Origin of the sequence: Spirillospora sp. NPDC052269, from assembly GCF_040679435.1 — a bacterium.
In the GTDB taxonomy this organism is placed as follows: domain Bacteria; phylum Actinomycetota; class Actinomycetes; order Streptosporangiales; family Streptosporangiaceae; genus Spirillospora.
Map to the genome: position 1 here is coordinate 436,516 of NZ_JBFAUU010000005.1, position 56,824 is coordinate 493,339.

Here is a 56,824-nt window from a genome sequence, read left to right on the forward strand (position 1 = left end):
CGCGACACGGGCCATGTGCGCGCCGACCAGGCCCTCCAGGTATTCGGGGCCATTGTGCAGACACAGAGCGAGGTGATCATGTGGCGACTCCCAGGGCTCGCCCTGCGGCCCGTGCCGTCCGAGCCCGTCCTCGTGCAGGACGCGTGCGAGCCGGCGGCTGCGCCCGACCATGCCGCGCCACGTCCGCGAGTGCCGCCCGTTCACGTCGTGCCAGACCAGACACTCCCGCTCCGGCATCGCCTCCGCGATCGCCTCGAGCAATCCGGCCAGCTCAAGCTGCCCGTCCACCCCCGGTTCCCTCACACCCTCCTGCCTACCCGCTCGGCGCGTGGTGGCGGGCTCGTGCGCGGCAAGCTCCCGGCCTGTGGAGGCGGATCCGTGCGCAGGCAGGGGCTGGCGGGCGGGGGCGGGCTCGTGCGCGGCGGTGGGATCGGGCATGGGGCTCCCTTGCTCGCGGACGGGCGGGAGATCACCGTAACTGATCGCTTACGTCAACAGAATCCCGTTCGGTCCACCGGGCGGCGAGAATCGACGGCGTGGCGCGCGCGACGAGACCCCAGGGGGAGGTGACCCGGGGAACGACGAACCCGAACCGGCTCCGCCGAGCGGACCGGTGGACGGCCGCGACCCAGGGACGCCTGCTCCGTGCGGCCCCGCGTCCGCTCGCCGTCGACCTCGGGTACGGCGCGACCCCGATCACCACGATCGAGTTCTACACGCGCCTGCGCGCCGTGGCGCCCGCGGTCGAGGTCGTCGGCATCGAGATCGAGCCGGATCGCGTCGCCGCGGGTCAGGCCGTGCAGGCGCGGTATCCGGGGCTGTCGTTCCGGCGCGGCGGGTTCGAACTCCCCGTCGGCCGTCCGCCGACGCTCGTGCGCGCGTTCAACGTGCTGCGCCAGTACGACGAGGACGCCGCCTGGCAGGCCTGGGACGACCTGACCGCGCGGCTCGATCCGTCCGGCGTGCTGATCGAGGGCACCTGCGACGAGATCGGCCGCCGCGCGGTCTGGGTGACGCTCGACCGCACCGGCCCGCGGACGATCACGTTCGCCGCGCACCTGCCGTCCCTCGAGCGGCCGTCCGACCTCGCGCCGCGGCTGCCCAAGACGCTGATCCACCGCAACGTCGAAGGGGAGGCCGTGCACGCGCTGCTCGCCGACCTCGACCGCGCGTGGGCCATCGCCGCGCCGCAGTCGGTCTTCGGCGCGCGCGCCCGCTGGATCACCGCCGTCGAGCACCTCGCGGCGACCCACCCGGTCTGCGCGACCCCGCCCTACGGCGGAAGGGCCCGCTGGCGCCTGGGCGAACTCACCCTCCCCTGGACAGCCGTCGCCCCCACCCGCTGACCCCGTCCGGCGCGTCCAGCCTGGTCAGCCGGTCGTTCCCGCCCGCTGATCGGGCGGCGCGGGCGTTAGCTCTCGCGGTGGAGCTTGGGTCAGGGCGTCAGTTCTCGCGGTGGAGCTTGTGCGGGGCCGCCTGGACGCGGGGCTGGACGTCGATGCGGTCGATGTTGACGTGCGCCGGACGGGTGACGGCCCAGGCGACGCAGTCGGCGACGTCCGCCGCGACGAGCGGCTCGGGGACGCCCTCGTACGGCTTCCCGGCGCGCTCGGCGTCGCCGCGGAACCGGACGAGGCTGAACTCCTCGGTCTTGACCAGGCCGGGCGCGATCTCGGTGATCCGCACCGGCCGGTCCACCAGCTCCAGCCGCATGACCTCGTTGATCGCGTAGGCGGCGTGCTTGGCGGCGTTGTACCCGGCCCCGCCCTCGTACGCGACGTGCGCGGCGAGCGAGGTGATGTTCACCACGTGACCGGCCCCGGACGCGATCATCTTCGGCAGCAGCGCCTTGGTCACCCGCAGCAGCCCGAGGACGTTGGTGTCGTACATGGCCTGCCAGTCGGCCGGGTCGGCGTTCTCGACCGACTCCAGGCCGATCGCGCCGCCCGCGTTGTTCACCAGGACGTGGCAGGAGTCGAGCGCCTCCGCCAGCGCGTCCACGGACTCCTGGGACGTGACGTCCAGGGTCACCGGGACGACCTTGCCCGCGCCCGGCACCTCCTCGGCGATCTCCTTGACGAGGGCGTCCAGCCGGTCCCGGCGGCGCGCGGCCGCCACGACGTTGAACCCCTCGGCGGCGAGCCTCCGCGCCGTCGCCGCCCCGATGCCGCTGCTCGCCCCGGTCACCACCGCCGTTTTACGCATGCCGCACAGCTTCCCAGACAGGGCGGGGACGCACGTCACAGGGTCGCCTCCCTTGTACGGGAACAGTCGAACCGGCGGATAGGTTGCACCACTGGAGGTGGTGTCCGTTGTCGGGTCGTATCAAGCGAGTTGCGACGATCAGCCTGCACACGTCGCCCCTGGATCAGCCGGGCACGGGCGACGCGGGCGGCATGAACGTCTACGTCGTCGAGACCGCGAAACGGCTGGCCGAGCGGGGCGTCGAGGTGGACGTCTTCACCCGCGCGACCTCCCGGGCACTGCCGCCGGTCACCGAGCTGGCCCCCGGCGTCCTCGTCCGGAACGTCGTCGCCGGGCCGTTCGAGGAGCTGGACAAGGGCGAGCTGCCCCGCCACCTGTGCACGTTCACCTCCGGCGTGCTGCGTGCCGAGGCGTCCTACGACCCCGGCCACTACGACCTGATCCACACCCATTACTGGCTTTCCGGCCAGGCCGGATGGGCCGCCAAGCGGCGCTGGGGCGTACCGCTCGTGCACTCCATGCACACCATGGCCAAGGTCAAGAACGCCGCCCTCGCCGCCGGTGACGCCCCCGAGCCCCTCCTCCGCGTGAACGGCGAGCAGCAGATCGTCGACACCGCCGACCACCTCGTCGCCAACACCGCCAAGGAGACCCGCGAGCTCGCCGGCCTCTACGCCGCCGACCCGTCCCGCATCGCCACCGTCAGCCCCGGCGTCGACCTGGCCCTCTTCCGCCCGGAGTCGCCGGTGATCGCGCGCGGCACCGGGCTGCTCCCGCACCGCACCGGCCCCGCGCGCCGCCGCCTCGGCCTTCCCCGGGACGCCTTCGTCCTGCTGTTCGTCGGACGGATCCAGCCGCTCAAGGCCCCCGACGTGCTGCTCCGCGCCGTGGCGCTCATGCTCCACCAGGAGCCCGCGCTGCGCTCCAAGCTGGTCGTCGCCGTCGTCGGCGGGCCGTCCGGAGCCGGGCGGAGCCGTCCCGAGGTCCTCCAGCGGCTCGCCGCCGAACTCGGCATCACCGACGTCGTCCGGTTCGAGCCGCCCTGTCCGCAGCGTGAGCTCGCCGACTGGTACCGGGCCGCGGACGTCACGGTCGTGCCGTCCCACAACGAGTCGTTCGGGCTGGTCGCGGTCGAGTCGCAGGCGTGCGGGACGCCCGTCGTGGCCGCCGCCGTCGGCGGACTCCAGACCGCCGTGAAGGACGGCGAGTCCGGCATTCTGATCAACGGGCACGATCCCGCCGACTACGCGTCCGTCCTGCGCCGCCTGTGGGCCGAGCCCGGCACCCACCTCCGGCTCGCGCGCGGTGCGGTCCGGCATGCGCAGGCGTTCGGCTGGGACGCGACGGTGGACCGCCTGCTCGAGGTGTATACCGGTGCGACGACCCGCGAGGCGATGGTGAAGGAGATGGCCCGGTGAGCCACGGCGAGCAGGAGACCCCGGCGGAGCGGGCTGTCGGCGCCGACCCGATCACGGTGATCGAGGAGACGCTGCGGTCCGCCGAGCTGGAGTACAGCGTCCCGCGCGAGGGCGCGTTCTTCGTCAAGCTGCCGGGGCAGCACAAGCTCGCCACCATGACCTGGCTGATCGTCGGCGACCACAGCCTGCACGTCGAGGCGTTCTTCTGCCGCCAGCCGGACGAGAACCACGCCGACTTCTACCGCTTCCTCCTGGAACGCAACGGCCGCATGTACGGCATGTCGTTCGCGCTGGACGAGGTCGGCGACGTCCACATCGTCGGCCGCCTCCCGCTCCACTCCATCACCCCGGACGAGGTCGACCGGATCCTCGGCTGCGTCCTCACCTACTCGGACGAGAACTTCGACAAGGCCCTGGAACGCGGCTTCAAGACCTCGATCCAGAAGGAGTGGGACTGGCGGGTCAAGCGCGGCGAGTCGCTGGCGAACCTGCGGGCCTTCGCGTCCTTCGCCGACCCCGCCAACCGCTGACCCTCCCCGGGCCGCGGCCCGGCTGACCTGGGGACCTCCGGTCCCGGGCCTCGAGGACGGACCGCGCGCGGCGCCCGCTAGGCTCTGGTGCCATGGCGACCCTGGTTTTGCTGCGGCACGGCGAGAGTGTGTGGAACGCGGAGAACCTGTTCACCGGCTGGGTGGACGTGGACCTCTCCGCCAAGGGCGAGAGCGAGGCGACGCGCGGCGGCGACCTGCTGCTCGACGCCGACATCACCCCGGACGTGGTGCACACCTCACTGCTGAAGCGGGCCATCCGCACGGCGAACATCGCGCTGGACGTCGCGGACCTGCTGTGGATCCCGGTCCGCCGGTCCTGGCGGCTGAACGAGCGGCACTACGGCGCGCTGCAGGGCAAGAACAAGGCCCAGACGCTCGAGGAGTACGGCGAGAAGCAGTTCACGGTCTGGCGCCGCTCGTACGACACCCCGCCGCCGCCGATCAAGGACGACGACCCGCTGTCCCAGGTCAACGACCTGCGCTACGCGTCCCTGCCGTCCGAGCTGATCCCGCGCAGCGAGTGCCTCGCGGACGTCGTGGACCGCCTGCTGCCCTACTGGTACGACTCGATCGTCCCGGACCTGGCGAGCGGCGGCACCGTCATGGTCACCGCGCACGGCAACTCGCTCCGCGCGCTGGTCAAGCACCTCGACGGCGTCTCCGACGAGGACATCGTCGGCCTGAACATCCCCACCGGCATCCCGCTGGTGTACGAGCTCGACGACGACTTCGCCCCGCTCAAGCGCGGCGGCGAGTACCTCGACCCGGCCGCCGCCAAGGCCGCCATCGAGGCCGTCAAGAACCAGGGCGCGAAGAAGAAGTAGGCGCGAGGCCCCCCGAACGGCGAAGCCCGCCGCGTCCCCCTGGGAGGACGCGGCGGGCTTCTTCACGGTCCGGAGGACGGTCAGCCGGCGTCGATGATCTCCTGCGGGCGCTGCCCGGTGACCAGGTAGACGACGTTCTCCGCGACGTGGACGGCGTGGTCGGCGAACCGCTCGAAGTACCGTCCGGCCAGGGTGATGTCGACCGCGGGCTCGACGCCGTGCTTCCACTTGGGGGAGAGCAGCAGGTCGAACAGGCGGCGGTGCAGCCGGTCCATGGCGTCGTCGTCGGCGTCCAGCTCCAGGCCCATCTCGACGTCCCGGGACGCGATCACCGAGCCCGCCTTGGCGATCATGCGCTCGGCGATCTGGCCCATCTCCAGCACCGTGGACTGCAGCTCCGGCGGGACGGCCGTCTCCGGGTGCCGGCGGCGGGCGGTCTTGGCGATGTGGACGGCCAGGTCGCCCATGCGCTCCAGGTCGCTGCTCATCCGCAGCGTGGTGACCAGGGTCCGCAGGTCACCGGCGACCGGTTGCTGCCGGGCCATGAGGTCGAACACCGTCTCCTCGATCTCGGCGTCGATCTTGTTCACCAGCTCGTCGGCGGTGATCACCTCCTCGGCCAGTCGCAGGTCGGCGTCCAGCAGCGCGGTCACCGCGCGGGACATCGCCGAGCGGACCAGCCGGGTCATCTCGACCAGCTTGTCGGCGAGGGAGTCGAGTTCCTCGTGGTAGACGTCGCGCAATTGAAGATCCTCGGGTTTCGGGGAGGGGCGGGCGTGGGGCCCGTCCGGGTACTGCGGGAGCGGTACGGCACCGCCCACTCGGGTGCTTCGGGCGTCTGCGTGCCGCATCCGGAGCCGACGGCGCCGGGGCGTCCCGTGCCTCCGGGCGGACCCGGGGCGCGGGGCGTACTCGCCCACGACACACCCTGCCCGACCGGCATGAACCGATACGGATAAAGAGGTGAACATTGGGCTAACGGCTCACGCGGCGGCACCCCCATGGTGTGGGAGGGGTTCGATCGCCACCTACGATCCAAGATGTGGAAGTCGAGGTTGTCGCAGGTCTGACCGGGCTCGCCGGGCTCGCGATCGGACTCGCGACAGGATTGGCGGTACGGGTGAGCGAGCGTGCCCAGCGAACCGTGCCCCCGGCGCAGCCCCAGGGGGGACTGCCGCCGGGGATAGCGTCGGTGCTGAGCGTCCTGAGGTCGTCGGGCGTCGTCGTGGACGCCGAGGACAGGGTGCTGCGCGCGAGTTCGGCCGCCCGCGCGTACGGGCTGGTCAGCGATGATCGGATGGTCGTGGACGAGCTGCTGGCGATGGCCCGGCTCGTCCGCCGTGACGGCGAGATCCGGGAGACCGAGATCCAGGTCGGGCCGTCCCGGTCGCGCTCGCGCGCCGAGGGCCGCTGGTTCGCCGTCCGGGTCGCCCCGCTCGGCTCGCACGGCCTGGTGCTCGTCCTCGCCGAGGACCTCACCGAGATGCGCCGCGTCGAGGCCATCCGGCGCGACTTCGTCGCCAACGTCAGCCACGAGCTGAAGACCCCGGTCGGCGCGCTGTCGCTGCTCGCCGAGACCGTGGACGCGGCCGCCGACGACCCCGAGGCCGTCCGCCGGTTCGCCGGGCGGATGCAGCACGAGTCGGTCCGCCTCACCAACCTCGTCCAGGACCTCATGACCCTGTCCCGCATCCAGGGCGAGGAGCCGCTGGACGACCTGCACCCGGTCGAGCTCGACACGGTGATCGACGAGTCGCTCGACCGCTCGCAGATCCGCGCGGGCTCCAAGAACATCGAGCTGATCGTCGGCGGACGGCACGGCTTCCGGGTGCGCGGCGACGAGGAACTGCTGGTCACCGCGCTGCGCAACCTGATCGACAACGCCGTCGCCTACAGCCCCGAGAACACCCGCGTGGTCGTGGCGACCCGGCAGACCGATGACCAGCACGTCGAGATCACCGTCACCGACCAGGGCATCGGCATCCCCGACGGCGACCTGGAACGGATCTTCGAGCGCTTCTACCGGGTGGACCCCGCGCGGTCCCGGCAGACCGGCGGCACCGGGCTCGGACTGGCCATCGTCAAGCACGTCACCAGCAAGCACGGCGGCGAGGTCACGGTCTGGAGCAAGGAGGGCTCCGGCTCCACCTTCACCCTCCGGCTGCCGCTGCTGAACCCTTCGGCCCCGCCGCTCAGCGCGGGCGCAGAGACCCCCAGTGACGCCCCCGGCGAGTCCAACGGCACGGACCGCGGACCGGACGCGCCACGTCCGGACGCGACCCTCCTGTCGTTCGTCCACGGCCTCACCCCATCCCACCCGACCCCCGAGGACCGGACGCGGTGACTTCCGCGCTCCTGCCCAGAACCGCCCGGGAGGCATCACCGTGACCCGTGTGCTCGTCGTGGAAGACGAGGAGTCCTTCAGCGACGCGCTGTCGTACACCCTCCGCAAGGAGGGGTTCGAGGTCGCCGTCGCGGCCACCGGCCCGGACGCGCTGGACATCTTCGAGCGCAACGGCGCCGACCTCGTCCTGCTCGACCTGATGCTGCCGGGCCTGCCCGGCACCGAGGTGTGCCGTGAGCTGCGCGCCAGGTCCAACGTCCCGGTGATCATGCTCACCGCCAAGGACAGCGAGGTCGACAAGGTCGTCGGCCTGGAACTGGGCGCGGACGACTACGTCACCAAGCCGTTCTCCACCCGCGAGCTGATCGCCCGCATGCGCGCCGTCCTGCGCCGCCAGGGCGACGCCGGCGAGGAGCTCGCACCCGCCGTCCTCGAGGCCGGCCCCGTCCGCATGGACGTCGAACGCCACACCGTGAGCGTCAACAGCGGCTCGGTCCAGCTGCCCCTCAAGGAGTTCGAGCTCCTGGAGGTCCTGCTCCGCAACGCGGGCCGCGTCCTGACCCGCATGCAGCTCATCGACCGCGTCTGGGGCGCCGACTACGTCGGTGACACCAAGACCCTCGACGTCCACATCAAGCGCCTCCGCGCCAAGATCGAGGACGCCCCGTCCACGCCGCGCCACATCGTCACCGTCCGCGGCCTGGGCTACAAGTTCGAGCCATAACCCACCGAGGAAGAACCAGGCCGCCGGCGTCCGCCCGCGGCCTTTTCCTTGTCCTGCTTCCTCCGGGGGCCGCGAACGCGAAACGGCCCGCGTCGCGTCCGGGGGGACGCGGCGCGGGCCGTTTCGTGTGGTGCGCGGGTCAGGCGGCCGGGGTCTGGGTGCTCTCCGGCTGGCCGGACTTGCTCGGGCTGGACGAGCCGGACGGCTCGGTGCCCGGGGTGCTCGGCTCGCCGGCCGGCGTGGACGGCTCGCCGCTGCCGCTCGGCGCGGTCGTCGGGGCCGCGGTGAACGGCGTGCCCGGCGAGACGGCGACGTAGGTGCTGAACTCGTTCTGCTGCGGGATGACCGGGACGGAGAGGGTGATCGTTCCCGCCTTCTCGAACTGCAGCGTGACCTGGATGCTCTCGCCGCCGAGGAGCTGCTTGTCCGTCTGGGTCAGCACGACCAGCGGGCCCTTGGCGCCGGGCGCCGCGGTGGCCTCACCCGAGGCGGGCGCGGTCGGCTCGCCGGACGCCGGGGCGGTCGGCTCGCCCGAGGCGGGGGCGGTCGGCTCACCGGACGCGGGGGCGGTCGGGGCTCCGGAGGCCGGGGCGGTCGGGGCACCGCTCGACGGCTTGGCGCCGGGCTTGCCGGACTTCGGGGTGGCCGGCTTGGTCGACGGCGCGCCCGACGGGGTCCCGTGGCCCGCCGCGGGGGTCGCGTGACCCGCCGCGGCCGTCCCGAGCAGGGGCACCGCGGTGCCCTCGCCCTGCTCCTTCGCCGCCGGCAGCGCCACGCCCTGGTCGGCGATCTTGGCCGGGCCGAACCCGGGCACGCTGACCGACACGAGCCGGTCGGTGCGTCCGGCGACCTCGTTGATCAGCGTGGCGTACAGCGGGATCGAGGACTGGGCGGGCAGCGCCTGCTCCGGCGCCGGGCCGAGCAGGAACATGTTCCGGATGCTGACCTGCGGCTTGGCCGCCTCGTTCTTGGGCACCCAGGCGTTCACGCCCTCGGTGAGCTGCGTCGGCGCCGCGGTCTGAGGCTCCTCGCCGGCCCCGCAGCCGGAGAGCACCGGCGCGATGGCGACGGCGCCCGCGAAGGCGAGCGCGACCACTCGACGGCTGTTTCGGATCACGGCGACGATCTCCTCGGGAAAGGGGGTTGTATGCGGTGGGGGTTCGGCGTACCGAACGCCGAACGGCAGCCTAGCGAGGTCGCGGCCGTGGTACGGATCCGGGGTCCCGATCCCGGTGGATCCCTCTATACCGCCCCCTGCTCCGGCAGGGAGGTCCGGTGGCCTAGTTGTTCCTGTCCGGGGTGGCGGTCTTGAAGAGGTCGGTCAGCTCAGGCCCCGGATGCGCGGGCGCGCGGACGTCCGAGACCACTCCGTCGCTGCCGACGAACACCGCGGTGAGCCCGACGGCGGGACGTCCGTCCGGGGTGTTGGCGTAGTCCTTGGCCAGGATGCCGGACAGATCGTCCAGGACCACGGGGTCGCCGTCGTGCGTGCCGCCCGCGAGCGTGCGCAAGGACTTGATCGTCTCGGTGGGGGACGCGGTGGAGCCGCGGCGGTCGGCGACCAGCCACAGGCTGAGGCGGAGATCCTGGGCGCGCTTGGCGAGGTCGGAGATCACGGCCGAGCAGGAGCACTTGGGCGAGGCGATCGCGATCACGCCCGGCCGCAGGTCGCGCAGGCTCTTGTGCGTCGTGCCCGGTGGCGCGGTGACGTCGCCGGCGGGGAGGTAGCCGCCCTTCTGCCCCACCGCCGCGGACGGGTGCGGGGCGAGCGCGGCGCGGGTCGGCCCCGTTTCCGGGCGGGTTCCGAGGGCGGTCATCAGCACCCCGCTGACCAGCGCGATCAGCAGCGCGCCGGTGATGATCGGGATGGCCACGCCGAAGCGGGCGAAGGGGCCGACGAGGCGGGCGTAGCGGGCGCGGCGGCGGAGCTGGCGCTGTTCACGGTGGTAGGCGATGACGTCCCGGTCCAGGTCGCGGGCGTCGTCGGGCACCACGACATCGACGTGGGGGAGTCCGTGGTCGTCATGCTCGGGATCGCCGTCTGGCCTCACGCCGCACCTCTCCTGTTCACCCGTGTTCGCCGGAACGCTCCCGCCCGTTGCGCCCCTTTCACTCTTTTTCGGACGTTTTGTACCCGCGGCGACCGGCATGTTCACCTCCCAGTATGGGCCGCGGTGCGCGACCTGACAGGGGGGAGTGTCAGAACGCCTCGAAATGGCCGCACCGCGCCTTCGAGACCCTTTCGTGATCATGCCTGGACGTGCGGTGACAAGGGGTGATGCCGGGACGGGCCGGGCCGGGGTGGTGGGATGGGCGGACTCGGTAAACGTGTCCCGGATGCACTATCAAGACACATTGTCAAGGTCCCAATAAGGGGGTTGACCTGCGGATTTGTCGCGAACGTCGGTGCGGTCACCCCGAGGTCCGTGCTACCCTGGTTCTAGCGGAAGGGGTACTTGTCACATGACTTTCCAGGTCGGCGACACCGTCGTCTACCCCCACCATGGGGCTGCTCGGATCGAGGCCATCGAGACTCGCACCATCAAGGGTGAGGAAAGGACCTACCTGGTCCTGAAGGTCGACAAGGGCGACCTGACAGTTCAGGTTCCGGTCGAGAACGTCGAGGACGTGGGCGTGCGCGACGTCGTCGGCCAGGAGGGTCTGGAGAAGGTGTTCGAGGTGCTGCGCGCACCCTACACCGAGGAGCCGACCAACTGGTCGCGCCGCTACAAGGCCAACCTGGAGAAGCTCGCCTCCGGTGACGTCAACAAGGTCGCCGAGGTTGTGCGTGATCTTTGGCGTCGCGACAAGGAGCGCGGGCTCTCGGCGGGCGAGAAGCGCATGCTCGCCAAGGCTCGCCAGATCCTGGTCAGCGAGCTCGCGCTCGCGGAGAAGACCAACGAGGACAAGGCCGAGGCCCTCCTCGACGAGGTGCTGGCCAGCTGATCAGGTGAATCATCAGCTTCCACGGGTGGGCGTCGGAACCGACGTCCACCCGTTCGCTTTCCATGACCGTCCCCTCTGGGTGGCGGGGCTCGAATGGCCCGGCGAGGGTCCCGGCCTCGAGGGCCACTCCGACGGCGACGTCGCCGCGCACGCGATCTGCGACGCGCTGCTGTCCGCCTGCTCACTCGGCGATCTCGGCAAGGTCTTCGGCACGTCCGACCCTCGCTGGTCCGGCGCGTCCGGCGCCACGCTGCTGCGCGAGACGGCCCGCCTGGTGGACGAGGCGGGCTGGCTGATCGGCAACGTCGCCGTGCAGGTCATCGGCAACCGTCCCAAGATCGGCAAGCGCCGCGACGAGGCCGCCAAGGCCCTCTCGGAAGCGCTCGGCGGCGCCTCCGTCAGCGTCTCGGCCACCACCACCGACGGACTCGGCCTCACCGGCCGAGGCGAAGGACTGGCCGCCCTGGCCAACGCCCTCGTCTTCCCCAACCCCCCCACGTAACCCCACCCACCCCCAAGCCCCCCCACCCAGCACACTCACGCCGCGTGCTGGCGCCCTGCCGCGCGCCTGGCGTGCCTGAGCTGCCCGCCTGGCGCACTCGTGGCGCGTGCAGGTGCACCCAAGCAACCCACCCGGCAATCACCTGGCGCGCTGGCGCACCCGAGCCGCGCGGCGCTTCCGGTCGCCCCATGCAGCTCGCTCGTCTGCAGAGGAGTGCGCCACCTCAGGGGTGCCCAGGGCTCCGGCGGGCCCATCCCACGCGCGGCGCTTCCAACCGCCCATGCAGCTCGCTCGTCTGCAGAGCAGCGCGCCACCCCAGGGGTGCCCAGGGCTCCGGCGGGCCCATCCCACGCGCGGCGCCTCCAGCCGCCCCATGCAGCTCGCCCGTCCGCAGAGGAGTGCGCCATTCCGGGGATGCTCAAGGTTCCGGCATGTCCATCCCACGCGCGCGGGATGCCTGCTGCTGCGGCGGGGCGCGCTGCGCGATCGGCTCCTTGCCGCTCCTGCGCAGCCCTGCCATTCCCCAGTACGGGCTCCTGCCGTCCCGGTTCAGTTCTGCCCGTCCTCGATGGGCTCACGGCTCCGTCGCTCGGCCCTCAGGGCTTGGCGCAGCTTGTTCAGAACCTCGCACGCTCCCCGCGACCTCGCCCGGTTCCGGGCGTTCCGTTCGTGCGATCACCGAGCTTTGAGTCCTGCGCGCCGGAGGGTTATCCACAACCTGTGGGTAACTTTCCATTACCCGACTCCGGCGGCGCAGACTCGATCACATGAGACGTTCAGCAGTGCGCGGGGCGGATGGTTCCGGTCACCTCGCCGAGATCGATCTTGGTCCCGTTCGCGCCCGGCGCGGTCGCGCGGATGGTGACGGTGTCGCCGTCCTCGAGGAACGCGCGCTTCGCGCCGTCCGGCAGCTCAAGCGGCTCCGTGCCGTTCCAGGTCAGCTCCAGCAGGCAGCCGCGCTCCTCCTTGGCGGGTCCCGAGACGGTCCCGGAGGCGAACAGGTCCCCGGTGCGCAGCGGCGCGCCGTTCACCGTCGCGTGCGCGAGCTGCTGCGGCGGCGTCCAGTACATCCCGTCGAACCGCGGCCGCGACACGGCGTGCCCGTTGATCAGGATCTCCAGCCGCAGGTCGAGCCCCCAAGGTTCGTCGGCGCGCAGGTAGGGCAGGGGCGCCGGGTCCTGTGCGGGCGGGGCGACCCGGGCCGCCTCCAGAGCCGCGAGGGGCACCACCCAGGGCGAGACCGAGGTCGCGAACGACTTGCTGAGGAACGGCCCGAGCGGCTGCGCCTCCCAAGCCTGGATGTCCCGCGCGCTCCAGTCGTTCACCAGCACGAACCCGAAGACGTGATCACGGAACGCGCGCGGAGTGACGGGCCGTCCCGGCGTCGACGGCACCCCGGCGACGAATCCGACCTCGGCCTCGATGTCGAGCTTCAGGCACGGCCCGTACGACGGCGCCGCGTCGGCCGGCACGACCTTGCGCTGTCCGCACGGCCGCACGATCGGCGTCCCGGACGCGTACACCGTCCCGGCCCGCCCGTGATACCCGACCGGAAGGTGCTTCCAGTTCGGCAGAAGCGGCTCGCCCTGCGGCCGGAAGATCCGGCCGACGTTCGTCGCGTGGTGCTCGGAGGAGTAGAAGTCCACGTAGTCGGCGACCTCGAACGGCCGCAGCAGTTCGACATCCGCGACCGGCACCAGATGTGGCGACACCGCCTCCTGGTGTGCCGGATCCGTGAGCAGTTCCCGCAGCCGGGCCCGGTTCGCCGTCCAGGCGGCCCGTCCTGCCGCCATGAACCCGTTCAGCGCGCCGGATGCGAACCAGCCGCGATCCTCGACGAGCCCGGCCCCGGCCAGTCCGGCCAGATCCAGCACCCGATCGCCGATCGCGACCCCGACCCGCGCGTCCGCTCCGTCCCGCCGGAACACCCCGTACGGCAGATTCTCGATGCCAAAGCCGCTGTCCTCGTCGACCTCAACCCAAGTCATGCGCACCATCCTTCCCCGCCCACCGAGATCGACCAACCCCCTCGCCGCACCGAACCTCGCACCACTCGTCTTCGTCCCTCCACACCCCATCCACCGACCATCGATCAAGCCCGACCGTCCGCACCCGACACCCACCCCAGAGCTCGCAGAGAGCGGCCATCGCACGCCTCATCTCGGCTCGTGACCGGATGGCGACCCCAGTACCGTCCCGGCGGGCTGACTCAAGGCGAAAGAACGGCTGATGATCGCCGAGGAGGCCCCGTCCGTGTTCTACGTGCCGGACGGTGTCAGGGCCGGTGGTCCGGGCCGCGAGCCCGTGGAGGCCTCCCCGGTGCTCCACTTTGCGCTCACCCGCAGAAAGGCCCCTTGAGGAAGCCCTTCCCTTCGAGTGAAGGGCCCACCGCGGGGCCGGCATTGGACGCTCGGCCCGACAACAGAGCCGTCCCCTCACAGCAGGCCGAGGTCGGCGAGGTCCGAACGCGGGGAGTCGATGTCACAGGAGCCGAAACCGGTGAACATCCGCCGCGCCGCTTCGCGCTGATCACCGGTCAGGCCGCGCACCCGCGAGGCGACGGCGACAGGGTCGGTCGCGAGGACGTCCTCGAGGCTTCCGCCATGCGCCGTGGCCAGCAGGATGTTCAGGAACCCATGGTGGACGAACCCGGTCTCCGGATCCGCGTGCCGCACGGCATGGTGCAGGCCCGCCGTGCACTTGAACGGCAACCGCCGCTCGACGCACGCACCCACGAACACCGCGACCTCGTCCGGCGACGGGAACGCGTCGGCCGTCACCCCGCCCGTCCGGAGCTTCGCCCCGACCCGGGCCCCGGCCTCATGCGCGGCGGCGATCCCGTCCACCACCGCATGCCACGAGGCCGCCCGCCGAACCTCGAGGAACGTCGGCACCTCCGGTGCCAGCGCCGCGATCGTGACCGTCGCGGCCTGCGCCTGAGCCGCGTCCTCCGGGAGCGCGACCTCGATCCCGCGCAGCCGGAGCCGGGGCTCGGACGCCACGTCCTCCAGCACCTTCGGCAAGGCGTCCACCCCGGTGTCCGCGATCACCCCCAGATCCAGGAGGTCATCCGTGAGGAGCAGCGTCCGCAACTCGGCGACCCGCGACGCCGGACACAGGAAGCGCCCGATCACCACGTCCCCGGCCGCGTCCCGGTAAGCGGGCAGTGCCTTCTCCAACGACTCCCGTGCCGGCGGAAACAGCGCGGCGTCGTCCACCAACCCAGCGAACAGTCGACCCATGCCCGAAGACGTACCCGCACACCCCCACCCCCACCCGACCATTTCCGGCCCACCCGGACACCCCCCCCGCCTCTTCACCGCCCCGCCCTACGCCCGGCCCCGGTCCACGCCCACCCCCGCCCTACGCCCGGCCCCTGCCCACGCTCGCCCCGGCCCACAGCCATCCAGACCGTGCCGTCCCACCGCCTGCCTACACTCGCCCCCGGCCTGCGTCCGGCCCCGGCCCACAGCCATCTAGACCTGTGCCGTTCCACCGCCTGCCCACGCCCGCCCCGGGCCCACGCCCGCCCCGGGCCCACGCCCGCCCCCGGCCTGCGTCCGGCCTCTGCCTACGCTCGCCCACGACCCACGACCCACGACCGGCCCACGCCCGGCCCAGAGCCACGCCCACCTCCGGCCCCGGCCCGCCCCCGGCCCAGACCCACGTCCATCTCCGGCCCGCCCCCGGCCCAGACCCACGTCCATCTCCGGCCCGCCCCCGGCCCAGACCCACGTCCATCTCCGGCCCGCCCCCGGCCCAGACCCACGTCCATCTCCGGCCCCGGCCTCGGCCCGGCCCACAGCCATCTAGACCTGTGCCGTTCCACCGCCTGCCTGCGTCCGCCTGGGCCTGCGTCCGTCTGGGCCTGCGTCCGTCTGGGCCTGCGTCCGGCGCCTGCCTACGCTGGCCCACGACCCACGACCCACGACCCACGACCCACGCCCGGCCTGGCCCACGCTCGCCCCGGCCCACAGCCATCCAGACCGTGCCGTCCCACCGCCTGCCCACGGCCCACGGCCCACGCTCGGCCCAGCCCTACGCTCACCTCCGGCCCCGCCCTGCCCCCGGCCCAGCCCCACGTCCATCTCCGGCCCCGGCCCGGCCTCGGCCTCGGTCCACAGCCATCCGGGCCCATGTCGTCCGGGCGCACCCCGTCTCAGCCTCTTCCGTCTGGGCCTCCACCCCCGTCCTGGCCTCCCCCGTCCGGGCCCGCGACCTGGCCTGCTGCCACCGCCCGCTCTCTCGATATTCCTTGCCCATCGCTTACCGGCCTGCCTGCATCCGCCCATCGGCTCACTGCCCCCCCCTGCACAAGGGCTTCACGGTTACTGGCCTGGCTGCGCGGGGAGGCCAGCTGCGCCAGCGTTGGTTCCGGTAGTGGAGCGCTGACACCGAGGCCGTCGAGCACGCTGCCGGCTCGCCCGGTGCGCGCTGGGCCGGGCTCCGCCGCACGGACGGCCAGCGTGACGCCGGGGAGGCACCCGGCCTGGACGTCTTTCTGAGCGGCCAGGTCTTCATGGACGTGATCTTCGCCGGGCTGCCGGACTGCCCCTCCCCGACACCGAGCTGTTCACCGAGGGGCTCGGCTCGGCGCCCGGCGGCAACGCCAAACTCGTGGTGGCCATGAGCAGGGCTCGGCCTCGGCGGTCCCGGCGTCGACCTAGCCGCCGGAGAACTGCAGGTACGGCCGGCACGGGTGACTGTGGGCCCGAAGCCGGGTCGCCTGACTCGTTTTCGTGGCAGCGATGGCTGCTGCCGAGGGTGGCTAGTCGGCAGGGGGAGTGGGGGAACTGCGGAGCCTGCTGGATGGCGAATTCAAGCCCCAGGGTGGCGTGTCGTCCGTCTGAGCCTCGTCCAGTTGAACGTCTGGGAGCGGCGCGGGGAGTGGGTCGTGCTCGGCCAGGAGGGGCTGGGAAGTGGCTTCGGCCGTGTGACCCTCGCCGTCTGGGAGCGGCGTGGAGAGGGGGGCGTGCTTGGGACGAGGGGGCTGCGGGGTGTTCTTCGCCGTGCGACCTTCGCGGTCTGGGGAGATGGGGTCGGGGTCGGGATCAGGGGCGGGCGTGGTTGGCGGTGCTTCGTGGGAGGGGAGGGGCTGTGGTTCGTCCTCGGGGGGTGTGTCTTTGGGAGGGGCGAGGTGGGGGCTGGCTTCGGCTGAGTCGACGGCCTCGGGGGACTCCGGGGGCGTGTCGTTGGTGGGGAGGGGGGCGGTGGGGGTGTGGGCGTTCTTGGGGTGAGCGGGGTGGTTGGGGTGAAGGTCTTCGCCGGGGGAGTGGGAGGCGTGTTCGGACGCGGCATGTGCGCCGGCCTGGGGCTCCTCGGCTGGCTGTTGCGGGGCGTTCGTGTCTGCCGGGGGATGACCTGGGGTTCGGGCCTCGGTCCCGGCGTTGGGGACGACGGCGAGTGGGGTGTTGCCGTCGTCCTTGGAGGGGGTGAGAGGTGGCGTCGAATCTTCCCTTGGCGGCGGGGTCGGGTGCGCGGCGGCGTTGTCCGCGCGGGCGTCCAGGGGTGATTCCGGCGGGCGAGCCCCCTCGTTGTGGAGTCGGGGCGCCGCGACCGTGACCTGACGGCGCTGCGGATGCTGCCGCGTGGTGGAGGTGTCGGGCTGGATCTCCGGTTCGGAGGAGAGGGCGGTTGTGGGGTAGGGGGCGAGAGGGGGTGTTGCCAGTGTTCTCTGGCTTGGTTCGTCGGGGTGGGGCGCTTCGGCTTGTTGAGTGTGGGGGCCTGTGTGGTCCTGGAGGGCTGCCCGGGGCCTTGTAGCGCGCTCGGCGGGGTGGTTTGGGGAGTCTTGGGCGGATGGGGTGGTGACGGTTTGGGGGCCGTGCTCTTCGGGAGGGGGTGAGAGGAACTGGACGGGGTGTTCTGCGGGGTGCTGGGGGTGGCGTTCCGCGGGGGCGTCCGAGGTGGGGGCTGGTGGGAAGAGGTGTTCGAGGGGGGATTCGTGGAGGGGTGCGGCGGGGGTTGGGGGAGACGTGGGGCGCTGGCGGGGTGTTGGGGTGCGGAGTAGGCGGAGGGTTGTCAGCCACAGCCAGACGCCGATGAGGAGCATCGCGTGCGGGGCTACGGCGACGGTGCCGCGGAGGGGTTTGGCGGGGAGGGACGCGTAGCCCCAGACGGCGTGCTGGACGGTGGTCCAGGACAGGCCCGCCAAGAGGAGGAGCAGGAGCGTCCAGCGGAGGGCGCGGGTCCACCAGCGGGCGTGGCGGGCCGCGAGCAGGGAAAGGAGGGTAAGGACGAGGAGGGCGTCGGCGGCGGCCGGATAGACGGCGGACCAGGTGTGGTCGATGCCGCCCGTCTCGGCCAGGGTGCGCAGGACGTCCCAGGTCAGGGTGCACGCCGCTGCGGTCAGCAGGGTCACCAGGAGGGCGGCGCTGAAGGTGAGGAGGCGGCGCGGCAGACGGGACGGGGGCGCTTCGGACGACATCTCGGCTCGCGGTTCGGGGAGGGGACGGGCGGCGCCCAGATTAACCAGGACGGGTACGGCACGCGGTGATCAGGTGTGCTGCGCCCGAAACGTGTCGGGACGTACGGTGGCGGTGACGATGGCGTCCCCTTACTGGAGGCAGTGATGCCGTACTACCGGGTCGTGGGTGAGGTCCCACGCAAGCGTCACGTGCAGTTCCGCCGTCCGGACGGCGGGCTCTACGCCGAGGAGCTGATGGGTGAGGAGGGGTTCTCCTCCGATTCCAGCCTGCTGTACCACCGGCACGCCCCGACAGCGATCATCAAGAGCGAGGGGCTGGACGACGTCGCCGCGGCGGGGGGACTGACCCCGAACCATCCGCTGCAGCCGCGCGGCTACCGCACCCAGGATCTGCCGGTCGGCGGTGATCTGGTGCTCGGCCGCCAGGTCCTGTTCGGCAACCAGGACGTGCGGATGTCGTTCGTGGCCTCGTCCGGCCGGCCGAGCGAGTTGTACCGCAACTCGGTCGGCTCGGAGGTCGTCTACGTCCAGACGGGCCGGGCGACGTTCGAGTCGACCTACGGCGCGCTGGAGGTCGGCGAGGGCGACTACGTGGTGATCCCGACCGGGACGATCCACCGCTGGGTGCCCAAGGACGGTGAGACGCTCCGCGCGCTGGTCATCGAGGCGAGCGGTCATGTGCGGCCGCCGAAGCGGTACCTGTCGCAGTTCGGGCAGTTCCTCGAGCACGCGCCCTACAGCGAACGGGATCTGCGTGCCCCCGCCGAGCCCTTGCAGATGGAGGGCGGCGAGGTTCCGGTCATCGTGCGCACGCGCGGTGGCCTGTCCAGGTTGACGTACCTGAACCACCCGTTCGACGTGGTCGGGTGGGACGGCTACCTGTACCCGTACGTGTTCAACATCCACGACTTCGAGCCCATCGTGAAGCGGACGCACGCGCCGCCGCCCGTCCACCAGACGTTCGAGGGCCCGAACTTCGTGATCTGCTCCTTCTGCCCGCGCCCGTTCGACTTCGATGAGGAGGCCGTGCCGATCCCCTACAACCACCACAACGTGGACTCCGACGAGATGATGTTCTACGTCGGCGGCGACTACAGCGCGCGGAAGGGCTCGGGCATCGGGATCGGTTCGATCTCGCTGCACCCGGCCGGGTTCACGCACGGACCGCAGCCGGGCGCGGTGGAGGCCGTGATCGACGCGGTGAAGCAGGGGCACGACCGTGCGACCGAGTTGGCCGTCATGATCGACACCTTCCGTCCGCTGGACCTGGGGCCCGCCGCCCGCGGCTGCGAAGACCCCGAATACGCCTGGACCTGGGCCCGCACCGCCACCTGACCCCACGCCGCCGCACCGTTTCGTCCGGTCGCTCATGTGGGCGGGCGATGGCGGTGCGGCGGGCCGGTGATGGGGGAATGGCGCGCGGTGGTGATTTTCTTCGGTGACGTTGGGGTAGTCGGTACTTTGTGCCATTTCCTCGTTCGGTGCTGGAGCGGGCCGCCGCGCATGGGCTCGGGGCGCCGGTCCGGGTGTTCGACGCCCGGACCGGCCGTCGGCGCGCCATCGGCTGGCTGGTGCTGCTCGGTCTCGCCGTCCTCGTGCTCGCGCCCGCGTCCGTGCTGTACCTGCGCGCCGGACGGTTCTGGATCGGCGTGCTCGCCGCATCCGTCGGCGCCGCCTATCTGGCCGTCGCGGTGCGGATCCTCCTGCGCGCGCGACTGCGGGGGCACTGGCCCGTCGTCTACCTGTTCGGAGGCGGCCTGGTCTACGCCGGGACGGGACGGGCGGTGGCCTACCGCTGGGACGACCTGTCCGCCGTGACCGTCGCGGGCGTCCGCAGCGGGACGCGCGGGCGGACGCGATGGCGCTTCACCGTGACGGCCGTGGGCGGGCGGGACCTGCCGCTCGACGACCGCCTGCCGGACGTGCGGCGGCTCGGGGACGTCGTCGTCGCGGAGGTCGCGGCCCGGGTCGTCCCGCGGCTCACGGCGGTCGTGCGGAGTGGTGGGACGGTCCGGTTCGGGGCGTTCGAGCTCGGTCCAGACGGGATCGGCAAGGACGGCCAGCTGGTGCCCTGGCCCGCCATTCGTGACGTGAGCATGATGAACGGCCTGGTCCGGGTGGAATCGGTCGACGGCGTCCGGGAGTTGACCGCGCTCGCGGCCCACACTCCCAACGCCGTCGCGCTCGTGGACCTCTGCGCCCGCCTCGCCACGGCAAGGGAGCGTCCCGTCCGGTAGCGGTCCCGTTGATCAGCGGGGACGGAGTGCGTGCGAGGATGCCCCTGACCTAATGATCTTCTGGAGGACGTCATGGCGGAGAAGGCGCTCAACGACAAGGCGCGTGCGTTGTTCGACGGGAAGAACTTCGTGACGGTGGCGACCATCAACCCGGACGGCGCGCCGCAGGCGAGCCCCGTGTGGGCGAAGGTGGACGGGGAGGCGATCGTGTTCTCCACGACCAAGGGGCGGCGCAAGCACTCCAACCTCGTCCGCGACCCGCGGATCAACCTGACCACCTACGACCTGGCCAACCCCTACGACTACGCCGAGGTCCGCGGCACGGTCACCATCGAGGACGACCCGGAGGCCGCGCTCATCGAGGAGCTGTCCCAGAAGTACACCGGGAACCCGTGGACGGCGCGGGGACCGGAGGAGCGTGTGATCGTCCGCGTGACCCCGTCCTCCGTCCACGTCCACTGACGACCTCGGGGCGACCGTCCAGCCGGTCGCCCCGAGGAGAGTCCGGGTGGGGAAGTCGAGGAGAAAGGGCGTTCGGGAAGGCGCGTGTCCCGCACGATCCAATAACCTTGGGGCGTGAGCCTGCGCCTTTACGACACCAGCACCCGTACCGTCCGCGCGTTCGAGCCGCTTCGAGAGGGCCGCGTGGGGATGTACGTGTGTGGGGCGACGCCGCAGGCCTCCCCGCACATCGGGCACCTGCGCTCGGGCGTCATCTACGACGTGCTGCTGCGCTGGCTGCGCGCGTCGGGGTACGAGGTGACCTTCGTCCGGAACGTCACCGACATCGACGACAAGATCATCAAAGTCGCCGCGGACACCGGGACGCCGTGGTTCGCGGTGGCCGAGGGCAACCAGCGGATCTTCGGCCAGGGCTACGACCGGCTCGGATGCCTGCCGCCCACGATCGAGCCGCGCGCCACCGGGCACGTCCCGGAGATGATCAAGCTGATGCGGCGGCTGATCGACAACGGGCACGCCTACGCGTCCGAGGGGGACGTGTACTTCGACGTGAACTCCTGGGCCGAGCACTACGGCGAGCTGTCCAACCAGCGCCTGGAGAACATGCGGTCGGCCGGGGACACCCCGAACGAGAACGCCAAGCGCGACGCGCGCGACTTCGCGCTCTGGAAGGGCGCCAAGCCGGGCGAGCCCGCGTGGGACACGCCCTGGGGCGAGGGCCGTCCGGGCTGGCACCTGGAGTGCTCGGCGATGGCGACGATGTACCTCGGCCCGACGTTCGACATCCACGGCGGCGGCGTCGACCTGATCTTCCCGCACCACGAGAACGAGATCGCCCAGTCCAAGGGTGCGGGCGACGCGTTCGCCCGCTACTGGATGCACAACGGGCTGCTCACCGTGGACGGCGAGAAGATGAGCAAGACCATCGGCAACGTCGTGCTGCTGACCGACCTGCTCGACCGGGCGCGTCCCGCCGAGGTGCGGTACTACCTCGCGTCCGCGCACTACCGGTCGCTGATGGACTACACCGACTCCGCGCTCACCGAGGCGGTCACCGCCTACCAGCGCATCGAGGGGTTCGTGAAGCGCGCCGCCGAGGTCGTCGGGGCGGGCGAGCCCGGGACGCTTCCGGAGGCGTTCGTCCAGGCCATGGACGACGACCTGGGCGTTCCGCAGGCGCTTGCCGCCGTGCACGAGACCGTCCGGGAGGGCAACAACGCCCTCGCCGCCGAGGACAAGGACGCCGCCCGGCGGCTCCTGGCCTCGGTCCGTGCGATGACCGGCGTGCTCGGCCTCGACCCGCTGTCGGACGAGTGGGACGCCACGACCGGGGACGACCTGACCCCGGTGGTGGAGGCCCTGATCAAGGTGGCCCTCGAACAGCGGCAGGAGGCGCGCAAGCGCAAGGACTTCGCCGCCGCCGACGCCATCCGCGACCAGCTCACCGAGGCGGGCGTCCTCGTCGAGGACACCCCCCACGGCCCCCGCTGGGACCTCAAGCGCGACTGACGCCAGGGCGCGTCCCGACGCGTACCGACGGCGTCTTGGCGCGTTTCCCTGCGATCCGCCGCGTTCCGCCCGCCCGACGGTGTTCGGGAGGACGGAACGCGGCGTAGCGTCGGAAGGGTCCCGTCGCATCTCCTGCGAGGTGGTCCCGTTGTTCGAACGGTTCTCCGACGACGCGCGGCAGGCGGTCGTGCTGTCCCAGGACGAGGCCCGGAGGCTCGGGCACTCCGCGATCGGCACCGAGCACCTGCTGCTCGGCCTCGTCCGCGGTGACGAGCCGGGGGTCGGCTCGGTGCTCGGCCGGGCCGGGCTCGACCTGGAGCGGCTGCGCGCCGAGATCGCCAAGACCGTCCCGGCGGACGAGGGCGGACCGCCGGGCCAGGTCCCCTTCACGCCGCGCGCCAAGAAGGCGCTGGAGTTCGGGCTCCGCGAGGCGAACCGGCTCGGCTCGGAGGTGATCCTGCCCGGGCACCTGCTCCTCGGGATGATCCGCGAGGGCGAGGGGCGCGCCGTCCGGGTGATCTCTGATGCCGCCGGTGACCTGGAGATCGTCCGGCGGGAGATCGAGCGGTCGCTGCGCGGACGGGCCGCCCGGATCCTGCCGCTCAGCCTCCTCCAGAGCGGACGCGCCGCCGCGGCCGCCGGGGAACGCCTCGAGCGGATCGAGGCCCGCCTCACCGCGATCGAGACCCACCTCGCCCGGCTCGCGGCCCGCCTGGACCCGCCGAACGACCGCCCCGAGTCCTGAGCCGCCTGCCGGCCGACGACCCGCCGGGCAGGCGTCCCGAGTCCCGAACCGCCGCCCCCGGCCCCTCGCTCGCGGGGGGATGGCCTGGGCAGGGGTCGGGGGCACCTAAAATCAGAGGTTTGGAGGGCGCGCGCGGATCCCCGGCGCGTCCGAGATCTGAGCCGCCCGACGCCACGAGGGCGTGCACTCCGCAAGCCGCAACGTCGCGAAGGGCGTAAAGGAATCATGCCGAAGCGCAAGGGCAAGGGCCCCACCCCGAAGGCCGAGAACCGGCACTGGCACGGCAAGCGCCAGAAGGCCCGGGCCGTCAAGAGCTCCCGCCGCACCGGGACCGACACGCTCGGCCCGGGTGGCGCGCGCGCCGCCCGCAAGACGGCGGCCGACGCCGCCAAGGCCGCCACTCCCACGGGACGTCCGGCCGGGGCGCGGCGCGCGACCGGCGAGACCCCGGAGCTGGTCACCGGCCGCAACCCGGTGGTAGAGGCCCTGCGCGCCAGGGTGCCGGGGTCGGCGCTGTACGTGACCGACGCGCGGGACGACCGGATCCGGGAGGCGATCCAGATCGCCGCCGACCGGAACATCCCGCTGCTGGAGGCCGGGCGCACCGAGCTCGACCGGCTCACCGACGGGGCCGTCCACCAGGGGATCGCGCTCCAGGTCAAGCCGTACCGCTACGCGCACGCCGACGACCTGCTCCGCGGCACCCGCCCGCTGATCGTCGCGCTGGACGGGATCACCGACCCGCGCAACCTCGGCGCGATCGTGCGCAGCGCCGCCGCGTTCGGCGCGACGGGCGTGGTGCTTCCGGAGCGGCGCGCGGCCGGTGTCACGGCGGGCGCGTGGAAGACCTCCGCCGGGACGCTCGCGACCATCCCGGTCGCGCAGACCACCAACCTCTCCCGGCAGCTGAAGGCGTACCAGAAGGCGGGCTGCTTCGTCGCCGGCCTGGACGCCGCGGGCAGCACCCCGGTCGGCGATCTGGAGATCGCGGACGGGCCGTTCGTGCTGGTCGTGGGCTCGGAGGGCAAGGGGCTCGGCCGTCTGGTCGCCGAGACCTGCGACATGATCGTCACGATCCCGATGCCGGGTCAGGCCGAGTCGCTGAACGCGGGCGTCGCCGCCGGAGTCGCGCTCTACGAGGTGTCGCGCCGCCGCTCGTCCTGAGTAACGTCGCTTCCGGTATCACGCACGGAACCGGAGGCATTTGTGGACAAGCGCGTTATCGGTGGGCTGTCGGTCGGGGCCGTAGGCCTCGGCTGCATGGGGATGACCCACGCCTACACCGTGGGGGAACGGGACGAGGCCGAGTCGATCCGGGTGATCCACCGGGCGATCGATCTCGGCGCGACGCTGATCGACACCTCTGACGTGTACGGCCCGTTCACCAACGAGGAGCTGGTCGGACGGGCTCTGAAGGGCCGCCGGGACGAGGTCGTCCTCGCCACCAAGGTCGGGCTGCGCATCCCGGAGGGCGAGGACAACCGGGCGATGCACAAGGACGGCCGTCCGGAGCACATCCGGGCCGCCGTCCGGGAGTCGCTGCGCCGCCTGGGCACCGACCACATCGATCTCTACTACCTGCACCGGGTGGACGAGAACGTTCCGCTCGAGGAGAGCTGGGGCGCGCTCGCCGAACTGGTCGAGCAGGGCCTGGTCCGGAACCTCGGAATCTCGGACGTCCGGCCCGAGCAGATCGCGGCCGCGCACGCGATCCACCCGGTGGCGGCCGTCCAGAACGAGTTGTCGCTGTGGACCCGGGACGACGAGGTCGTCGCCTGGACGGCCGAGCACGGAGTCGGGTTCGTCCCCTATTCGCCGCTGGGACGGGGCTTCCTGACCGGCCGGTACACCTCGGCGGCGGACTTCGGCGAGGACGACTTCCGGGCCCGGCTGCCGCGCTTCGCGGACGAGGCGCTGAAGGCCAACCTGGCGATCGTGGACCGGGTCCGCGCGGTCGCCGACCGGCACGGCGCGACGCCCGGCCAGGTCGCGATCGCCTGGACGCTGGCCCAGGGCGGCCATGTCGTGCCGATCCCCGGCACCAAGCGGCTGTCCCGGCTGGAGGAGAACAGCGGGGCCGCCGGCCTGGCGCTGACGGACGCCGATCTCGCCGAACTGGCCGAGGTCCCGCCGCCCGTCGGCACCCGCTACTGACCCGCCCGCAGGCCCTCTGCCGCCCGCGGCGCGTCCGGAAGGGCGCGCCGCGGCGGCGCGAGCGGGGACGCGCGGACCCGTCCGTTCGACTACGATGCGGACGTACTCGCCAGCGTGGCTCAATTTGGCAGAGCATCGGTCTTGTAAACCGAGGGTTAGGGGTTCAAGTCCCCTCGCTGGCTCTTACCGACCAGGGCGTTCTCGACTTTCGAGGACGCCCTGATCCTTTTCCGGGCCCAGTTCTCGGCCCTCCGCCGCCGGAGGGCGGGACGCGTCCCGGATGCCCCTACGGGCGGGGCCAGGGGCGTCCGGACAGGCGCTCGATGTCGGTGTTGAAACGCTTGAGGAAGGCCGCGAAGGTGGCGACGTCCTCGGATGACCAGTCGGCCATGACCTTGTCCAGCCCCTGGACGATCTCGTCGCGGCACTCGTCCAGGCGGCGCTCGCCCTCGGCGGTGAGGCGGAACTTGCGCGCGATGCCGCCGTCCGGGTCGGGGATCCGCTCGAGCAGGCCGACCCGGACGAGCGTGGAGGTCTGCCGGTTCAGGGTGGACTGGTCGAGCCCGAACGCCTCGCTGAGCTGCCGGATCGTCATCGGGCCCTCGACCCGGACGCGGCTGAGCACGATGTAGGCGGTGCGCTCCAGGCCGCCGATCTCCGACTCGGGGCCGGACGAGAGCAGCGGGCGGTGGCGGCCGAGCAGCATGGTCTCGTACTCGACCAGGTCCGTCGGCTTCTGCATGGCGTTCTCGGAGTCCTTCCCCGGTGGGTGTCCTGACTGGCTCCATCCCTACCACACGGTCCTGGGGTGTGCATGGCACACATTTTGTGTGCTGTGCATGCCATGTGTATCGTGCACATGTACTTCGCCCCCGACGACGCAGGAGAACGCGATGGACGAACCCGAACCCGTGGCAGCGCAGGAGGCCCCCACCGTGCGGTCCGGCGGCGGGGTGGTGGCCGTGCTGGCCGTGGCGGGCATCGTCGCCGCTCTGATGCAGACGCTCGTGGTGCCGCTGATCGGACGGCTGCCCGACATCCTGCACACGAGCGCGTCCAACGCGTCCTGGACGGTGACCGCCACGCTGCTCGCGGGCGCGGTCGCGATCCCGGCCGTCGGACGCCTCGGCGACCTGTACGGCAAGCGGCGGCTGCTGCTGGTCAGCGTGGTGCCGCTGGTCGCGGGCTCGGTGGTGTGCGCGCTGTCGTCCTCGGTCGTCCCGATGATCATCGGACGCGGACTCCAGGGCGTCGGCATGGGACTGATCCCGCTCGGCATCAGCGTGCTGCGCGACGTGCTGCCGCCCGAGCGGCTCGGCGGCGCCATCGCGCTGATCAGCTCGTCCATGGGCATCGGCGGCGCGCTCGGCCTGCCGGTCGCGGCGGCGGTCGCCGAGAACACCAGCTGGCGCGTGCTGTTCTGGGCGTCGGCCGTGCTCAGCGTCATGATCGGCCTGCTGATCTGGAGGCTCGTCCCGGCGGCGGCCGTGCGCGAGAGGTCCGGGCGGTTCGACGTGATCGGCGCGGTCGGGCTCGGCGTCGGCGTGGTCTGCCTGCTGCTCGCCGTGTCCAAGGGCGCGGACTGGGGCTGGACGAGCGCCACCACGCTCGGCCTGTTCGGCGCGGCCGTGATCGTCCTGCTGGCCTGGGGTGTGTTCGAGCTGCGCGTCAGCGACCCGATGGTGGACCTGCGGACCGCCGCGCGCCGCCAGGTGCTGCTGACGAACGTCGCGTCCATCCTGGTCGGCTGCGCGATGTACGCGCAGTCGCTCGTGCTGATGCAGCTGCTCCAGCTGCCGAAGGCGCTCGGCTACGGCCTCGGCCAGTCGATGTTCGCGGCGGGACTGTGGATGGCGCCCGCAGGGCTGATGATGATGCTGATCTCGCCGCTCGGCGCGAAGCTGTCGGCCGCGCGCGGCCCGAAGACCACGCTGTGCGCCGGAAGCCTGGTGATCGCGCTCGGCTACGGCGTCTCGCTCGCGCTGATCGGCTCGACCTGGGGCGTCCTGGTCGTCGGGCTCATCATCAACGGGGGCGTCGGCCTGGCCTACGGGGCGATGCCCGCACTGATCATGGGGGCCGTCCCGCGGTCCGAGACGGGCGCGGCGAACAGCTTCAACACGCTGATGCGGTCGCTCGGCACGTCCACCGGAGCGGCGCTGGTCGGGGTGATCCTGTCGCAGATGACGATCTCGGTCGCCGGGCACGTCATCCCGTCCGAGGACGGGTTCCACACCGCCATGCTGCTCGGCTGCGGCGTCGCCGTCGTCGCCGCGCTGGTCACCCTCACCCTCCCGAAGCCCCGGGCCGGGTCCGCCACCTCGGCCGCCGAGGTCGCCGAACCCGCGGCCCGGACGCGCTCCTGACCGGGGCGGGACGTTCCGGTCCGGAACGTCCCGCCTACAGTCGGGGAGTGGACATCGACGATCTGCTCAAGCGGTACGCCTATCCGGACAGGACGCCGTGGCTGCGGGCGAACATGATCGCGACGCTGGACGGCGGCATCCAGTACAAGGGCGACACCGGCGCGCTCGGGTACCCCGGCGACCAGGCGCTCATGGCCGGGCTGCGCGGACTCGCCGACGTCGTCGTCATGGGCGCGGCGACCGTCCGCGAGTACGACTCCTGGCCGGACGACGCCCCGCCGCTCGCGGTCGTCTCCCAGAGCCTGGACCTGGACTTCGACGGCGGCGTCTTCGACGGCGGCCGGACGATCGTGATCACCTGCGGGTCCGCGCCCGCCGACCGGCTCGCGCGGGCTCGCGACCGCGCGGACGTGCTGGTCGCCGGCGAGGCGTCGTCCGACGTCGGCGCCGCGCTGGACGAGCTGGTCCGGCGCGGCCACGAGCGCCTCCTCTGCGAGGGCGGCCCGAGGCTGCTCGCACAGGTCGCGGCGGCCGGATGGCTCCACGAGCTGTGCCTGACGCTCAGCCCGATGATCACCGCCGGGGGCGCGTCCCGCATCCTGAACGGCCCGGACCTCGACGTCCCGCGGCGCATGCGCCTGATGCACGCCGTCCCGGACGGCGACTACCTCTTCACGCGCTACACCGTGGAGTGATCACTCGACGTTGTGCCGGGTGTAGGCGGGCTCGCGCCAGCCGAGCACGGCCTCGGTCATCCGCACCGCGTCCACGGCCTGCCGCACCTCGTGCACCCGGACGATCCGCGCCCCGAGCATGATCGACGCGACGGTGACGGCGATCGTGCCCTCGACCCGCTCACGCTGCGGACGGTCCAGCGTCTCGCCGATGAAGTCCTTGTTGGAGATCGCGGCGAGCAGCGGATAGCCGATGTCGGCGATCTCCGGCAGCCGCCGGGTCAGCTCCAGCGAGTGCCGGGTGTTCTTGTTCAGGTCGTGCCCCGGGTCGATGATGATCCGGTCCGGCGCGACCCCGTGCTTGAGCGCGAGCGCGACCCGGTCGCGCAGGAACGCGGCGACCTCCGACGCGACGTCGCCGTAGACCGGGCGCGGGTAGCGCGTCCGCGGCTCGGCCAGGCTGTGCGTGATGATCAGGCTGGTGCCGGACTCGGCGACCACGTCGGCGAGCCTCGGGTCGTGCAGGCCGGTGACGTTGTTCAGCACGTCCGCGCCGCCCGCGAACGCCGCGCGCGCGACCTCCGGATGGTAGGTCTCGACCGAGATCACCGCGTCGGTGCGGGCCCGGGCCGCCTCGATCACCGGCAGGACGCGGTCGATCTCCTCCTGCGGCGACACGTCCGGGCCGGGCGCGAACGGGACGCCGCCGATGTCGAGCCAGTCCGCGCCCTCGCCCAGCGCCTTGTCGACCGCCTCGACGGCCTTGTCCAGGGCGAACGTCCGGCCCTTGTCGTGGAAGGAGTCCGGGGTCCGGTTGATGATCGCCATCACCGCGACCTGCCGGTCGAAGTCGAAGGAGCGGCGTCCGATCGTCCGCCTGGGGCAGACGAGCTCCGGCGCGTAGACCCGGTGCGGGGCGGCTCCTGCCACGATGACCTGCCTTCTCCGGTGCTTCGGCGCGGCGGTTCGATCCGGCCGGGGACTGGTCCGGCCGGGGGACCGATTCGGCTCAGCCTATCCGTGCGGGCCGTCCCGCCGCCGTGTCCGGACGCGTGGCCCGTTCGGCGCACGGTTCGTCAATTCCACGGGACCGATTTCAAAGCTGAGTGACCCAAAGTGACCGGGTCGCGGCGCAATTCCGTCAGACGGACCTTCAGGAGGCCGGACCGGGCCGCCGCCCAGGCTGGACGGGGGCACTTCCGGCGGCGGAAGCCGTTCGTTCCGCGACTCCGGACCTCTGGGGAAATAGGGGACAGGCATGACCAGCGGGATCGTTTCTTGACCCCGTGCCGGCACTTCTCCCAAGCCTTTCTCGGGAAGTGGCCCGTGCTCACCATGATTGTTTGATCTCATAGTGAAGTCACATCATTACATAGAGTCATGGGGAGTCAGGGGAGGGCCAGATGGTCTGGGACTCGGGACCACCGGAGCGCGGGGGGACCGGCCGGGGGCGAAGAAAACCGGTCGTGCGCTACGCGGTCATGGCACGCGACGAGAGGTTCCTCCTGCTGAGACGGAGGTTCGCCCGGCTCGCGCTGGCGGTCGCCGCTTCCTTTCTCGGCTGGTATTTCCTCTACGTCGCGCTCTCGGCGTTCGCGCGCGATCTCATGGCGCGTCCGGTCACCGGCAACATCAACGTCGCCTTGGTCCTCGGGGTGCTGCAGTTCGTGTCCACGTTCGCCCTCGCCTGGTACTACGCGCGGTACGCGGCCGAGTCGCTCGACCCGATCGCGACGGCCCTCCGCGAGGAGGCGGACGCCCCGGCCGCGATCCGGGCCGCGCCGCGGCGCTCGGCCCTGCGCTCACCCGCCGCCGAGGACGAGCCGGCCCCCGAACGGCGCCCGAAGGCGGTCCTGGTCTCCGCGGAGGAGCCGACGGCCTTCACGGACGAGCCTGAGGACGCTGTTGAAGACGGGTTGACGGTCGAGGTCGCGGTCGAGGTCGCGGTTGATCCGAGCCTGAACGGTCGTCCGGACCGTCCAGTCGAGGTGGCCGGGTCGACGACGACCCAGCCGTTGCCGAAAACGGAGTCACCGAAGCCGCCCCAGGCTCCGGTGAAGCACGATTCGGAGCGGCGGGAGAAGGAGCCTGAGGAGGAACTGGCGGAGGTGGTGCTCGCGGGGCCTCAACGAAGTCCGGAAAACGTCCCCGGTCCACTGGATGACCTGGTGAAGGAGGCCGCGGATTCCGCCTCCACCCCGGCGCGGGACGACACCGACCCGCCCCCCGGTTTGAACGATGCGGCCCCCGCCACCAGCGCGAACGGGGCCGACCCGGTTTCCACCGCGAACGGGGCCGACTCGGTTTCCACCGTGAACGGCGCGGACTCCATCCCGAGTGAGAACGGAGTCGGGCCGGTTCCCAGCGTGAACGGAGTCTCGCCGGTTCCCAGCGTGAACGGCGCGGACTCCGTATCGAACGTGAACGGAACCGACCCCGTCCCGAGCGCGGCCGAAGCCGAGCCCGTTCCGAATGAGACCGAAGCCGAGCCGGTCCCGAGTGCGAACGGGGCCGAGCCCGTTCCGAGCATGAACGGGGCGGCGCGGAACGGAGCGCCGGGCCCGGTTCCGGGCCCGGCGAAACCGAAGGACGACGTCCCGGACGCGCGGTCCGGGACGGGAGCACGACCGGACCCGGGGTGGTTGCGATGATCGGTCATGTCCTCGCCGGAGCGGCGACGCTCGCCGCCTCCGCGCCCTCCCAGGATCCGGGCACCGCGGGCGGCAACGGCCGCACGGTGACGTTCGGGTTGTTCCTTTTCTTCATCGTGGTCACGCTCGGGATCACCGTGTGGGCGCGGCTCAACACCAAGAGCGCGGTCGACTACTACGCGGGCGGGCACGCCTTCTCCGGGCCGCAGAACGGCATCGCGCTCGCGGGCGACTACATGTCCGCCGCGTCCTTCCTCGGCATCGCCGGGATCATCGCGCTGTCCGGCTACGACGGGTTCCTCTATTCGATCGGGTTCCTGGTCGCGTGGCTGCTGACGCTGCTGCTGGTCGAGCTGATGCGGAACGCGGGCCGGTTCACCATGGCGGACGTGCTGGTCTACCGGGTGCGCCATCAGCCCAAGGTGCGCATCGCCGCCGCGATCTCCACGGTGACGGTCTCGGTGTTCTACCTGCTCGCGCAGATGGTCGGCGCGGGCGCGCTGGTGGCGCTGCTGCTCGGCATCCACCCCGGCGAGACGTTCCTCGGGATGTCGGCGGAGGCCGCCAAGACCTGGACGATCGTCGTGGTCGGCGCTTTGATGATCTTCTATGTGATGTTCGGCGGGATGAAGGCCACCACCTGGGTGCAGATGATCAAGGCGGTGCTGCTGATCGCCGGCGGGCTCGTGCTGACCGCGCTGGTGCTGGCCCGGTTCGGCTACAACCTGTCCGGGCTGCTCGGCTCGGCGGCCGCGTCGTCCGGCAAGGGGTCGGCGTTCCTGCAGCCCGGCCTCAAGTACGGCAAGGACGTGCCGGGCGACGGCTACCAGACGATCCTGAACAAGGTCGACTTCATCAGCCTGGCGCTCGCCCTGGTGCTGGGCACCGCGGGCCTGCCGCACGTCATCACCCGGTTCTTCACCGTCCCGGACGGACGGGCCGCGCGCACCTCGGTGAACTGGGCGATCGGGCTGGTCGGCGCGTTCTACCTGATGACGCTCGCCCTCGGGTTCGGCGCCGCGGCGCTGGTCGGACGCAAGGCGATCATGGCGCAGGACCCGGCGGGCAACACCGCCGTGCCGCAGCTCGCCAAGGCCCTCGGCGACCATGTCGGCGGCCCGGTCGGCGGCGACCTGATGCTGGCGTTCATCGGCGCGGTCGCGTTCGCGACCATCCTCGCCGTGGTGTCGGGCCTGGTGCTGGCGTCGTCCACGTCGCTGGCGCACGACTACTTCGGGAACGTGCTGATGTTCGGCCGTCCGCGCGAGTCGCAGGAGGTCGCGGTCGCCCGGTTCGCGGCCTGCCTGATCGGGGTGCTGGCGATCGTGCTCGCGGTCATCGCGAAGAACATGAACGTGGCCTTCCTGGTCGCGCTCGCGTTCGCGATGGCGGCGGCGGCGAACCTCCCCGCGATCACGCTGTCGCTGTTCTGGAAGCGGTTCAACTCGGCCGGGGTCGTCTCCGGCATCTACGGCGGCCTGATCAGCTCGCTGGTCCTGGTCTTCTTCTCCCCGGTCGTGTCCGGCAAGGTGGACCCGCTCACCGGGCAGAGCCTGTCCCTGTTCCCCAAGGGCGTCGACTTCCACTTCTTCCCCCTGGAGAACCCGGGCATCGTGTCCATCCCGTTCGGGTTCCTGTGCGCGATCGTCGGCACCTACCTCGGACGCGAGGACGCCGACACCCGCCGCTACGACGAGCTGTCCTTCCGCTCACTCACGGGCGCCGGTTCCGTCTGACCGAAAAGGACCGTCCGGACGGGCGGGGTGCGCTCCTCGTGCGCACCCCGCCCGTCCGCGTTCTGTGCTCCGCCCCTCGGTGTCCGCCACGCCTGTTCGCGTCGCCGGAGCGGTCGCGCGCGGGCAGTGATCACTTTCGTGAGGGGACTAACACCGCCGGAGGGCCTGTGGTTACCCGCCGGTAGGGCAGGCTTGTGCGCATGAAGCCCTCGTCCCCGCTCGCCCTGGTCCGCTCGACCGGAGCCACCGCGCTCGCCACGGTGGGCGCGGCGGCGCTGCTCGCGGGCTGCGGCGGCGACGGCGGATCGGCGACCGCGAGGTCCGTCCCGAGCGCCCGCTCCTACCAGGGCACCGCCGAGATCGGACGGGCCCTGCGCACGGCGGGCGCGACCGGCTGCAGCACGGACGCGGCCCGCGTCGAGTGCCGCTACCAGGGACGCTTCGTCGCCGCGACCGTCGTCGACCCGAGCCTCGGCCTCACCATGGACAGCGCGCTGCGCAGCTGGCGCACCGGCGTCGGGCAGAGCGCGCTCGGCGAGAACGGCGCGTTCGCGATCCTGCGCGGGCCGAACTGGCTCGTCACCGGCCCGGACGGCCTGGTCGACCGGGCGCGCGGCGATCTCGGCGGCCGTGCGTACCACTGCGACCACCCGTACGGGAAGTGCGCCTGAGCCCGATGTCCCGGCCTGTGTCCCGATGTGCCGGAGTGCCGGGGCGGCCCCGGAGCGTCGTGGCAGAATGACCGCAGCCGGTCGGACGTCCGCCGCCCGGACGATCGGGACCCCGTGGAACGCGGCCCACGGCCGGGAGGAGGTGCGGTGACGTGCCCCCTGCCGGACGCCGCCTCCGGAGGCTCCGCCACCGCGTCACGAACCGTCCGGCCCTCGGCGTCGTGCCGGTGCGCGCCGTGCCCGTCCGCACCGCCGCCGTCCTCACCGCGCTGACCCTCGCCTCGGCGGTCGCCGTCCCGATCGCGATCGCGCCCGCGCCCGGGACGGACCCGCGCGCCGCCGACTCCAGCGCCGCGATCTCGCGCGCCGCCAAGTCCCGCACCGTCAAGTCCCCGGCCGCCGCCTCCCGGACGTCCCCCGTCGCCGCGTCCGCGCCGCTGCCGTTCCCGCAGGCCCCGGACGGTCCGGTGGACATGATCCGGTCGCGCGAGTGGCACCTGTCCGCGCTGCACCTGCCGAAGGCGTGGAGGCGCTCGCGCGGCGCGGGCGTCGTCGTGGCCGTCCTCGACACCGGCGTCGACAGGCACCACCCCGACCTCACCGGACGCGTCCTCGCCGGGCCGGACCTCACCGGCGGGACGCGCCACCCGGGCGGCAAGTACTGGGGGCTGCACGGCACGTCGATGGCCAGCATCATCGCCGGGCACGGGCACGGCCCCGGGGACGCGCAGGGCGTGATGGGCGTCGCGCCCGCCAGCCACGTGCTGTCGCTGCGCGTGACGTGGGAGAACGACGACCCGATGCGCAAGGACGACGCGCAGGTCAGCCACGCCCGGGACGCCATCGCGCAGGGCATCCGGTACGCGGTCGACCATGGCGCGACCGTCATCAACATGTCGCTCGGCGGCGGCAAGCAGTACTACGACGGCGACTCCTCCGAGGAGGACGCCATCCGGTACGCGCAGGGCAAGGGCGTCGTGCTCATCGCGTCCGCGGGGAACGACGGCGCGGGCGCGAACCGCAAGAACTTCCCGGCGGCCTACCCGGGCGTCATCGCCGTGGGCGCGCTCGACCGCGACATGCGCGAGTGGAAGGACAGCAACCGCCACTCCTACGTCGCCGTCTGCGCGCCCGGCGTGGACATCGTCAGCGCGGACGCCGACGACGGCTACGTGGTCGGCACCGGCACCAGCCCGTCCTCGGCGATCGTGGCCGGGGTCGTCGCGCTGCTGCGCTCGCGCTACCCGTCGCTGAACCCGGACCAGGTGCGGCAGGCGCTCGTCGAGGGCTCGTCCGGGAAGGACGCGGCGCCGTCCGGGAACTGCCCCGGCGTGCTGGACGCGGCGCGCGCGATGACCGCCGCCGCGCGGATCAGCAAGGAGCCGCCCAGGCCGTCCGCGCCACCCGCCCGGACCGACAACGCGCCCGCCGCGGAAAGCTCGGGGAACTCCAACCGGATCTACCTGGCCATTCTCAGTGGCGGGGGAGGGCTGCTGCTCATCGGGCTGTTCCTCGGCTGGCGGCAGCGCCGCCGTCCGGACGACGACTCCGAGCAGGACCTCGGGCCGGACTTCGAGCCCGGTTTCGGGCCGTCCGAGACGATCCTCGCGCAGGAGCCGCCGCCGAGGATGTCGTTCCAGCCCGCTCCGCCGCGTCCGGCGCCTTCGTTCGAGCTTGTGGAACCGCTCGCTCCTCCGTCGTCTCCCATGCCGGAGCCGGCGGAGCCGCTCACCGCTCCGCCGCATTTCGCCGCCCCGCCTCCGCGGGAGCCCGTGGAGCCGCTCGCCGCCCCGACCCCGACTCCGCCTTTGCCCGAGCCCGCGGAACCGTTGGCCGCTCCGACGTTCTCCGGTGGGCCGTCCGACGGGAACCCGGCGCCTGCCGACATCGAGCCTGAGAGCCGGTCGGCGTTCGACCCGTTGAGCGATCCGCTGAAGGGCGGGCCGGGGTCGGTGCAGGGTGCGGGGCCGTTGAGCGAGCAGGAGCCGCGTCCCGTCGAGGACGAGCCGGGCCTCAGCGACGAGGAGTGGGAGCTGTTCCGGCGCGGCGTGCTCGCCGAGGCCGGGACGCCCCTCCCGCCGGCCATGCCGCCGCTGGAGGACCTCCAGACCGGGGCCGTTCCGGACGCGCCGCCGCCCGGACTCGCGGACGGTCCCGGCAACGGCCCGCTGCCCACCCCGCCGGACGACGCCCTCGGCCGTCCCTCGCGCCGCCGCCGTCCGCTGATCGCGGACGACGACGAGTTCCGTCCGCCGTGGTGGTGATCCCACTACCCCGGCGGGCGTAGCCGCGAAGCCGCCGCTCGTACGACGACACGTCCCGGACCCTCCACGGACCATCGGTGCATCCGAACCGGAGGAGGAGTCCGATATGCACCCGCTGTTGATCACCGCCGCGGAGCCCGGCTGGCACCACCACGACGGACCCGGCTGGTGGGCCGTCTTCCCGATCACTTTCGGCCTGCTGTGGATGGCCGTGATCGGTTTCTTCGCGTTCCAGCTGGTGAAGCGGCGTGGACGGGGCGGCTGGGGTGGCTGGGGACCCCGGGCGGCCGCCGCGTCCGCGTCCGGTTCCGCGCGCGCCACGCGTCCCGAGGACCTGCTCGCCGAGCGCTTCGCCCGCGGCGAGGTCGACGAGGACGAGTTCCACGCCCGGATGTCGGCGCTGCGCGCCGAGCGCGATTGAGACCGAGAGGGGAGGGACGGGGGTGGGGCCGGGGTCAGTCGGCCCCGGCCTCCCGGAAGATGCGCTCGACGCCCTCGGCGTCCATCATCGTGGGCGACTGCGCGGCGGCGTCGGCGAACTGGGTGAGCAACCGGGCGAACTCGCTCTTCTCGTGCTCGCTCCAGCCGCTCATCAGCGCCTCGAAGTAGGCGCGGCGGAACCGCTCGGCGACCTGCCGCACCCGCTGGCCGGCCTCGGTCAGGCCGAGGTTGGCGCGCCGGGCGTCCACCGGCGAGGGACGGCGCGAGACGAGCCCGGCGTCGATCGCGTGCCCGACCAGGCGGCTGGCGGTGGACGGGTCGATCTCCAGCCGCTCGGCGACCGCCCCGACCGTGACCTCCAGGCCGTCCTCGCACTCGGCGAGGGCGGCGACGGCGTGCACGACCATCAGGTTGGAGAGCTGGAGCGGACGTCCGCCCGGCCCGGACGAGGTCTGCGCCCGGATCTTCCGCATCAGGTCCGGGCGGGCCCAGACCCGGCGCAGGTGGAACAGCGCCAGCGTGATGTCGGAGAGCGACGCGTCGTCCGGCGCGGGCTCGGCGGCGGACTCGGACGTGGCGGGCCTCTCCGTCGTCATGCTCGGCCTCCCGGAGGGTGGTGGCGCCTGATCCGTGCTCGGGGCTGCATGGGTGCGCTATGCACACGCTACCGCGTGTGACCTGCGGGTCCCCGTCGCCCCCGGTCGAGCCCGACGGCGAGGGCGGGACGGCCGCGGACAGAAGCGGACGGCCCGGCGGGGCGGAAGGCCGTTCCGGGCGAACGGCCGGAGAATGTCCGCCGGGACGCGTAGAGTGGCCTCGGCCGAACCCGGACGACCCGGGATCAGTGACCACCAAGGGGACGCCGTGCCGGTGGCGGACGATCGCGGCCACGGCTCCCAACAGGACGGCAGCATGAACGACGGCTCACCCCTGCCCCCGAGGAACGAGGGCCCGGAAGGCGTCGCGGGCCTCACCGGCGACGCGCCCTCCCCGGACGACGCCGGTCTCCCGGACGACGCGGCCCTTCCGAACGACGCGGCCTTCCCGGCCGACCTCCTGTCCGAGCGCGACCGCCAGATCCTCGCCTTCGAGCGGCAGTGGTGGAAGTACGCCGGAGCCAAGGAGCAGGCCATCCGCGAGACCTTCGACATGTCGGCGACGCGGTACTACCAGCTCCTGAACATCCTCATCGACCGACCCGAGGCGCTGCGCCACGACCCGATGCTGGTCAAGCGCCTCCAGCGGATGCGCACCCAGCGGCAGCGCCAACGCGCCGCGCGCCGCCTCGGCATCCGCCCCTGAAGCGCGTCCCGAGCGCCCCGTCCCCACCCGCTGCGAGCGGCGGCTTTGAGCCGCGCCCGCCGTGGCCGACACTGGTCACGTGACTCCTTCCTCCTCCCCCATCAGCCCGGAGGGCGAGGACGCCCTCGCCGCCCTACGCGCCGATCCCGGTGGGGCGGTCCTCGGTTTCGACTTCGACGGCACGCTCGCGCCGATCGTGGCCGACCCGGCGGCGGCGCGGGCGCATCCCCGCGCCGCCGAGGCCCTCGCCGCCCTGGCCCCGCGGGTGCGGGCGCTGGTCGTGGTGACCGGGCGTCCCGCGAAGGTCGCGGTGGAGTACGGCGGTTTCGAGGGCATCGACGGGCTGGTCGTCCTCGGTCAGTACGGCGCGGAGCGCTGGGAGTCCGGCACGCTGACCTCGCCCGAGCCGCCGCCCGGCGTCGCCGAGGCGCGCGCCAAGCTGCCGCGCGTCCTGGACGCGGCGGGTGCGCCGCCCGAGACGTTCGTGGAGGACAAGGGGCGCGCCCTCGCCGTCCACACCCGCCGCTGTGCGGAACCGCAGGTCGCGCTCGATCGTCTGCGGAGCATCATGAACGCGCTGGCCGAACGGCACGGCCTGGTCGTCGAGCCCGGACGGTTCGTGCTGGAGCTGCGTCCGCCCGGCATGGACAAGGGCGTCGCGCTGCGCGAGTTCATCGCCGAGACCGGGCGGCCGTCGATGCTGTTGTTCGCCGGGGACGACCTGGGCGACCTCGCCGCCTTCGACGCCGTGGACGCCTTCCGCGCGGACGGCGTGCCCGGCCTCAAGCTGTGCAGCGGATCCGCCGAGGTCACCGAGCTGGCCGCCCGTGCCGACCTGGTCGTGGACGGTCCGGAGGGCGTCGTCGACCTTCTCGGCACGCTTCTGCCCGCCTCTTCCTGACCACCCCTGGCCGGTGCGGCGCGGGTCGCCCGCAGCGTGCGCTTTCGGCGGGTTCGGACGGCCTCTACCGACGATGCGGGTGGGGCAGGTGCGAATCAGGCGAACATTTGCGCAAAGATAGAGTAATTTCGCTGCGCCCGGCCGAGTAGGGGACTCGGTCGGACGACGAGCACGTGGGGAGCGCTGACGTGGACACTGGACCCGAAATCCCGCGACGGCCGGCGGGGCCGCGCGAGACGTCCCGTGACCCCTCGGGCGCACCGACCTCCGGCTTCCCCGTCCAGCCCTCGCAGCCACCGGCCCAGCCGTCGCAGACGCGGACGCAGCAGCCCACCGGGTACCCGGATGAGCCGTTCGCGTCCGGCGGGTATCCGACCGTCCAGTCGCCGAGGGGTTCGGGCGAGCATCTCCAGACGTGGGACGTCTCGGCGCCACACGGATACGGCCGGCAGCAGCCGTCCGCACAACAGCAGCCGCAGCAGCCTTCGCCGCAGCCGCAGTATTCGCAGCCGCAGCAGCCGCCCGCCCAGCAGTTCCAGCCTCAGCACTCGCCGGGCGTCCAACCGTCCGGCGCGCCCTACTCGGGCCGGGGCTCGGACGAGCTGGGCGTGCGCGAGACCAGCGGCGTCGAGGTGCGGATCGGGTCGTCGCGGAGCGAGCGGAACCGGATCCGGCGCGAGCAGCGCGGGCGCGACGGACGCCGCAAGGGCCTGCTCGCGGGCGCGGCGGTGCTCGTGGTGGCCGCGGCCGCCGCGGGCGCGTTCGTGCTGGTCCCCGGTTCGGACGGCGGCAAGAAGGACGGCGCGACGGCGTCCGCCGGCGGTGGCTCGTCCGCGCCGGTGCAGTCCGGCCGGATGCCGAAGACCGGCACCCCGGTGACCGTCGGCACGGCGGACGGCAACAAGTACCAGCTCGCCGCCGTGGACACGGGGACGGGCGACGGCGCGTCCACGCAGCAGACGGCCGCGCCGTCCGGATACGGGTTCGCGTACGTCGAGTACGTGCTGTCCAATCCGACCCACGACAAGGTGCTGCTCGACTACCCCGGCGACGTGTTCGTCAAGCGCACGCTCGTGGAGAGCGCGGGGCGCGGACGCTGCATGCCGCAGCTCGGTGCGCCCGAGGACATGTGCACGCCGCCGACCCACAGCGACGTCGTCCGGACGCTGCGCGGCGGCCAGCTCGTCAAGGGCGACGGCGAGGACAAGTACCTGCCGCCGGGTTCGGCCTACCTCGTCCGCGCGACGGTGGACGTCCCGGTCGAGAAGGAGCTGAAGACGGGCGACCTGCGCCTGTTCATCTGGAAGCGGCTCTACATGGCGAACGCGGACGCCAAGGAAGCCCCGCTCCCACGCTGATCCCTCCCATGTTCATCCGGAACGTGAAGGGCCGCCGCGACCGAGGTCGCGGCGGCCCTTCACGCTTTCGCGGGGATCAGCTCTCCGCCTCCGGGTCGTCGGCGAGGATGCCGTAGAGGCGGCGGCGGGCGTCGTTCACGACGTCCAGCGCGCGGGCCTGCTGGGACGCGCTGCCCACGGCCATGACCTGGTGCAGCGCGCCCATGAGCTGCCGGACGGCCTCCCGCGAGTGCAGGACGTTCTCGCCGGCGGCCTCGGTGACCTCGTCCCAGGGCGCGGTGGTCTGCGCGGCCGCCTCCGCGCCGCCCGTCTCGGTGAGGGAGAACAGCCGCTTGCCGCCCTGCTCCTCGCTGCTGACCAGGCCCTCGTCCTCGAGCATCTGGAGCGTCGGGTAGACCGAGCCGGGGCTCGGCCGCCAGACGCCGCCGGTGCGCTCGTCGAGTTGCTGGATCATCTCGTAGCCGTGCATCGGCCGCTCGGCCAGCAGGGCGAGCAGCGCCGCCCGGACGTTGCCGCGCCGGGTCCGGCGCCCGCCGCCCCGGCCGCGTCCACGGCGGTCCGGGCCGAAGCCCGGCATTCCGGGACCGAAGCCGGGACCGCCCCATCCGAACGGATCGTCGCGGCGCATCCGCGCCTCGGGACCGCCGTCGAAGCGCGGCCCGCGCCCGCGCCGGTCGCGCCCGTGGCCCCTGGTGTACTCGCGCATCGTCACCATCTCCTATTGTCGTTCGATCGCGATGCATTAACGATATATCGGCGAACACTCGCCCGCAAGCCCCCCTGTCAACCCCTTGACAGAAACTCATCAGGCGATGAATATCGAAGCAGGGGGTGGTGTCCCATGGGACGCACCAAGAACCAGGGAGACGGGGACCGCGCCACGGTCTGTGTGGTGGGCGGAGGGCCCGCCGGGGCCGTCCTCGGCCTCCTGCTCGCCCGCTCCGGCATCGACGTCGCCGTCCTGGAGAAGCACGGGGACTTCCTGCGCGACTTCCGGGGCGACACGATCCACCCGTCCACGCTGGACGTGCTGGACGAGATCGGCCTCGGCGACCGCTTCGAAAGGCTCGACCACCGCAAGGTCGCGGGGCTGGACGTGAACACCGGTGACGGCGAGTTCTTCACCGTCGCCGACCTGCGGACGCTGCGCGAGCGGCACCCGTACATCGCGATGGTCCCGCAGTGGGACTTCCTCACGATGATCACCAAGGCGGCGGCGGAGCTGCCCGGCTTCCGGCTGCTGATGAAGTCCGAGGCCACCGGCCTGCTCACCGAGGACGGCCGGGTCACCGGTATCCGCTACCGGGACGCCGCGGGGACCGAGCACGAGCTCGAGGCCGAGCTCACCGTCGCCGCCGACGGACGGCACTCCACGCTGCGCCGCGCCGCCGGGCTGCCGATCCGGAACCTGGGCGCGCCGATGGACGTGGCGTGGTTCCGGCTGCCGCGCGAACCGGGCGACCGCGAGAACGCGTTCCTGCGTCCGGGCGTCGGCCGGATGGCCGCCATGATCAACCGCGAAGCGTACTGGCAGGTCGCCTACCTCGTCCCGAAGGACGGCTGGTCGGAGATCCGCGACCGGGGCATCGACGCGCTGCGCGCCGACGTCGCCGAGCTGCTGCCGTCCATGGCGGACCGGGTCGCGGGGCTCGAGCTGGACGACGTCAGCGTCCTGGACGTCCGGGTGGACCGGCTGCGCCGCTGGTACCGGCCCGGCCTGCTCTGCATCGGGGACGCCGCGCACGCCATGTCCCCGATCGGGGGCGTCGGCATCAACCTGGCCATCCAGGACGCCGTCGCGACCGCGAACCGGATCGTCCCGGCGCTGCGCGCGTCCGGGACGGTCGGGGTCGCCGACCTCGCGGCGGTGCAGCGCCGCCGCGTGCCGCCGACGCTGGCCGTGCAGATGGCCCAGGTGGCGGTCCAGCGGTTCGTCATCGAGCGCGTGCTCAGCGGACGGCCGCCGGCGCTGGGCGCCCTGAAACGCGCTGGAACGCTCCGGCCCGTCCGGCATCTGCTGGCGCGCGGCGTGGGGTTCGGGCCGCTCCCGGAGCACGTCCGCACCCCGGCTGCCCTCTGACCGAGGACGGTCCGGCCCGGAACGACGTCGGCCACCTGAGCGACGTCGGGCCCTGGAACGACGTCGGGCCCCGCGACGAGATCGCGGGGCCCGACGTGGTCGTCGCCGAAGGTCAGGGCGCCTGGAGCTTCAGGTTGTCCAGGACCGTCTTCACGATGTCGGCGTTGTCGGTCTGCCGGATCCGGACCCATGCGCCGAACTTCTGGTCGGCCGAGTGCAGCGCGACCTCGGTGACCTGCGCCGTTCCGGTCCTGCAGGCGGTGAACCGCAGGATCGTCCCGGTGAGCGTCTTGTCCGGCGAGGTGTAGTTCTCCGGCGCGCCCTTCGTGCAGGACGCGTGGGTCGAGACGCCGGGCGGCAGCGTGGTCGCCTTCGGCATCGCGGTGGTCAGGCCGACGAACACGCCGGGCGCCGTCCCGACGCCGCGGAACTTCGCCACGTCCGGGGTCGCCCGCAGGACGGGCCGGGCGGTGGCGTCGCCGGTGAAGCCGAGGGAGCTCGGCAGCCACGTCTGGTCCGGGCCGGCCTTCGGCCACGCCTTGGGCACGGCCGCGCTGATCTTGCCCGAGCCGTCCGCGACCTGGGCGAAGTCGGCTGGGACGGACGCCTTCTTGCCGCCGTCGCCCGTCGTGCCCTTCTTGCCGTCCTTGGAGAAGATCGAGCCGAGGGCGAGCCCGGCGACGAGCGCGACGGTCAGCACCGCGGCCGTGATGAGCAGCGGGGTCAGGTACCCGCGCCGACCTCCGCCGCCTCCTCCGCCGCCGTTGCCCCCGCCTCCGCCTCCACCGGGACCGGACGGCCCGCCGGGACCGCCGCCCGAGCCGCCGGCGTCCTTCTTCCGCCGTCCGAAGGGCGAACCCTTACCGGACGAAGGGGACGGACCGGGCGGGCCGGGAGGCTGCTGCTGAGGCTGATAGGGCGGCGGCGGGTACCCGTGCGGAGGCGGACTCTGCGAAGGCCCGGGCGCCTGGCCCGGACCCGGGGCGTACGGGACTCCACCCGGCCCGGGGCTCTGACCTCGTCCGGGCCCGTACGGCTGGCCCTCCGCCGGGCCGCCCGCCTGGAACACCGCCGTCTTGCCGTCGTTGCCCGCCGTCGGCGGCACCCGCTCTCCGAACCGTCCGCCGCCCGGCTCGGAGAACCGTCCGCCGCCCTGCTGGTCGAGGACGGTCGCCTCACCGCTGTCGCGCGGCATGACCGGGTAGCCCGCCCCCGCCGCCGAGCCCCGCGGTCCGGCCGAGCTCCGCGGTCCGGCGGGCGGGCCGGGCGGCAGTTGCATCTCGGTCGTGCGGGCGTCGTCCGGCCCGCCGTCCGGCGGGAGGGTCTCCGAACCGGGCGGACGGTCCCCGTAGGGATGCTGGGGAGAATGGTCACGCACGGTCGCCTCCGGTGCCTCGTCCTTGACACCGGGGTATGACGCGTCCAGCGGGGTGCCGGGTTCGCCAGAATCGACCGGTTGCTGTGGCGTCGGCACGTCCATGACCGTGTCCGGCGCCTCCGTCGAGCCGCCGACGACCGTGGCCGGAGCCGGGTTCGGCGTCCCGCCGGCGGCGTCCGCGGACGCCTCGGCCGGGGCCTTCGCGCGCAGCTCGGCCAGCGCCTCGCCGAACGCCTCGGCCGTCGGCCAGCGCTTCTCCCGCTCGACCTCCAGGGCGCGCAGGATCACCTCGTCCGTGCCGGGCGGCAGGCCCTCGCGCAGTTCGCTCGGCTGGACCCGGATCGGCGGCTGGCCGGGCGGCCGTCCGGTCAGCATGTGGAAGGTCAGGGCGCCGAGCCCGTACACGTCCGCGCGCACGTCCAGGCCGCCGCCGAAACGGGCCTGTTCGGGGGACATGTAGCCGGGCGTCCCGACCGGGAGGGTGAACGCGCCGGACGCGTGCGCCAGCGCCTTGGCCAGCCCGAGGTCGGCGATGAGCACCTTCTCGCCGCCGTCCGGCGTGGACTGGAACAGCACGTTCGACGGCTTGAGGTCGCGGTGGATCACCCCGAGCGTGTTGATGACCTCCACGCCGTACGCGGTGTCCTCGGCGAGCGCGAGCGCCTCGGCGACCGGAAGCGGACGCTGCTTCATCCGGTCGGCGAGCGTCCCCCGGTCGGCGTACGACATGACGAAGTAGGGACGGCCGTCCGGGAGTTCGCCGATGTCGTGCACACGCACCAGCCGCTCGGAGTCGGCGCGGCGGAGAATCCGCGCTTCCTCCAGGAACCGGTTGCGCACATCGAGGTCGTCCAGCAGGCTGCCGTTCAGGACTTTGATCGCGACCATCGAGTCGAGCGCTTCGTCATGCCCGAGCCACACTGAGGCGAACGCCCCGGACCCGAGAGCGCGGTCGATTCGGTAACGGCCGACAGTAGAGGGGAAGGACACTCCCGTATCATGCCCAACAAACGGGGTGTGTGTGCGAGCGAGGTCGAGGCACGGCGATGGCATTCGATGAGAGAACAGAGGACCTGGCGCTGAAGGCCGCTCGCGGAGACGCGAGCGCGCTGGACGAGCTGCTCCGGAAGATCGAGCCGGACGTGCTCCGTCACGCGTCCCGCTTCCTGCCCAACCGGCAGGACGCCGAGGAGGCGTGTCAGGACGCGTTGCTGCAGGTCGCGCGTAACATCCACCGTTTCGAAGGGCGGTCCCGCTTCTCCACCTGGCTGCATGTCGTGGTGGCGAACTCGTCCCGGTCCACCTACCGGTCGCTCAAGCGCCGCTCGGTGGAGCAGGCGGGCGAGCTGCCCCAGCAGCGTCCCGACCCGCGCCGCACGAGCGTGATCGCGGGCTCCCGGGTGGACATCCTCGACGCGATGGAGGACCTGGAGTCCCGCAAGCCCGACCTGATCCAGGCCCTGGTGCTCCGCGACGTGTCCCAGCTGGAGTACGCCGAGATCGCCGAGCAGCTCAAGCTGCCGCTCGGCACGGTCAAGTCGCGCATCCACGAGGCCCGCAAGCAGGTCCGGCAGACGCTCGGCGAGTCCTACACCTGACCCATCCGCCCACGGCGGGCGCGTCCGTCCTCCGGGCGCGTCCGTTCCGGGCGGCGGGTGCCAAGGGTCGGCAACGGGTGGGCCAAACGGACGCGAATCCGCCCTGGTCAGAGGCATCGGTGGGTCACCATGCCCTGCATGGCCACTGGTACCGCCCCGTCCGCCCGGCCGGTCTTCATCCTCGGCTGCCCGCGTTCCGGGACGACGCTGCTCCAGCTGATGCTGCACTCGCATCCGCGCGTCGCGATCCCCGCCGAGACCCGGTTCGTCCTTCCGGCCTACACGGAAAGGTGCGACTTCGGTGACCTGGAGGACAGGGAGAACAGACGTCGGCTCGCGGAGTGGATCACCACCCGGCGCGTGACCAGGTTCGGCGACCTCGGCCTGGACGCGGCGGCGGTGACCGAGGAGATCGTCGACGGCCCGGCCACGCTCGGCTCGGCGCTCGGCATCGTGTTCCGCGCGTACGCGCGCCGGTTCGACCGCGTCCGCTGGGGTGACAAGAGGCCCAGCTACTCCAGGAACATCCCGGCACTGCTGCGAATGTTCCCGGACGCGCAGTTCGTCCACCTCATCCGGGACGGCCGCGACTGCGTGGCGTCGCTCTGCGAGATGCCCTGGTACAAGCTTGACGTCCACCACGCGATCGCGGCGTGGCGCGAGGCGATCGACACCGGCCGCCGCACCGCCGCGCACCTCGGCCCGGACCGGTACTTCGAGCTCCGGTACGAGGACCTGGTCGCGGATCCGGCCGCGGAACTGGCCGAGCTGTGCGGGTTCCTCGGCGAGGAGTACGACCCGGCGATGACCGAGCCGAGGCACATCGCCGAGCTGACCGTCCCGCCGCAGAAGGAGTGGCACAGCCGAACCCGCTCGGCCGTGTCGTCCGGGCGTGTCGGCTCGTGGCGGACGCGGCTCGAACCGTGGGAGATCGGCCTCGCGGACGCCGCGTTCGGCGACCGCCTCACCGACCACGGCTACGAGCCGAGCGGCCTGCCCCGGCCGGGGCCCGCGCTGTTCGCGAAGTTCGCCGCGACGGCGACGCACCGCCGGCTGGCGCACGGCAAGGCCGACATGCGGGAACGCTGGCGGCGGCTGCACGAGCCCAACCCAGTCACCTGCCTGCTCGAACCCGCCACCGAGCCTGCGCCGTCGCCGACCGCCTAACCGAGGGCGTCGAGCTGGTCGGCGAACCAGCGGGCGGGCGGGAGCGCGGTCGCGGCGGCGGCGAGTCGGCGGCACCGCTCGCCGCGCTCACCGGACGGCATGAGCAGCGCGTGATGCAGCGCCCCGACGGTCTGCGACACGTCGAACGGATTGACCGTCAGCGCGTCGTCCGCGAGCTCGGCGGCGGCGCCGGCCTCCCGGGACAGCACCAGCGCGCAGCCGTCCGCCGACAGCACCGGCCCCTCCTTGGCGACGAGGTTCATGCCGTCCCGGATCGGGTTCACCAGCAGGACGTCCGCGAGCGTGTAGGCCGCGAGCGAGCGCGGATAGTCGTCGTTGACCTGCACGATCAGCGGATCCCAGGTGGGCGTCGCGAACTCGTCGGAGATCGCCCGCGCCATCGCGTGGACGGCCTCGGTGTACGCGCGGTACTCGGCGAGGTCCGTCCGCGACGGATACGCGAACGCCAGGTGGACGACCCGTCCGTGCCATTCGGGATGCGTCGCGAGCAGCTCGCGGTAGGCGGCCAGGCCGCGCACGATGTTCTTCGAGAGTTCCGTCCGGTCCACGCGGACGATCAGTTTGCGGTCGCCCACCTGCGCGCGCAGTGTCTCCCGGCGTTCGGCCACGTCCGGCTGGGCGGCTCGTGCGCGCAGGGACTCACCGTCCACGCCGAGGCCGTGCACACCGATCTGGGTCGTCCGGCCCGCGTAGGTGACGGATCGGCCGTCCACGCGTGCGCCGGGCAGGATTTCGGCGCAGCATGCGAGGAAGGCGTCCGCCCAACGTCGTGTGAGGAACCCGGCGTGGTCCGCGCCGAGGATGCCGCCGAGGACGGCGACGGCGATGTCGTCCGGCAGCATCCGGAAGTACTCCGGCGGCGCCCACGGCGTGTGCGAGAAGTGCGCGATGCGCAGGTCGGGGCGCCGCTCGCGGAGCATGCCCGGCGCGAGCGACAGGTGGTAGTCCTGCACGACGGCCTTCGCCCCCTCGCCGGACGACTGGGCCACGGCGTCGGCGAACGCCGCGTTGTACGCCTCGTAGGACTGCCAGTCCCGGCGGAACCGCGCGTCGAAATGCGGCGCGACCGGCGTCTCGTACAGCAGGTGGTGGACGAACCAGAGCGTCGAGTTCGCGACCGAGTTGTAGGCGCGCTGGAAGGTCGCGGCGGGGATGTCGAGCATCCGCACCGCCGCGTCGCCGGTGTCGTGCCCCGCCTGGTCGAGCCGTCCGTCCGGGGCCTCGCGCGCGGCCTCCCGGTCGGCGTCGCCGAGCGCCGCGCACACCCACAGCACGTCCGTCTCGGCCGCGACCCCGGCGAGGCCCGACACCAGTCCGCCGCCGCCGCGCCGCGCGGTCAGCCCGCCGCCCTCGCTCCTGGTGAACGACACCGGACCACGGTTGGACGCCACCACGATTCGACTCATGGAGGCAGCGTCTCAGCCGAGGCGCCCGCACATCAAAGGGGCCCGCGTGGTTCATCGGCACAGACCTGTCGCCACCTCCACGGACACCTCCCGGCAGCGTGACAGAAGTCTGTCGGGTGACCAAGGCCACGAGCTGAACGCATCTCAACCGGCGAGATGGCCTTGTCCGCGAACCGGTCACGTCATGTAATCTCGGGCCACGGAGTTCGAAAGAACCCCTCATATAACTTCATATCGCTCATCCAGAGGGGTGCAGGGAGCACAGTGGCCGAACGGGCCGGTCTTCCAGCTCAGCCCTCGCACAACTTCATATCGCTCATCCAGAGGGGTGGAGGGACCGGCCCTACGAAGCCCCGGCAACCACCCGGTCAGAACGCACTCGCGACTCCGCGAGGCCGACCGGGAAGTGGTGCCAACTCCGGCCTGCGACCAAATCGGTGCGCAGGGAAGATGGGGAGAAGGGCCTCGCCTCATGGCGCTCACGTCTGCGATCGATCTCGGACCCGCCACCGCTCTGACCTGCCGCGAATGCGGCCACACCCGTGACCTCGGCCCGCACTACGCGTGCGAGGAGTGTTTCGGGCCGCTGGAGATCTCCTACGACTTCGGCGACGTCACCCGCGCGTCGATCGAGGCGGGACCGCGCAACATCTGGCGGTACAAGGGGCTGCTGCCCGTCCCGTCCCACGTCGAGGAGACGCCCAACACCGAGCCCGGCCTGACCCGGCTCGTCCGGGCCGACCGCCTCGCCGAGACGCTCGGGCTCGCGAGGCTCTGGGTGAAGGACGACAGCGGCAACCCGACCCACTCGTTCAAGGACCGCGTGGTCGCGGTCGCCCTCGCCGCCGCCCGTGAGCTGGGGTTCACCGTGCTGGCCTGCCCGTCCACCGGGAACCTGGCGAACGCGGTCGCGGCGGCCGCCGCCCGCGCGGGGATCCGCAGCGCGGTGTTCGTGCCGTCCGACCTGGAGGCGCAGAAGATCATCACGACGGCCGTGTACGGCGGGACGTTCGTGACCGTGGACGGCAACTACGACGACGTCAACCGGCTCGCCTCGGAGATCGCCGGCGAGCAGGAGGACTGGGCGTTCGTGAACGTCAACGTCCGGCCGTACTACGCCGAGGGGTCCAAGACGCTCGGCTACGAGATCGCCGAGCAGCTCGGCTGGCGGCTGCCGGACCAGATCGTCGTCCCGGTCGCGTCGGGGTCCCAGCTCACCAAGATCGACAAGGCGTTCCAGGAGCTGATCAAGCTCGGCCTGGTCGAGGACAGGCCTTACCGGGTGTTCGGCGCGCAGGCCGCGGGCTGCGACCCGGTCGCGAACGCGTTCAAGCAGGGCTGGGACGTGTTCCGCCCGGTCAAGCCGGACACCATCGCCAAGTCCCTCGCGATCGGCAACCCGGCGGACGGCACCTACGTGCTCGACGTCGCCCGCCGCACCGGCGGCACGGTCGAGGACGTCACCGACGAGCAGGTCGTGGAGGGCATCCGGCTGCTCGCCGCCACCGAGGGCGTCTTCGGTGAGACCGCGGGCGGCGTCACCGTCGGGGTGCTGAAGAAGCTCGCCGAGTCCGGCGTGCTCGACCCGTCCGCCGAGACCGTGATCATCAACTCCGGGGACGGCCTGAAGACCCTGGACGCCGTCGCCCCGTTCGTCGCCCCGACCGCCGACATCGCCCCCACCCTGACCGCGTTCCGCGCGGCCGGGATCGCCTGAGAGGAGCCCTCATGAGCACCGTTTCCGTCCGCATCCCGACCATCCTGCGGACCTACACCGGCGGCGAGTCCGAGGTGGACGCCGAGGGCGTCACCCTGCGCGCCGTGGTCGCCGACCTGGAGTCGTCCTACACCGGCATCTCCGCCCGCATCCTGGACGACAACGGCAGGATCCGCCGCTTCGTCAACGTCTACGTCGGCGACGAGGACGTCCGCTTCGCCGAGGGCCTCGACACCCCGACGCCCGCGGGCACCCAGATCTCCATCATCCCCGCCGTCGCGGGCGGCTGCTGACGGAGCCGGACGTCCGAGAAGCGACACAAAAGCCCTCTTTCCCTGTGGGAGAGGGCTTTTCGTGTTGATTGGGCGGGTAAAGGGATGGTCATGGGGATAGCGGAGGATGTCGCCGGAGTGCTGCGCGCCCATCCGGCCGTGCGGGGGGTGGAACTGGTCGGGTCGCGGGCGCGGGGGACGGCCGTGCGGAGTTCGGACTGGGACTTCGCGGTGGCCGTGGACGACTTCGGGGAGGTGGCCGCCGACCTGCCGGAACTCGTCGCACCGTTCGATCCGGTGGCGGCGCAGTGGGATCCGCTCGGCGAATGCGCGAGCTACCTGCTGGTGTTCGCCGGGCCGGTGAAGGTGGACCTGCTCTTCCGGGACGTCCCGCGGCGTCCGGCCGGGCCATGGCGAGTAGGGCCGGACACGCTGCGCGCGATCGACGCCCACTTCTGGGACTGGATCCTGTGGCTGGTCAACAAGCGTCGGCGTGGCATGGACGACCGGGTGCGCGGCGAGCTGCTGACCATGAGCGGGCACCTGCTGCGTCCGCTCGGCGTGCAGGCCATCCCGCGGTCGCTGGAGGAGGCCGTGGCCGGATACGTCCGGGCGCGGAACCGGTTGGAGACCCGGTACGGGCAACGCGTTCCGCGCCGTTTGGAGGAGGAAGTGCTTCCTCTCGTGCACGCGCGCAATGGTGACCATTTCCGGCCGTCCGGTCTTCGCTCATAGGGCCTGTCGCCCGAAACGGGCCGCCTATAAGGTCGGTGCCGATCACGCCGGGTCGACCCCGCCGCGGCCCGTTTCGGACGGGTCGTGGAGACACGGGTGGTGGTCGGCGGGTCCGCGATAGCAGGGGCGTGGCCCGGGACGGACCGTTGCCGCGGGGCGCGGACGATTCGGCAGGGTTTGGTATGGCGCAGGGCACAGTCAAGTGGTTCAACGCGGACAAGGGCTACGGCTTCATCGCGGTGGACGGCGGCCAGGACGTGTTCGTCCACTATTCGGCCATCCAGATGGACGGCTACCGCAGCCTCGAGCAGGGCCAGCGGGTCGAGTTCGAGATCACCCAGAGCGATCGCGGTCCCCAGGCCGAGGCCGTCCGCGCCATCTGAGACTCCGATGGCGCGTGCTCAGTCGCGCGGCGGCGTCCCCGGGCGCGGTGCGGACGCCACGTGCGCGGCGAGCAACTGGTCGGCGCGGCGCAGCCGGGCCGCGAGGCTGCGGGCCATCGCCCAGTGCAGCGCCTCCACGACCTGCGGACGGTCGACCTCCAGCCGCTTCAGCGCCGCTCCGGTGAGGACCTGGCAGACCGTGGGCTCGGCCGCGACGATGCGGTAGGTCCGCGGGTCGTCGCGGCGCAGCGTGAGCTTGGTGACGGCCGTGCCCGGACCCATGGACGCGACCTGTACCGGCTCGGCGGGCTCGCCCTGCATGACCTGCGCGACCAGGCCGCCGGAGATGACGAAGTAGAGCGACTCGTCCGGTTCGTCCCGGACGTCGAACAGCACCTCGCCGGGCGCGAGCCGGCGCTCGGCGAACAGCGGGGTCAGCACGTCCAGCATGTCGACGGGCAGGTCGCGCAGGACGTCCTGCTCAGGCAGCGGCACGACTTCGGCCTCGGCCGCCGGTCCGGTCTCGGCGACCAGGGCGTCCTCACACCATTCGAGCGCCTCGTCCAGGGACGCGAACGCGGCCTCGGTGGACGCCAGCGGCGACCGGCCGTCCCCGGCGGCGACGACCGTGGTGACGCCGTGCTCGCGCAGCTCGCGGGCCAGCGCGTCCAGCAGGTTCACCGCGACTGGCTCGGCCCGCACGACGCGGTGCAGGTCCAGGATCAGCCAGCGGACGCCGTCATGGTCGCCCGTGATCGCGCGCACCGCGATGTCCGTGGACGCGAACCCGAGGTCGCCCTGCAGCTCGCACAGCGCGATGGCACGTCCTCGCGTGCGCAGGATCTCCCGCTCGGCGAACCGGCGGCTGCGCCGCGACGACACCGCGTCCCCGCGTAGGTACCGGTGGATCGCGGACATCGTCCCGGTGACCGGACGCATCAGGTGAAGTCCGAAACGCGATGAAAGTTCCTGGCAGGCCGCGATCGCCCGGACGCTCGTGCCGCGCCGGTCCAGCGGCGGGCTGTACACGCCGATCCCGAGCTGCGACGGCAGGACGGCCACCAGCCCGCCCGCGACGCCGCTCTTGGCAGGCAGCCCGGACCGCAGCAGCCATTCGCCCGCGAAGTCGTAGGTCCCGGACGTCGCCATGACCGCCATGACGTGCTCGGTCGTGTCCGTCCCGACGACCCGGCGGCCGGTCAGCGGGTTCACCCCGCCGGACGACAGCGTCATCGCCATGACCGCCAGGTCCCGGGCCGTGACCAGCGTCGAGCAGGCCATGAAGTACACCTTCACCGCCTCGTCCACGCTGCCGTCGAGCGTCCCGGCGTTACGCAGCAGATACCCGATCGCGCGGTTGTGGTCGCCGGTCCGCTCCTCCGACGCCAGCACCTCGTGGTCGACGCTGAGGTCGCGGCCGGCGAACGCGGACAGGCCGTCCAGGATGCGCTGGAACCGGCGTCCCCAGTCGGCCCCGTCCACCAGCGACGCCACGACGATCGCGCCCGCGTTCACCATCGGGTTCAGCGGACGGCCCGTCCCAGCCTCCAGCCGGATCGCGTCGAACCCCTCCCCGGTCGGCTCGACGCCCACCTTCCGCAGGACGGCGTTCAGCCCGCGGTCGTGCAGCGCGAGCGCGTACACGAACGGCTTGGAAACCGACTGGATCGTGAACGGGACATCGGTGTCGCCGGCCTCGTAAACGTGCCCGTCCCGCGTCGCGAGAGCGAGCCCGAACAACGACGGATCGGCTTTCCCGAGTGGCGGGATATACGTCGCGACGCGTCCGTCGGTGATTTCCCCGATACGCGCGTGGACGTCGTCGAGCAGCTGCTGGACAGGGCTCGTGACATCCCCGGCGTCAGCCACCCCAACCACCCCCGAAACGCGTCCTCCACGCCCTCTCCTACCCGGCGAGGGCCCAGCTCATGGGGGGCACCCGAAGAAGTCGTCGAAGTAGCCGCCTTTTCCACAAGGACGGTTCGAGCATCGCGATGGCAGCTGAGGACGAGAGTCCGCAATTGGCAGTGCAGAGCCATTGTCAGGCGTCGCGCACCTTGATCAGGCGCCGCGCATCCGAGCCCGTGCCAAGGCCAGCTGCTCCCTCACGTGGTCGACCTTCTGCTCGAAGTCCTGCCGGGCCGCGAGGACCTCGTCCTTCAACGCCCGCGGGTCGGCCAGGTCGCCCAGCTCCTCGCGCAGCATCTCGGCGGTCTGCCGCCGCAGGTCCACCGTCGCCTCCCGGACGAGCCGCACGACCGTGTCGGCCAGCTCCTGCGATCCGAGCCCCATCGCCCGCGGATCGATCGTCAGCGCCGTCAGCCCCTGCCCGCCGGTGCACTCGGCCGTGATGCCCCCGTCCTCGCTCCGCGCCCGTCCCACGACGTCCCGCAGCCGCTCCTGGACGGCCATCACCCTCTGCATCCGCTGCTCAGCCCGGCCGCGGGCCTCCTCCTCGTCCGCGGCGGCGAACCGCGCGTAGTCGCTCATGGCCCCGTCCTCGCTCCCGGTTCCAGCGTCGGATCCCGCCCGCGGGGCGGCGCGAAGACCCTCACACATCAGGGGTTAGCCCCCGGCAATGACACGTGAAGATCCTTAAGTCCTGCCCGCTCCGCGCCCCCCTCACGAGCCCCCGCCCACCGCCGCGCCGAGGCCGCCCCGGCCCCCGCCGGGAGCTCCGCCGCGACCGATGTCGCGCCCGAACCGGCGGAGTGGTTCGGACGCTTGCACTCGAGGGGGTGGAGTGACCAAGACGAGTAGCAACTAGCGCCTGACCTGCGAACGAGCGGCCTCCGCCACAACCTCGGATGCCGCTCGTTCCGTACCTGTTCCGTTCCCCTTAGAACCAGGGGCCGCCGCGCCGTTTCCGCTGCCGGTACTCCAAAGGAAGCCGACTGCCGTCAATCAGCCAGGCATACCGGCAACCACGTTCGAATGCCGTGCATCCCAGGAACTGACCGTAGGCACGCGAGGAGCGCACGGTGATCGTTCCCTGTCCGCACAGGCATGGTGTGCCTGGTGCTGCGCGGAAGCTGCGGTGGCCGACGGGGCGGCGAGGACCACGCGAGCGAAACAGCTTCAATAGCGCATAGAAGATCTTGAGCAAGGCTGCCTCCGCCGTCCGGGAGCTGGACATTCTCGCCCAATCGGGGCAGCGGCCCAAACCGTGCGATCGCAGTAGCGGGGACGAGTCGCCTGTCCGGAGTGCTCGTTCGCGCGAACGACGAGATGTTGCGACAGACCGTTTCGCGCGAACGAGTGCTCCGGCACGCGGGGGGCTGGGGGCTGCGAAGCCCCCGCTTCAGTTCACCTCAGCCCACCCGATTTCCGTGTCTATGGAGCAATTAGCCGGATCCGAGACTGTGCAGGCCAGTGACGATCGCGACGATGTCAGCATGGCCCATCCCGGTCACGGAAAGCCAGATCGTCAACGCAGTGATCAGGGCGGAGAACATGAGCGGCTCCTGGGGGAGGGAGACGGTGTGAAGCTGCCAGCAGAAGAACTTCCGGTCACCAAGATCCTTTTCAGATGGTCGAGCCAGTGGTGCTCGCCCCTGACTGTCTAGCCGGTCGCCGATGTGCACCATTTGCGCGAACCACTACATGCAGGCCGATCTGCCTACTTTTGGCTCTCAAATCGACGTCTTGAAATCTCCCCGGTCGCAGGTTCTCGACGCCTCTTCCCTGGGGTCAGTCGCTCAACCAATCAGTCAGGGGTTTCAAGGCGCCCTCTGGTCGGCGATATCGGTCACGCAGTTCCTGCGTATCGGTGAGACCGGTATTGGGTGAGGGGACGCCCATCGAGCAAGCATCGTTTCGGACCGGTCGATACAACAAATCGGCCTGAGCCTTTAGTGAGTTTGTCAGACCCTTGGGGCACCATGGGCGCATGGTCGCAGGCAACCGCGAAGGTCAGAACGACAGTGTCGAGATGTCACTCTCCGAGCTCGCTGCCAAACATCAACAAGCTTGGGCCTCCGATTATGTAGAGAAGCATGGGATAAGGAGAGTTGTATTCTTTGTACTCGCCACTCTGCTTTCAAGTGTTGAAGCAGTAATGGTCTTTTCGTTTGACGGCATCGGCCGCAATTCGTCGACCTGGGATAGATATACAGAGCCTGGCGTATTCCCCTTTGCAATCCTACTTGTTGCGGTAATTGTCGACGGGATGGAGAGGTTGGTCCTCTCGGTAGGTAAGAGTTGGGCTTTGGTCTGGTCCCTTTCAGTTCTTCACGGATCCCTATTTTGTTGGCAGTTTGCTCAAGTTCACCACCCGGTGGTAGCGGTGCTGTACGCATTGATTGCACTGTCTATTCCCGCTATGGCCTTCTATGTGCTGCATATCCCCCGAGCTCCACACGTTCCATGGGATGTTGTGGAGGATGATTTTCTGATTAACGTCAGGTCGGCTCATGGGGGCGTCCATTACCCGCAAGAGATCTTTAATTATGAAGACGCCGAAAGAACCGGTGCGGCCTGGTTGCGGCGCTTTGGATACAGGGACGCGCAAGTCACCAAGAAAGGCAAGGATGATGGCATTGATGTCATCGCTGTCCGTGCGATCGCACAAGTCAAATGGTGGAGGACTAAGAATGTTGGAATCAGTGACGTTCAACGCTTGCCGGGTGCGGCGAAGGTAGGTCAACTCTGCTTCTTTTTTGCAGCGAAGGGGTATACTCGGGAGGCGCTAAAATGGGCGAGCGACCCTGATCGTAAAATCGCCCTCTTTGTTCTCCATGTCGACGGAAATGTTACAGCGGTGAACTATGGAGCTAAGAAGGCGCTTTGGGGAGCCCCTAGACACATTCCCAAGCGAAATCGGAAGCCACTGGAGGCTAAGACTAAAGTCAAGATGTTGGTATTCCCTGTTTTTGTCTTCTTGCTTCTTGGTATCTCGTTTATGCTTGGACTGGTCACGACCCCTGCGATGCGCAACTGGAAATCTGTTGGGCTGATAGCAGTCATACTCTCCCTCTATCTTTTGATGATTGCCGTCATTCTTGGGTCAACAATTTCCCGAGTAGTGCATTACCTTCGACTGCCTCGCGCGGAACGTACATGGCTCGGGTGGAGACATTTTCTGCGCGAAAGTGTCGATGATCTGGATATCGATCTAGCGAGCGACAGATTTGTTGGCTTTGAGAATGGACCGCCTTTGTTTAAGGTCTATAACATATATAGGGCATGTACGCGTAACGCAAGGACGATACGTCGTTTCTCTGGAAAGAGTAATTGATCTAATTGCATTTCTGGTACTTGAGGGCAGGTGATTCTCCATGCTGTTCGCATCGAAATTGCCTCGTAGTGGGGCCCTTTCCTCTGAAGGTGTTCGCCTGGCGACGCGTATCGGTGACCGTGGCGAACGACGCCTTACCCAAGCTGTGCCGTGTCGAGCTAGCTCAGTAGCTTAATTTTCGGCGTCGAGGCTCGCTCGCCACTTGGATCACCTTCCCGCCCAGGCGTCGATGGCCCTTTTCCTACTACGCCTGTCCGCTCGCGTCGGCCTCATTTGGGCGCCGAGGGTGCGCGTGATACTCGAGGGCGAGTCGACCCGAAGTGCCGGGCCGGCTACGGCCCGGGCATAGGAAACGGCGCGGCGTAATCGCCTCCAACCTATACGTTGCTAAGCCAGCCACGGCGATCGTATTTAAGCTCCACTCCACCATTGGGTGTTCATATTCGCTCGAAGTCGATCCGTGCCAGATCGATGAGGTTCATGCGGCTAGGGCGCAGAAACGAAGTGACTGACTGCTGGCCTGGCCCTTGCCGGACGACGGTGTGAACCTCACCGGCGAGGGAGCGGGCTGCATCGCTGACCTCGACAGAGCAGATCAACTGAACGGCCCGGAGTCTGATCCATAGTTGGTCGAGTGTCGACTCGGCACGTTCTGTCGTCGTGTCGTCGTCTACTCCGCGCTGATGCATGCTGATAGCCAGGCGTTCTGCCTCTTGCGCTGTTTGTATGAAGTCAATGAGTCGAGCGAGCTGCTCGCTCCTCCTGCCCTCGCTTATCGAGGCGACGTGCCGTCGAGAAGCCGCGCGCTCCACGCTTCGTTGCGTGATCATCGACAGACCGCCACCGAGCACGACACCGGCGAGTGATGTTGCCGTCACCAAGATCGTGTTGTCCATTCAAGAGCCTCCTGCGGACTCGAACGGGCAAGCCCACCGTTCGCCGATCCCGGACCTGTTGCAGGGGTGTTTCCTGCTGATGAGCCATTTGTACCGGTTCAAGGTTGCTTGGAGGAGCGAGGCCGGACGGCCTCGCCGGGATCGGCCGGAACAGGCCGCACGCCCGGCGCGGACGATCCGGCCTGGCGGACCGCTCGCGGGCCGCCCTTGAAGACGTAGAGAAAGTTCTCATCCTGCGTGATCGGCACGGCTGTCACGCTGGTTACGGCGTGAGCTTGCGGAGGGCTGCGCGGGTTTGGTCGGCGAGGCTGACGGCTGCGCCGTGTCGGTTGTCGATCGTGGTGGTGATGCCGGGTGGAGGGTCCGTCTGGAGGGTGCTGGTGTATTCGTCCCAGTGGTTGAGTTTCCAGGTGTCGCGTGGGGCGTCTCGGGTTTCGATGTAGTCGTGCATGGTGTCGTTGTCGCTGTTGATCCAGATGGCGGCGACGTCTACGCCTCGGGCCTTGCATCGGTGGGTGAGGCGGTC

General features: G+C 71.3%; 51 protein-coding genes, 1 tRNA gene and 1 riboswitch (2 of these 53 running past the window's edge). Of the genes, 34 read left to right on the plus strand and 18 right to left on the minus strand.

What is annotated here, in order from left to right:
* Positions 1-288, minus strand: partial view of an AMP-binding protein gene (locus AB0L06_RS13475; RefSeq protein ID WP_500231243.1) — the beginning only. It extends 1,368 nt beyond the left edge of the window; 288 of the gene's 1,656 nt are visible here — the first part of the coding sequence; the start codon lies at positions 286-288; its stop codon lies beyond the left edge, outside the window.
* Positions 289-566: 278 nt separating this feature from the next.
* On the opposite strand from AB0L06_RS13475, the gene AB0L06_RS13480 reads away from it, so the two are divergent.
* A complete protein-coding gene (locus AB0L06_RS13480; RefSeq protein WP_500231244.1) occupies positions 567-1,346 on the plus strand; it encodes a class I SAM-dependent methyltransferase in 780 nt (259 codons plus the stop codon).
* 97 nt (positions 1,347-1,443) lie between these two features.
* Here AB0L06_RS13480 and AB0L06_RS13485 read toward each other — a convergent pair whose 3' ends face one another.
* On the minus strand, positions 1,444-2,205 hold the full coding sequence (locus AB0L06_RS13485) for an SDR family NAD(P)-dependent oxidoreductase (protein WP_500231245.1): 762 nt from the start codon (positions 2,203-2,205) through the stop codon (positions 1,444-1,446).
* Positions 2,206-2,312: 107 nt separating this feature from the next.
* Between AB0L06_RS13485 and mshA the strand changes: the two genes are divergently transcribed.
* The 3 genes from mshA (at position 2,313) to AB0L06_RS13500 (ending at position 4,998) form a co-directional block, all read left to right on the plus strand.
* Positions 2,313-3,623, plus strand: coding sequence for a D-inositol-3-phosphate glycosyltransferase (gene mshA / locus AB0L06_RS13490; RefSeq protein ID WP_500231246.1), 1,311 nt, complete (start codon positions 2,313-2,315; stop codon positions 3,621-3,623).
* A 50-nt stretch (positions 3,624-3,673) separates the two neighbouring features.
* Positions 3,674-4,153: a type III secretion system chaperone family protein gene (locus tag AB0L06_RS13495; RefSeq protein ID WP_500231324.1), complete on the plus strand. Its 480-nt coding sequence runs from the start codon at positions 3,674-3,676 to the stop codon at positions 4,151-4,153.
* Positions 4,154-4,245: 92 nt separating this feature from the next.
* The gene (locus tag AB0L06_RS13500; RefSeq protein WP_500231247.1) at positions 4,246-4,998 is read left to right on the plus strand and encodes a phosphoglyceromutase; all 753 of its coding nucleotides are present in this window, start codon (positions 4,246-4,248) and stop codon (positions 4,996-4,998) included.
* Positions 4,999-5,078: 80 nt separating this feature from the next.
* Here the strand turns inward: AB0L06_RS13500 and phoU are convergent, their stop codons facing one another.
* A complete protein-coding gene (gene phoU, locus AB0L06_RS13505) occupies positions 5,079-5,741 on the minus strand; it encodes a phosphate signaling complex protein PhoU (RefSeq protein ID WP_500231248.1) in 663 nt (220 codons plus the stop codon).
* A 299-nt stretch (positions 5,742-6,040) separates the two neighbouring features.
* Between phoU and AB0L06_RS13510 the strand changes: the two genes are divergently transcribed.
* Complete coding sequence (locus tag AB0L06_RS13510; protein ID WP_500231249.1) at positions 6,041-7,342, plus strand: sensor histidine kinase; 1,302 nt, start codon at positions 6,041-6,043, stop codon at positions 7,340-7,342.
* 40 nt (positions 7,343-7,382) lie between these two features.
* On the plus strand, positions 7,383-8,066 hold the full coding sequence (locus AB0L06_RS13515) for a response regulator (RefSeq protein WP_500231250.1): 684 nt from the start codon (positions 7,383-7,385) through the stop codon (positions 8,064-8,066).
* A 139-nt stretch (positions 8,067-8,205) separates the two neighbouring features.
* On the opposite strand, the gene AB0L06_RS13520 is transcribed toward AB0L06_RS13515, so the two are convergent.
* Both AB0L06_RS13520 and AB0L06_RS13525 read right to left on the minus strand, forming a co-directional pair.
* On the minus strand, positions 8,206-9,183 hold the full coding sequence (locus AB0L06_RS13520) for a copper chaperone PCu(A)C domain-containing protein (RefSeq protein WP_500231251.1): 978 nt from the start codon (positions 9,181-9,183) through the stop codon (positions 8,206-8,208).
* 163 nt (positions 9,184-9,346) lie between these two features.
* Complete coding sequence (locus tag AB0L06_RS13525; RefSeq protein ID WP_500231252.1) at positions 9,347-10,117, minus strand: hypothetical protein; 771 nt, start codon at positions 10,115-10,117, stop codon at positions 9,347-9,349.
* 412 nt (positions 10,118-10,529) lie between these two features.
* Here AB0L06_RS13525 and AB0L06_RS13530 point away from each other — a divergent pair, with 412 nt between their 5' ends.
* Positions 10,530-11,012, plus strand: coding sequence for a CarD family transcriptional regulator (locus AB0L06_RS13530; protein ID WP_026414839.1), 483 nt, complete (start codon positions 10,530-10,532; stop codon positions 11,010-11,012).
* Between the two features lie 25 nt (positions 11,013-11,037).
* Entirely contained in the window at positions 11,038-11,514 is a 477-nt protein-coding gene (gene ispF / locus AB0L06_RS13535) for a 2-C-methyl-D-erythritol 2,4-cyclodiphosphate synthase (protein ID WP_500231253.1), read from the plus strand.
* Positions 11,515-12,290: 776 nt separating this feature from the next.
* Here ispF and fahA read toward each other — a convergent pair.
* Together fahA and AB0L06_RS13545 are read right to left on the minus strand one after the other, a co-directional pair.
* Entirely contained in the window at positions 12,291-13,502 is a 1,212-nt protein-coding gene (gene fahA / locus AB0L06_RS13540) for a fumarylacetoacetase (protein ID WP_500231254.1), read from the minus strand.
* Positions 13,503-13,949: 447 nt separating this feature from the next.
* Positions 13,950-14,756 (minus strand): hypothetical protein, encoded by an 807-nt coding sequence (locus tag AB0L06_RS13545; RefSeq protein ID WP_500231255.1) that lies wholly within the window; start codon positions 14,754-14,756, stop codon positions 13,950-13,952.
* A 3,326-nt stretch (positions 14,757-18,082) separates the two neighbouring features.
* On the opposite strand from AB0L06_RS13545, the gene AB0L06_RS13550 reads away from it, so the two are divergent.
* From AB0L06_RS13550 to AB0L06_RS13585, 8 genes are all read left to right on the plus strand, one after another.
* On the plus strand, positions 18,083-19,273 hold the full coding sequence (locus tag AB0L06_RS13550) for a homogentisate 1,2-dioxygenase (RefSeq protein ID WP_500231256.1): 1,191 nt from the start codon (positions 18,083-18,085) through the stop codon (positions 19,271-19,273).
* 146 nt (positions 19,274-19,419) lie between these two features.
* Entirely contained in the window at positions 19,420-20,175 is a 756-nt protein-coding gene (locus tag AB0L06_RS13555) for a DUF6585 family protein (RefSeq protein ID WP_500231257.1), read from the plus strand.
* Between the two features lie 72 nt (positions 20,176-20,247).
* Complete coding sequence (locus AB0L06_RS13560; protein WP_500231258.1) at positions 20,248-20,637, plus strand: PPOX class F420-dependent oxidoreductase; 390 nt, start codon at positions 20,248-20,250, stop codon at positions 20,635-20,637.
* A 114-nt stretch (positions 20,638-20,751) separates the two neighbouring features.
* A complete protein-coding gene (gene cysS / locus AB0L06_RS13565; protein WP_500231259.1) occupies positions 20,752-22,146 on the plus strand; it encodes a cysteine--tRNA ligase in 1,395 nt (464 codons plus the stop codon).
* Between the two features lie 148 nt (positions 22,147-22,294).
* Positions 22,295-22,891: a Clp protease N-terminal domain-containing protein gene (locus tag AB0L06_RS13570; protein WP_500231260.1), complete on the plus strand. Its 597-nt coding sequence runs from the start codon at positions 22,295-22,297 to the stop codon at positions 22,889-22,891.
* 225 nt (positions 22,892-23,116) lie between these two features.
* The gene (rlmB, locus tag AB0L06_RS13575) at positions 23,117-24,055 is read left to right on the plus strand and encodes a 23S rRNA (guanosine(2251)-2'-O)-methyltransferase RlmB (RefSeq protein WP_500231261.1); all 939 of its coding nucleotides are present in this window, start codon (positions 23,117-23,119) and stop codon (positions 24,053-24,055) included.
* A 42-nt stretch (positions 24,056-24,097) separates the two neighbouring features.
* The gene (locus AB0L06_RS13580) at positions 24,098-25,045 is read left to right on the plus strand and encodes an aldo/keto reductase (protein WP_500231262.1); all 948 of its coding nucleotides are present in this window, start codon (positions 24,098-24,100) and stop codon (positions 25,043-25,045) included.
* 108 nt (positions 25,046-25,153) lie between these two features.
* A tRNA-Thr gene (locus AB0L06_RS13585) sits at positions 25,154-25,227 on the plus strand.
* Positions 25,228-25,331: 104 nt separating this feature from the next.
* Here the strand turns inward: AB0L06_RS13585 and AB0L06_RS13590 are convergent.
* Positions 25,332-25,787: a MarR family winged helix-turn-helix transcriptional regulator gene (locus tag AB0L06_RS13590; RefSeq protein WP_500231263.1), complete on the minus strand. Its 456-nt coding sequence runs from the start codon at positions 25,785-25,787 to the stop codon at positions 25,332-25,334.
* Positions 25,788-25,938: 151 nt separating this feature from the next.
* Between AB0L06_RS13590 and AB0L06_RS13595 the strand changes: the two genes are divergently transcribed.
* Both AB0L06_RS13595 and AB0L06_RS13600 read left to right on the plus strand, forming a co-directional pair.
* Positions 25,939-27,411, plus strand: a complete 1,473-nt coding sequence (locus AB0L06_RS13595) for an MFS transporter (protein WP_500231264.1) — start codon at positions 25,939-25,941, stop codon at positions 27,409-27,411.
* 47 nt (positions 27,412-27,458) lie between these two features.
* Positions 27,459-28,106 carry a dihydrofolate reductase family protein gene (locus AB0L06_RS13600; protein WP_500231265.1) on the plus strand — a complete coding sequence of 216 codons (648 nt, stop codon included), beginning with the start codon at positions 27,459-27,461 and terminating at the stop codon, positions 28,104-28,106.
* On the opposite strand, the gene folP is transcribed toward AB0L06_RS13600, so the two are convergent.
* Positions 28,107-29,015 (minus strand): dihydropteroate synthase, encoded by a 909-nt coding sequence (gene folP, locus AB0L06_RS13605; RefSeq protein WP_500231266.1) that lies wholly within the window; start codon positions 29,013-29,015, stop codon positions 28,107-28,109. It abuts the gene before it with no gap.
* A 551-nt stretch (positions 29,016-29,566) separates the two neighbouring features.
* Between folP and AB0L06_RS13610 the strand changes: the two genes are divergently transcribed.
* The 5 genes from AB0L06_RS13610 (at position 29,567) to AB0L06_RS13630 (ending at position 35,828) form a co-directional block, all read left to right on the plus strand.
* Positions 29,567-30,736: a DUF485 domain-containing protein gene (locus tag AB0L06_RS13610; RefSeq protein WP_500231267.1), complete on the plus strand. Its 1,170-nt coding sequence runs from the start codon at positions 29,567-29,569 to the stop codon at positions 30,734-30,736.
* Complete coding sequence (locus AB0L06_RS13615; RefSeq protein ID WP_500231268.1) at positions 30,733-32,472, plus strand: monocarboxylic acid transporter; 1,740 nt, start codon at positions 30,733-30,735, stop codon at positions 32,470-32,472. Before AB0L06_RS13610 ends, AB0L06_RS13615 begins: the two co-directional genes overlap by 4 nt.
* A 200-nt stretch (positions 32,473-32,672) precedes the next feature.
* Positions 32,673-33,143: a hypothetical protein gene (locus AB0L06_RS13620; RefSeq protein ID WP_500231269.1), complete on the plus strand. Its 471-nt coding sequence runs from the start codon at positions 32,673-32,675 to the stop codon at positions 33,141-33,143.
* Between the two features lie 152 nt (positions 33,144-33,295).
* Complete coding sequence (locus AB0L06_RS13625; RefSeq protein WP_500231270.1) at positions 33,296-35,407, plus strand: S8 family peptidase; 2,112 nt, start codon at positions 33,296-33,298, stop codon at positions 35,405-35,407.
* A gap of 106 nt (positions 35,408-35,513) precedes the next feature.
* Positions 35,514-35,828 carry an SHOCT domain-containing protein gene (locus AB0L06_RS13630; protein ID WP_500231271.1) on the plus strand — a complete coding sequence of 105 codons (315 nt, stop codon included), beginning with the start codon at positions 35,514-35,516 and terminating at the stop codon, positions 35,826-35,828.
* Between the two features lie 34 nt (positions 35,829-35,862).
* Here the strand turns inward: AB0L06_RS13630 and AB0L06_RS13635 are convergent, their stop codons facing one another.
* Positions 35,863-36,444, minus strand: coding sequence for a MarR family winged helix-turn-helix transcriptional regulator (locus AB0L06_RS13635; protein ID WP_500231272.1), 582 nt, complete (start codon positions 36,442-36,444; stop codon positions 35,863-35,865).
* A 460-nt stretch (positions 36,445-36,904) separates the two neighbouring features.
* Between AB0L06_RS13635 and AB0L06_RS13640 the strand changes: the two genes are divergently transcribed.
* The 3 genes from AB0L06_RS13640 to AB0L06_RS13650 all read left to right on the plus strand — a co-directional run bounded on the left by AB0L06_RS13640 (position 36,905) and on the right by AB0L06_RS13650 (position 39,409).
* Positions 36,905-37,150 (plus strand): DUF3263 domain-containing protein, encoded by a 246-nt coding sequence (locus tag AB0L06_RS13640; RefSeq protein WP_500231325.1) that lies wholly within the window; start codon positions 36,905-36,907, stop codon positions 37,148-37,150.
* 79 nt (positions 37,151-37,229) lie between these two features.
* Entirely contained in the window at positions 37,230-38,051 is an 822-nt protein-coding gene (gene otsB / locus AB0L06_RS13645; protein ID WP_500231273.1) for a trehalose-phosphatase, read from the plus strand.
* A 188-nt stretch (positions 38,052-38,239) separates the two neighbouring features.
* On the plus strand, positions 38,240-39,409 hold the full coding sequence (locus AB0L06_RS13650; protein WP_500231274.1) for a hypothetical protein: 1,170 nt from the start codon (positions 38,240-38,242) through the stop codon (positions 39,407-39,409).
* 76 nt (positions 39,410-39,485) lie between these two features.
* Here the strand turns inward: AB0L06_RS13650 and AB0L06_RS13655 are convergent, their stop codons facing one another.
* Positions 39,486-40,115 carry a PadR family transcriptional regulator gene (locus tag AB0L06_RS13655; protein ID WP_500231275.1) on the minus strand — a complete coding sequence of 210 codons (630 nt, stop codon included), beginning with the start codon at positions 40,113-40,115 and terminating at the stop codon, positions 39,486-39,488.
* A 135-nt stretch (positions 40,116-40,250) separates the two neighbouring features.
* Here AB0L06_RS13655 and AB0L06_RS13660 point away from each other — a divergent pair, with 135 nt between their 5' ends.
* A complete protein-coding gene (locus AB0L06_RS13660) occupies positions 40,251-41,489 on the plus strand; it encodes an FAD-dependent oxidoreductase (protein WP_500231276.1) in 1,239 nt (412 codons plus the stop codon).
* 112 nt (positions 41,490-41,601) lie between these two features.
* Here AB0L06_RS13660 and AB0L06_RS13665 read toward each other — a convergent pair whose 3' ends face one another.
* A complete protein-coding gene (locus tag AB0L06_RS13665; protein WP_500231277.1) occupies positions 41,602-43,857 on the minus strand; it encodes a serine/threonine-protein kinase in 2,256 nt (751 codons plus the stop codon).
* A gap of 56 nt (positions 43,858-43,913) precedes the next feature.
* Between AB0L06_RS13665 and AB0L06_RS13670 the strand changes: the two genes are divergently transcribed.
* Complete coding sequence (locus AB0L06_RS13670; RefSeq protein WP_026414860.1) at positions 43,914-44,465, plus strand: RNA polymerase sigma factor; 552 nt, start codon at positions 43,914-43,916, stop codon at positions 44,463-44,465.
* 138 nt (positions 44,466-44,603) lie between these two features.
* The gene (locus tag AB0L06_RS13675; RefSeq protein ID WP_500231278.1) at positions 44,604-45,632 is read left to right on the plus strand and encodes a sulfotransferase family protein; all 1,029 of its coding nucleotides are present in this window, start codon (positions 44,604-44,606) and stop codon (positions 45,630-45,632) included.
* On the opposite strand, the gene AB0L06_RS13680 is transcribed toward AB0L06_RS13675, so the two are convergent.
* The gene (locus AB0L06_RS13680) at positions 45,629-47,059 is read right to left on the minus strand and encodes an alpha,alpha-trehalose-phosphate synthase (UDP-forming) (RefSeq protein WP_500231279.1); all 1,431 of its coding nucleotides are present in this window, start codon (positions 47,057-47,059) and stop codon (positions 45,629-45,631) included. The two genes, AB0L06_RS13675 and AB0L06_RS13680, sit on opposite strands and share 4 nt — an antisense overlap.
* Positions 47,060-47,372: 313 nt before the next feature.
* Positions 47,373-47,516: riboswitch (SAM riboswitch) on the plus strand.
* 15 nt (positions 47,517-47,531) lie between these two features.
* On the opposite strand from AB0L06_RS13680, the gene thrC reads away from it, so the two are divergent.
* The 4 genes from thrC to AB0L06_RS13700 all read left to right on the plus strand — a co-directional run bounded on the left by thrC (position 47,532) and on the right by AB0L06_RS13700 (position 50,166).
* Positions 47,532-48,776 (plus strand): threonine synthase, encoded by a 1,245-nt coding sequence (gene thrC / locus AB0L06_RS13685; RefSeq protein WP_500231280.1) that lies wholly within the window; start codon positions 47,532-47,534, stop codon positions 48,774-48,776.
* An 11-nt stretch (positions 48,777-48,787) separates the two neighbouring features.
* Positions 48,788-49,069 carry a MoaD/ThiS family protein gene (locus AB0L06_RS13690; RefSeq protein WP_500231281.1) on the plus strand — a complete coding sequence of 94 codons (282 nt, stop codon included), beginning with the start codon at positions 48,788-48,790 and terminating at the stop codon, positions 49,067-49,069.
* 90 nt (positions 49,070-49,159) lie between these two features.
* Positions 49,160-49,783 carry a nucleotidyltransferase domain-containing protein gene (locus tag AB0L06_RS13695; RefSeq protein WP_500231282.1) on the plus strand — a complete coding sequence of 208 codons (624 nt, stop codon included), beginning with the start codon at positions 49,160-49,162 and terminating at the stop codon, positions 49,781-49,783.
* 182 nt (positions 49,784-49,965) lie between these two features.
* Entirely contained in the window at positions 49,966-50,166 is a 201-nt protein-coding gene (locus tag AB0L06_RS13700; RefSeq protein ID WP_500231283.1) for a cold-shock protein, read from the plus strand.
* 18 nt (positions 50,167-50,184) lie between these two features.
* Here AB0L06_RS13700 and glsA read toward each other — a convergent pair whose 3' ends face one another.
* From glsA to AB0L06_RS13715, 3 genes are all read right to left on the minus strand, one after another.
* Positions 50,185-52,035, minus strand: a complete 1,851-nt coding sequence (gene glsA, locus AB0L06_RS13705) for a glutaminase A (protein ID WP_500231284.1) — start codon at positions 52,033-52,035, stop codon at positions 50,185-50,187.
* Positions 52,036-52,227: 192 nt separating this feature from the next.
* Positions 52,228-52,656, minus strand: a complete 429-nt coding sequence (locus tag AB0L06_RS13710; protein ID WP_500231285.1) for a YbaB/EbfC family nucleoid-associated protein — start codon at positions 52,654-52,656, stop codon at positions 52,228-52,230.
* A gap of 854 nt (positions 52,657-53,510) precedes the next feature.
* Positions 53,511-53,753: a hypothetical protein gene (locus AB0L06_RS13715; protein WP_500231286.1), complete on the minus strand. Its 243-nt coding sequence runs from the start codon at positions 53,751-53,753 to the stop codon at positions 53,511-53,513.
* 302 nt (positions 53,754-54,055) lie between these two features.
* Between AB0L06_RS13715 and AB0L06_RS13720 the strand changes: the two genes are divergently transcribed.
* Complete coding sequence (locus AB0L06_RS13720) at positions 54,056-55,402, plus strand: restriction endonuclease (RefSeq protein WP_500231287.1); 1,347 nt, start codon at positions 54,056-54,058, stop codon at positions 55,400-55,402.
* Between the two features lie 437 nt (positions 55,403-55,839).
* On the opposite strand, the gene AB0L06_RS13725 is transcribed toward AB0L06_RS13720, so the two are convergent.
* Together AB0L06_RS13725 and AB0L06_RS13730 are read right to left on the minus strand one after the other, a co-directional pair.
* A complete protein-coding gene (locus AB0L06_RS13725; RefSeq protein WP_500231288.1) occupies positions 55,840-56,298 on the minus strand; it encodes a hypothetical protein in 459 nt (152 codons plus the stop codon).
* Positions 56,299-56,560: 262 nt separating this feature from the next.
* Positions 56,561-56,824, minus strand: the final stretch of a protein-coding gene (locus AB0L06_RS13730; protein WP_500231289.1) for an AAA family ATPase. Its footprint extends 657 nt past the window's final position; only the last 264 of its 921 coding nucleotides appear in the window; its start codon lies off the right edge, out of view — the gene reads right to left on this strand; its stop codon occupies positions 56,561-56,563.

Excerpts from the sequence above, each read along its gene's own strand:
- AB0L06_RS13485 (WP_500231245.1), bottom strand. The coding sequence starts at position 2,205 with ATGCGTAAAACGGCGGTGGTGACCGGGGCGAGCAGCGGCATCGGGGCG.
- AB0L06_RS13500 (WP_500231247.1), top strand. The coding sequence starts at position 4,246 with ATGGCGACCCTGGTTTTGCTGCGGCACGGCGAGAGTGTGTGGAACGCG.
- AB0L06_RS13530 (WP_026414839.1), top strand. The coding sequence starts at position 10,530 with ATGACTTTCCAGGTCGGCGACACCGTCGTCTACCCCCACCATGGGGCT.
- fahA (WP_500231254.1), bottom strand. The coding sequence starts at position 13,502 with ATGACTTGGGTTGAGGTCGACGAGGACAGCGGCTTTGGCATCGAGAAT.
- AB0L06_RS13545 (WP_500231255.1), bottom strand. The coding sequence starts at position 14,756 with ATGGGTCGACTGTTCGCTGGGTTGGTGGACGACGCCGCGCTGTTTCCG.
- AB0L06_RS13550 (WP_500231256.1), top strand. The coding sequence starts at position 18,083 with ATGCCGTACTACCGGGTCGTGGGTGAGGTCCCACGCAAGCGTCACGTG.
- AB0L06_RS13560 (WP_500231258.1), top strand. The coding sequence starts at position 20,248 with ATGGCGGAGAAGGCGCTCAACGACAAGGCGCGTGCGTTGTTCGACGGG.
- rlmB (WP_500231261.1), top strand. The coding sequence starts at position 23,117 with ATGCCGAAGCGCAAGGGCAAGGGCCCCACCCCGAAGGCCGAGAACCGG.
- AB0L06_RS13590 (WP_500231263.1), bottom strand. The coding sequence starts at position 25,787 with ATGCAGAAGCCGACGGACCTGGTCGAGTACGAGACCATGCTGCTCGGC.
- AB0L06_RS13595 (WP_500231264.1), top strand. The coding sequence starts at position 25,939 with ATGGACGAACCCGAACCCGTGGCAGCGCAGGAGGCCCCCACCGTGCGG.
- AB0L06_RS13610 (WP_500231267.1), top strand. The coding sequence starts at position 29,567 with ATGGCACGCGACGAGAGGTTCCTCCTGCTGAGACGGAGGTTCGCCCGG.
- AB0L06_RS13615 (WP_500231268.1), top strand. The coding sequence starts at position 30,733 with ATGATCGGTCATGTCCTCGCCGGAGCGGCGACGCTCGCCGCCTCCGCG.
- AB0L06_RS13620 (WP_500231269.1), top strand. The coding sequence starts at position 32,673 with ATGAAGCCCTCGTCCCCGCTCGCCCTGGTCCGCTCGACCGGAGCCACC.
- AB0L06_RS13630 (WP_500231271.1), top strand. The coding sequence starts at position 35,514 with ATGCACCCGCTGTTGATCACCGCCGCGGAGCCCGGCTGGCACCACCAC.
- AB0L06_RS13635 (WP_500231272.1), bottom strand. The coding sequence starts at position 36,444 with ATGACGACGGAGAGGCCCGCCACGTCCGAGTCCGCCGCCGAGCCCGCG.
- AB0L06_RS13655 (WP_500231275.1), bottom strand. The coding sequence starts at position 40,115 with ATGCGCGAGTACACCAGGGGCCACGGGCGCGACCGGCGCGGGCGCGGG.
- AB0L06_RS13660 (WP_500231276.1), top strand. The coding sequence starts at position 40,251 with ATGGGACGCACCAAGAACCAGGGAGACGGGGACCGCGCCACGGTCTGT.
- AB0L06_RS13670 (WP_026414860.1), top strand. The coding sequence starts at position 43,914 with ATGGCATTCGATGAGAGAACAGAGGACCTGGCGCTGAAGGCCGCTCGC.
- AB0L06_RS13675 (WP_500231278.1), top strand. The coding sequence starts at position 44,604 with ATGGCCACTGGTACCGCCCCGTCCGCCCGGCCGGTCTTCATCCTCGGC.
- AB0L06_RS13680 (WP_500231279.1), bottom strand. The coding sequence starts at position 47,059 with ATGAGTCGAATCGTGGTGGCGTCCAACCGTGGTCCGGTGTCGTTCACC.
- thrC (WP_500231280.1), top strand. The coding sequence starts at position 47,532 with ATGGCGCTCACGTCTGCGATCGATCTCGGACCCGCCACCGCTCTGACC.
- AB0L06_RS13690 (WP_500231281.1), top strand. The coding sequence starts at position 48,788 with ATGAGCACCGTTTCCGTCCGCATCCCGACCATCCTGCGGACCTACACC.
- AB0L06_RS13695 (WP_500231282.1), top strand. The coding sequence starts at position 49,160 with ATGGGGATAGCGGAGGATGTCGCCGGAGTGCTGCGCGCCCATCCGGCC.
- AB0L06_RS13700 (WP_500231283.1), top strand. The coding sequence starts at position 49,966 with ATGGCGCAGGGCACAGTCAAGTGGTTCAACGCGGACAAGGGCTACGGC.
- AB0L06_RS13710 (WP_500231285.1), bottom strand. The coding sequence starts at position 52,656 with ATGAGCGACTACGCGCGGTTCGCCGCCGCGGACGAGGAGGAGGCCCGC.
- AB0L06_RS13715 (WP_500231286.1), bottom strand. The coding sequence starts at position 53,753 with ATGGTGCACATCGGCGACCGGCTAGACAGTCAGGGGCGAGCACCACTG.
- AB0L06_RS13720 (WP_500231287.1), top strand. The coding sequence starts at position 54,056 with ATGGTCGCAGGCAACCGCGAAGGTCAGAACGACAGTGTCGAGATGTCA.
- AB0L06_RS13725 (WP_500231288.1), bottom strand. The coding sequence starts at position 56,298 with ATGGACAACACGATCTTGGTGACGGCAACATCACTCGCCGGTGTCGTG.